Genomic DNA, 55377 nt, shown 5'->3' on the forward strand with positions numbered 1-55377 from the left:
CGCAACGCCCTCACCGCCGAAGCCGGCCTCGACTGGCGCATCTCGCAGGCCACCGCGCTCGGCCTGACCTACTCCGCCGCCATCGGCGAGCGCTCCAGAGACCACGCCCTCAAGGGCAGGATCGACATGCGGTTCTGAGGAGGAGGGCAGCCGAGATCGGCATGGCAGCGTTCATCGGCTCGTAACCATCTAAGTCGATGCTTTTGCGAAAGCCTTGCCTGAGATGTGTCCATGCTGAGCCGCCGGTCCTTTACCATATCCTCCCTCTCGCTCCTCGCCCCCGGCCTTGCCGGCTGCGGCGGCGGGAGCATTGCAGCGCTACCTGACATCGGTGCTCCGAGCGGGCGCAGTTCAACGCGCACCCTGGCGCGCCCGAACTATGCGCAGGTCTACATCGAATATCCGGGCGAGCGTTTTCCCGTGCCGCCGATCGACTATGCGAGCATCGAGCCGCGCTATCTGCGCCAGACCGTCGAGTTCCGCGGCGCCGAACCGCCGGGCTCGATCGTCGTCGATCCCGGTTCCTACCATCTCTATTTCGTCGAATCGCAAGGGGTCGCGACGCGCTATGGCGTCGGCGTCGGCCGCGAGGGCTTCGGCTGGACCGGCCAGGCCAAGATCAACATGAAACGGGACTGGCCCGACTGGGTGCCGCCGCAGGAGATGATCGCGCGCGATCCGCAGATCAGGGCCCAGCTCGAGCCGACGCCGCGCGGCCTCGGCGTACGCGGTGGGTCGAAGAGCCCGCTCGGCGCCCGCACCCTCTATCTCTTCGGCGAGGGGCGCGATCTCGGCTACCGCATCCACGGCACGACCGAGCCCTATACCGTCGGCACCAATGTCTCCTCCGGCTGCATCCGGATGATCAACCAGGACATCATCCACCTCTATGCCCGCGTCGCGCCGGGGACGCCGGTCACCGTGCTGCCGGTGTGACGGATTGCGAGCCCGTCAGATGAAGGCGAGCGGCCTGCCGCCATCCGGATGGGGCATCACGCCGACCTCGACACCATAGATCGCCTGCAGGATCTCCGATCGGACGATCTGCTCGGGCGTGCCCCGCGCGATGAGCCGGCCCGAATGGAGCGCGACGATCTCGTCGCAGAAGCGGGCGGCCATGTTGACGTCGTGCAGCACGACGACGATGCCCAAGCCCTGCTGATGCGAGAGCTGCCGCACCAGCGTCAGCACTTCGAGCTGGTGGGCGAGGTCGAGCGCCGCGATCGGCTCGTCGAGCAGCAGGCACTCGGCATCCTGCGCCACCAGCATGGCGAGCCAGGCGCGCTGGCGCTCGCCGCCGGAGAGGCTGTCGACCAGGCGGTCGGCGAAGCGCTCGATATCGGTGAGCGCCATGGCCTCAGCGACCTTGTCGCGATCGCGCTGGCCGAAGCGGCCGAGCGCGCCATGCCAGGGATAGCGCCCGAGCGCAACCAGCTCCTTGACCAGCATGCCGGAGGCGGGCGGCGTCTGCTGCGGCAGATAGGCGACCCGGCGCGCGAAGGCGCGGTTGTCCCAGCTCTCGATCGGACGCCCGGCGAAGCTCAGCCTGCCGCGCGACGGGCGTTGCTGCCGGGCCAGCAGCTTCAGCAGCGTCGACTTGCCGGAGCCGTTATGGCCGAGCAGGCCGATCACCCGGCCCGCCGGAAGATCGAGCGTCAGCGGCTCGAGCAGGGTGCGGCCCGTGATCGAGAAATCGACGGCATTGAGCGCGAACAGGGGCTCTCTCGCCGGCGCCGTCTCGACAGTAAAAGGTACGGCGAGGGGAGGCTTGGCGGCGCTCGCAAAGGCTTCAGTCTGCATCACTCACCATGATCGTGAACATCGGCGTGGCCCCGGCGCCAATAGGCGGCGACGAGATGGCGGTCCTTCGGCAGCTGCTTTTCTGCTCGCAGATGCTTGCGGATAGCGCGCGCCGCCGCCTGCTCGCAACCGGCAAAGACGAAGGGCGTGCCCTGCTTCGGCAGGGCGATGTCGCGCACCGCCTGCGGCAACAGGTCGGTCGAGCCGGCCGGCGCTCCGTCGCGGTGCAGCCAGGTCACCTCGATCGCCGCCTCGGAGGCGATCTCCTGCTGCTCGCTCGCATCCGCCACCTCGATGACGATGCTGGCGCGAGCGGAGCTCGGCAACTCCTCGGCGATGCGCGCGATCGCCGGCAGCGCCGTCTCGTCACCCAGGAGCAGATACCAGTCCGCCGGGATCACATCGCCGCCGCCCGGGCCGAGCAGGCCGACGCGATCGCCCGCCTTCGCCACGCGCGCCCAGACCGAGCCCGGGGAGTCGTCGTGCAGGACGATGTCGATGTCGAGCTCGCCGCGGGCATGATCGATCGAGCGAATGGTGTAGGTCCGCTTCGCCAGAGCATCCTCGCCCGCCGGCCAGATCACCCGGCTATCGGGGCCGACGCTGGGCCAGACCGGAGCACGTCCGCGCGGCGGGATCAGCACGCGCACATGCAGGCCGCCGCTGGTGAAATGGTTGGGATCATCGCAGGCGAGGGTGACGCGGCGCATCGCCGGGGTGATGTCGCGGGCGCGGCGCACCACGACCTCGCAGAAATAGGGGATGCGGGTCTCGCCGGCGGCGTCGCCCAGCCAGCCCAGCGTGATGGTCTCGCCTTCCGCGAACTCGACGAGGTGCTCGGCGACCGAGGATTTGACGACGAAGAGACTGCTCTCGTTGGGCGAGGCGATGGCAATGCGCAGTGCATCCGTCTCGGCCTCGAACTCGACCGTCCCGAACGGTCCTTCGAGGCGCGCGCCAGCTTCCTGCCGCGTGACCGTGCCGTGGGCGACGAAGTGGTCGCAGAGCCGTTCGAGCATGCCGGCCGGATCGCTCAAGGCGACCCGCGCGCTCGCGCGCAGCGTCGTTTCGTCAGCCATGCCGGCGTCCCGTGCGGTTCAACAGCCAGATCAGATAGGGCCCGCCGATCAGGGCCGCAAACAATCCGGTCGGCACCTGATAGGGGAAAGCGACGAGGCGCGCGAGCCAATCGGCCAGGATCATCACGCCGCAGCCGATCAGGATCGAGGCGATCAGCTGCTCGCGACCGCGCGCAAAGCCGGCGAGGCGGGCCAGATGCGGCGCGATCAGGCCGATCAGGCTGAGCGGGCCGATCAGCAGTGAGGCGACCGCCGTCGCCAGCGCCGCGACGGCGGCGAGGACGAGGCGGCTGACTGTTATGGAGAGCCCGAGGCTGCGGCTCGTCGCTTCGCCAAGCGGCATCAGGTCGAGCCAGCGCGTCGCCAGGAAGAGCGGCGCGATGAGCACGAGGCAGCTGGCCAGCCCGACCCAGACCTCGATCTCGCCGGCGCGGTTGGTCGAGCCCGACAGCCAGGTCAGCAGCACATAGGCGCGCAGGTCGCCCTTGGCGAGCGCGGTCGAGACCAGGGCCATGCAGAGCGCGCCCATGGCGATGCCGGCGAGCAGCAGGCGCTGCGAGCCGATACCCGGCCGCCCCGCCAGCACCAGCATGACGAGGAGCACGGTAAGCGAGCCGCCGGCGATACCGAGCAGCATCGAGAACGGGCTGAACGGCAACAGTGCGAGCGCCAGCGTCAGCCCGACGCCGCCGCCGGCGCTGACGCCGAGCACCTCCGGCCCGGCCAGCGGATTGGCGGTGAGGCGCTGCATCAGGCAGCCGGCGGCGCCGAGCAAGGCTCCGGCGGCACCGGCCGCGACGAGGCGTGGCCCGCGGAAAGGCAGCAGCTCGGTGAAGAGGTCACCCATCGCCAGCCCCCAGCCTTGCGGTCCGCGCCCGAGGACGAGGCCGAGTACGCCGACGATCGCGATCGTGGCGGCGAGGCCGATCAAGGCCGGACGCGAACGGCCGATCCGATATGTCGGCGCCATGGCGTCGACGGCTTGAGCAGGCGGGGTCGGCGGGACGCGGCGCATCAGCCAGAGCAGCAGCGGCCCACCGAATAGCGCCGTGGCAGCGCCGGTCGGAGCGAGATCGTTGAAGCCAGAGCCGAGCAATTGCACGGCGCTGTCGGTGATCGACAGCAGCAATGCCCCGACAGCAGGCGTGGCGAGCAGAAGCTGGCGCGGCGTGCGGGCGCCGGCTTCGCGCGCCAGCGCCGGCGCGGCCAGTCCGACGAAGCCGATGATGCCGACCTCGGCGGTGACGCTGGCGGCGAGCCAGATCGCCACGGCGAGCACGGCGAAGCGCGTGGCGTGCAAGGCGAGGCCGAGATTGCGGGCGGTGCCATCGTCGAGCCCAAGTAGAGCGAGGGGGCGCAGCAAGAGCGCCGCAGCAAGCCAGCACAGCAGCAGGCGCGGGCCGAGCGCGAGCGCCGCATCCCAGCTCTGCTGGTGCAGCGAGCCGGCCCCCCAGATGAAGAGCGAGAGCACATAATCGCCCTTGGCGAGGACAATGGTCGCGCTCAGCGCCGCGGTGAGCAGCGAGACGACCATGCCGGAGAGGACGACCGTCAGCGGTTCGAGCCCGCGCCGCCAGCTCAGGCCGAGCACGAAAGCGACGGCGAGGATCGCGCCGGCGAGCGCGGCGGCTTCGCGCGATGCGGCGATCACGACCGGGGCGTAAGCCGTCGCCACCGTCAGCGCCAATTGCGCGCCCGAGACGACCCCGAGCGTTGAGGCATCCGCGATCGGGTTGCGCAGGACGCGCTGCAGCAGCAGGCCGGCAAGCCCGAGCGCGGCGCCGCAGATCAGCGCGGTGACGGAGCGCGGCACGAGGCTGTGCCAGAGGAGGATCTGCTCGAGCGGGCGCGCAAACTCGGCCGGGGTCGGCAGTGGCGGGCGCGTCATCACGACGGCGGCGAACAGTACCGCAGCCGCCAGCGTGGCCAGCAGCCAGAGGCCGGGACCGCGATGCGGCTGCGAGGGGATCGCCATGGCTGCCTCAGCCATGCGCCGTTGCCTTCGCCAGCAGAGCTTCGCTGAGAAGGCGGGCGAAGCGCCGCGCCGCCGGCAGGCCGCCATAGGGATTGATCGAGGCGAGCTGCAGCAGCCGCCCTTCGCGCAGATTGGGCAGGGCGTTCCAGAAGGCGCTGGCCGACAGCACCTCCAGCGCGCCCGGCGGAACCGGCGGGATCAGGGCGATCCAGGCGTCCGGAATCCGCGCCAGCACTTCGAGACCGACCGGCGCCATCGCCGAATAGCTGGTATCGTCGGTCCAGGCATTGGCGAGGCCGAGCCGCTTCAAAACCTCGCCGAACATGCTGTCGGCGCCGAAGACGCGGAAATGCCTGGCATCGCCGAGATTGATCGGGATCACCGGACGTTGCGCATGCGGCTTTAGCCGTTCGCGCAGGCTTGCGAACTCCGCCTCGGTCGCCGCGATGTAGCGCTCGGCCTGGTTGCTCCTGCCGAGGCGGGCGCCGATGCTGCGCATCATCGCCGCCGCCGGCTCATAGGGTGGCCGGCCCGGCGCATAGATCGAGAAGCGCTCGACCGGCGCGATGCGGGTGAGCCTGGGCTCCGAGCTGACATAGAAGCTCGACGAGTAGATCAGCTCCGGCCGGGAGAGCAGCAGCAGTTCGAAATTGACGGTGCCGCGCAGGCCGAGATCGGTGACGGTCGCCGGGACGGCGGGCTCGACCGCGACCTCGCCGAACTGCAGCAGTTCGGGGGCAGCGACCGGGGCGATGCCGAGCGCGAGCAGGGTCTCCAGCACCGACCAGTCGACGGTGGCGACACGCAGGCCGGCGGCGCGAGCCGACGATGGCAGCGCTGCCGCCGCCAGCATGGCGAGTGCATCGCGTCGTCTCGGCAAGGTCCTGCGATCGGTCATGTCAGCGGGTCTATCACGGGCAAAGGCCGCGGCGGACCGCGGCCTCCAAGGCATTCGGGCAAGAGGGCTCTACCACCGATAATTGGCCGAGACGGTCACGGTGCGGGCGTCGCCATAGCCGCAGCCGGACTGGCCGTTGCAGCTCTTCACATAGACCTTGTCGAACAGGTTGGTGACATTGAGCGCCATGCCCCAATTACCGATCTGGTAGCGGATCGCGGCATCGACCACGGTCGCCGATGGCACTTTCAGGGAGTTCTCGGCATTGGCGTAGGAGCTGCCGACATAGCGGACGCCGGCGCCGAGCCCCAGGCCTTTGAAGGCGCCCTCCGGCACGGTGTAGTCGAGCCAGGCCGAGGCAGTGACCTCGGGCACGACGACCGGCGTCTTGCCGACCAGCAAGGGCCGCGTGTCCCGCGTCGTCTTCAGGTCGAAGGCGGTGAAGGAGGCCAGAACCTTCAGGTCCTTGGTGATGTTGGCCTTGGCCTCGAACTCGAAGCCGCGCGAAGTGACCTCGCCGAGCTGCTGCTGCGCGAACGGGTTGAGCGCGGTCGGCGCCGGGTTCAGCACGTTCTGCTTGGTGATGTGGAAGACCGAAGCCGTCAGCAGCGCGTCCATGAAGCTCGGCTTGTACTTCACGCCGGCTTCGAACTGCTGGCCTTCCTCCGGCCGGAAGGGCTGGCCGGGGCCGCCGAGCAGATTGGGCACCGCGTCGAAGACGGGGGTGAAGAAGGTCGCGGCGCTGACATAGGGGGTGAGGCCATTGGCGAACTCGTAGCCGAGGCCGGCGCGGCCGCTCCAGGACGCCTCCTTCTTCTCATAGGTCGGCGAGAACAGCAGGCCGGCCGGGCTGACCGACTTCTTGTCGACATAGTCGTAGCGGCCGTTCAGCGTCAGCAGGAAGCCGCCGCCGAAGCGGATCTGATCCTGGGCGTAGAAGCCGATCTGGTGATGCTTCAGGTCCTGGTTGAGATAGACGCCGGTCGGGCCCTGCGCCGCGCCATAGGCGGGATTGGTCACGCTGATCGTGGTCGCACCGCCCGAGGCCTGGGTGTGGTCGATATTGAAGTACTTGTAGTCCACGCCGAAGAGCAGCGAATGCTCGAGCGGCCCGGTGACCACCTTGCCGTCGATGCGGTTGTCGACCGTGAAGGTCCGCACCCGCGTCCGCTCCTGGAAGCCGATGCGATAGAGCTGGTAGTCGGGCCCGAGCGGCTGGAGGCGATCACCGAAGGGCGCATCGGGCCCGGAATAGCCGAAGCCGTAGGGGCCGAGCTGCGAGCCCTTCATCACGCCGTAGCGCAGGTTCTGGGTGAAGTTCCAGTTGTTGGCGAACTGATGCTGGAATTCGTAGCCGAGCAGGGCCTGGGTGCGCTCCTGATCGTCGATCGCGGGCTCGCCATAGAAGGCTTCGCGCCGGATTCTGCCGAAGGGCGCGTTCCTCACCGTGCCGATATAGGGCAGGAAGCCGCCGCCGACATGGACCTGGTCGAGCGCGGCATACATGCCATAGGCGGTGAAGCGGGTGGCGCCATTGGGCTGGTAGCTGATCTGCGGCATGAGCACGCCGCGGAAATCCTTGGAGTAGTCGGTGTACTGGTCGCCGCCGGAGAGCTTGCCGGTCAGGCGGGTGCTCCAGATGCCCTGCTTGTCGCTGACGCCGACATCGAGGCCGAGATAGGCGTTGCCCCAATTGTTGATGCCGGCCTCGACATAGCCGAAGTTCTTGCCGTTCGGGCGCTTGCTGACGAGGTTCACGATGCCGCCGGGCGTCGAGCCGCCATAGAGCACCGAGGCCGGGCCTTTCAGCACCTCGACCCGCTCGAGCAGGAAGGGGTCGATCTGGAAGCCGCCGAAGCCGTAGGAATAGAGCTGCAGCCCGTCCATGAAGACGCCGGTCTGCGTCGCCTGGAAGCCACGGATGAAGATCCAGTCGGTATCGGGATCGGGCCCGAAGGTCTGGGCGGCGACGCCGGCGGTATAGCGCAGCGCTTCGTCGACCTTGAGCGCCTTGCGGTCGTCGATCTCGTCGCGGCCGAGCACCGAGACGGCCTGCGGGATGGCCTGGATCGATGTGTTCGCCTTCGAGCCGGTTGCCGAGCGCGTCGCGACATAGCCGTTGACCGGCCCGGTCGTCGTGCCGCCATCGCCCTCGACGGTGATCGTGTCGAGCTGCACGGTCGGAGCGGGCTGGCCCTGCGCCAGGGCCGCGCTGGCGCCGAGCACGGCGAGCGAAACAGTCGACCCAAGAATAAATCTAGTCTTCATCTTTTGCGTGTAGCACATTTGCACTTCCGGCCCCAGCAAATGCCGCCATTTCAGAACTGATTAAATTTAGAATCGTTCAAAGGCGGGGTTCAGCTTTCCGTTGGGCAATATCAGCAACATGCCGGGCGGGATTGATCGTTCCTGTCATGCATTGAACGATCTTGGGCGCGCGTCTACAATTGTCTTGACCACGTTGCATTTTGATCACGCGCCGCAAGGCGCTTTCTCGCCGCCTCGGAGGCTAGAGATGGGTTTCCAGCCGCGCATGCGTTCGGTCCGCGAGGGCATCAGCGTCATCGGCGCGCTGAAATACCGGGTCTGGAACGGCGTCGTCGCCGATCTCTGGCAGGCCGAATGCCAGGCGGGCGCCAGCGGCGAATACGTCTCCGAGCATCCGCGCCTGTTCGTGGTGCTCGACAAGGTCGGCGGCCATTTCGAGACGCGGCTCAATCCGAACGAGCCGGGTATCTCCAGCAGCGCCCGCGCCAATGCCATCAGCTTCATGCCGGCCGGCGTTCCGGTCTGGGGACGCACGCAGCAGCGCATGCGCATCCGCCATCTCGATCTGCACTTCGACGCCGCGACTGTCAGCGAGCGGCTGGGGGAGGCGCTGTCGCCGGAGCGATTGGCGCAGCCACGCATCGCCTTCTCGAATCCGCGCATCCTGACGCTGGCGCGGCTGATCGCCGATGAATGCGCCGAGCCGGATGCCCGCCATGACCTCTATGGCGACGGGCTCGTGCTCGCCGTGCTGATCGACCTGTTCGGCGTGCGGGCCAGTGCGCCGCGCCGGCGCGCGCCGCTGAGCGGCTGGCAGCTCGAGGCGGTGACCGACTACATCAGCGAGCATGCGGCCGGCACGATCCGGCTGCAGGATCTCGCCGAGCTCGTCGGCATGTCCCAATCGCATTTCAGCCACGCCTTCAAGGCCTCGACCGGCCTGCCGCCGCATCAATGGCAGCTCAAGGCGCGCATCGAGCGCGGCCAGCGCCTGCTCGCGGCGGGCGATCGGCCGTTGACCGAGATCGCGGCCGATGCCGGCTTTTCTGATCAGGCGCATTTCACCCGCGTCTTCCGCCGCATGGTCGGTGAGACACCGGCGGCCTGGCGTCGCGGTGCGGCGGCAGGGCGCCAAAGCTGATCCGGCGCGGCGCTCGCGTCAGGCCGATGCCTGCTCTTCCGGTCCTTTCCTGAACAGGTACGCGACTGCTCCGGCGCTCATCAGCGCGAGGCAAAACCAGGTCAGCGCGTAGACCAGATGGGTGTTCCGGAAGGCGACCTGGGTCATGCCGCCCAGCGGCAGCGGGCCTGGCTCAGTCGCCGCGTCGGCATCGACGAAATAGGGCGCGACCGGGCCAAGCTCCCGGGCTTGCGCGATCGCCGCGACGTCGCGCGAATACCAGCGGCCGGCAACCGGGTCGTTGGCGCGCAGGAAGCCGCCATCCGGCTCGCTCAGCCGCAGCAGCCCCGTCACCGCCGCTTCGCTGCCAGCGACCTTGCGCCGGTCCTCCTGCGCGCGCCTGCCCTCCGGCACGAAGCCGCGATTGACGAGGGTGGTGAAGCCAGCCTCCGTCCGGAACGGCGCCAGCACCCAGAAGCCGGGGCCGTGCTCCGTCACCGCCATGGTCAGCGTCTCCGGCGCGTCGAGATAGCGCCCTTGCAGGACGATACGGCGGTATTCGTCGGCTGCGACGGTGAGCCCGCTCCATTCCGCCGACCCTGGCGCTGCGACTGGCGCAGCCGCGAGACGCGCCTCGACGCGGGCGATCAGGTCGAGCTTCCAGCTCAGCCGCTGGAGCTGCCAGATGCCGAGGCCGGTGAAGACCAGCGTGGCGAGGCAAAGCCCGGCGACGAAGACAGCCCGCGCAACGCCACCGCGTCCCGCGCCCTCTGCGTCTGCTGGCACGGGCCCGGCCTCACATCCTGTGCAGGTCTGGCATCATGTTGGTGTTGAGGTGGTACATCACCCAGAGCGAGCCCGAGAGCGCGATCGCCACGATGATGATCGTGAATATCAGCGCCAGCATCGTCCAGCCGCCTTCCGAGCGGCCGTTCATGTGCAGGAAATAGATCATGTGGACGACGATCTGCACGGCGGCGAAGAGCATGATCACGATCGCCGTCAGCGTCGAATTGCCCAGCACGTCGTTCATGACGAGCCAGAACGGGATCGCGGTCAGGACGACGGAGAGCAGGAAGCCGGTGATATAGCCGCGCAGGCTGCCATGCGGCACATGGTCGGCGTCGTGCCCGTCATCATGGCCACCATGGGCCTCGGCCTGGTTCTGGCTCATTTCAGCACGCCCATCAGGTAGACGAAGGTGAAGACGCCGATCCAGACGACGTCGAGGAAGTGCCAGAACATCGAGAGGCACAGGAGCCGGCGCCGGTTGGCCTCGATCAGCCCGTGCTTCGACACTTGCGTCATCAGCACGGCGAGCCAGATCAGGCCGAAGGTAACGTGCAGACCGTGGGTGCCGACCAGCGTGAAGAAGGAGGACAGGAAGGCGCTGCGCATCGGCGTCGCGCCCTCGTGGATCAGGTGCGCGAACTCGTAGAGCTCGATCCCGAGGAAGGCGAGGCCGAACAGTGCGGTCACCACCAGCCAGCCCTGCACCGCTGCCTGCCGGCCCTTGTCCATCGCCAGCATGGCGAAGCCATAGGTGATCGAGGAGAACAGCAGCATGGCGGTGTTGACCGCCACCAGCTTCAGGTCGAACAGGTCGGCGCCGGACGGCCCGGCTGCGTAGTTGCGCCCGAGCACGCCATAGGTCGCGAAGAGGACTGCGAAGACCAGGCAGTCGCTCATCAGATAGAGCCAGAAGCCGAGCATGGTCGAGCCGCCGGAGTGCGCGTGCTCCTCCTCGGTGACGTAGAACGCCGGAGCTCCGTCCGCGGTCTGCGCTGTCGCCTTAGCCATCATTACCCCTCAGGCCCGGCCCAGAAGCTGGGTGCGCGCGTCTTCCGCCTGCACGACCTCGTCGGCCGGGATATGGAAGTCGCGATCGTAGTTGAAGGTATGGATGATCACGGCCGCGAGCACGCCGACGAAGGAGAGCGCCGCCAGCCACCAGATGTACCAGATCAGCGCGAAGCCGCAGATCGTCGCCAGCCCGGCGATGATCACGCCGGCGCCGGTGTTCCTCGGCATGTGGATCGGCCGGAAGCCTGCAAGCGGACGGCGATAGCCGCGTTTCTTCATGTCGGCCCAGCTGTCATGGTCGTGCACGATCGGCGTGAAGGCGAAGTTGTAGGCTGGCGGCGGCGAGGAGGTCGACCATTCCAGCGTGCGCCCGTCCCAGGGATCGCCGGTCGTGTCGCGCAACTGCTCGCGGCGCAGGATGCTGACGCCGATCTGGATCAGGAAGCAGGCGATGCCGAGCGCGATCAGCACCGCGCCGAACGCCGCGATCACGAACCAGATCTGCAGCGAAGGGTCCTCGAAGCGGCTGAGGCGCCGCGTCACGCCCATCAGGCCGAGGATGTAGAGCGGCATGAAGGCGACGTAGAAGCCGACCACCCAGAACCAGAAGGAGAGGTGGCCCCAGAACGTGTCGAGCTTGAAGCCGAAGGCCTTGGGGAACCAGTAGGCGATGCCGGCGAAGACGCCGAAGACCACGCCGCCGATGATGACGTTGTGGAAATGGGCGATCAGGAACAGGCTGTTGTGCAGCACGAAATCGGCCGGCGGCACCGCGAGCATCACACCGGTCATGCCGCCGATGACGAACGTGATCATGAAGGCGAGCAACCACATCATCGGCAGCTCGAAGCGGATGCGGCCGCGATACATCGTGAACAGCCAGTTGAAGATCTTCGCGCCCGTCGGGATCGAGATGATCATCGTCGTGATGCCGAAGAAGGAGTTCACGCTGGCGCCCGAGCCCATCGTGAAGAAATGGTGCAGCCAGACTAGGTAGGACAGGATGGTGATGACCACCGTCGCATAGACCATCGAGGCGTAGCCGAAGAGGCGCTTGCCACAGAAGGTCGAGGCAACCTCGGAATAGACGCCGAAGAGCGGCAGGATCAGGATGTAGACCTCCGGGTGGCCCCAGATCCAGATCAGGTTCACGTACATCATCGGGTTGCCGCCGAGATCGTTCGTGAAGAAGTTGGTCCCGACATAGCGGTCGAGCGTCAGCAGTGCGAGCGTCGCCGCCAGGATCGGGAAGGTCGCGACGATCAGGACGTTGGTGCACAGCGAGGTCCAGGTGAAGATCGGCATCTTCATCAGGTCCATGCCGGGCGCGCGCATCTTGACGATGGTCGCGATCAGGTTGACGCCCGACAGGGTCGTGCCGATGCCCGCGATCTGCAGACCCCAGAGATAATAGTCCATGCCCACCCCGGGCGAGTAGGCGGCCCCAGAGAGCGGTGGATAGGCGAGCCAGCCGACCTTGGCGAACTCGCCGATGAAGAGCGAGGCCATGATCAGCACGGCGCCGCCGACGGTCATCCAGAAGCTGAAATTGTTGAGGAAGGGGAAGGCGACGTCGCGCGCGCCGATCTGCAGCGGCACGACATAGTTCATCAGCCCGGTGACGAAGGGCATCGCCACGAAGAAGATCATGATCACGCCATGGGCGGTGAAGATTTGGTCGTAATGATGCGGCGGCAGATAGCCCTCGTTGCCGGCGAAGGCGATCGCCTGCTGGCCGCGCATCATCAGCGCGTCGGCGAAGCCGCGCAGCAGCATGATCACGCCGAGGATCATGTACATGACCCCGATCTTCTTGTGGTCCACGCTGGTGAACCACTCGTGCCAGAGATAGCCCCAGAGCTTGTACTTCGTGATCAGCGCGACGAGCGCGAGCCCGCCGAGCACGACCACCGCGAAGGTCACGACCAGGATCGGCTCGTGATAGGGGAACGATTCGAGGGTGAGGCGTCCGAAGAGGAGCTTCCACCAGTCGGGGTAGGAGGTCATCGGTCCCTCGGCTCGCGGGTGCGGCTCAGTTGACGGCGCGGGCGGTGACGCCCGCGGCGCCGTAGACATCGGTCGGCGTGCAGATCGCCATCACGAAAGGACGCGGCGGCAGCGGCTGCCCGCCGCGGCGCACGCTCTTGTCGTATTCGAGCGCCGTGACGGTATGAATGCCCTCCTTGCCGCCGCCACCCTTGGCGTCCAGCGCCATCATGTCGCGTGTGCACATCTTGGCGCGGTCGACGCACATGTTGAGGATGGCGGTGAAGAGATCGGACGGAATGTCGCGGAAATAGCGCACGGGCTCGCGCTCGCTCGGCCGCTCCAGCACGAGATATTCGTCGCGCCCGAGCGTGCTGCCGCTGCGGATCGCGCCTTGCACCCATTCGCCGAAGGCCTGGTCGTCGACGCCGCGGAAGCGGAAGCGCATATCGGAGAAGCCGGCGCCGCTGTAATTGGCCGAGAAGCCCTCGAACTCGCCGGGGCGGTTGATCACGGCGTTCAGCTTCGTCTGCATGCCGGGCATGGCGTAGATCTGGCCGGCGAGCGCGGGAATGAACAGCGAGTTCATCACCGCGGAGGAGGTGATGCGGAACTCGATCGGCTGGTCGACCGGCGCCACCACCTCGTTGAGCGAGGCAATGCCCTGCGCCGGGTAGAGGAAGAGCCATTTCCAGTCGAGCGCCACGACCTCAATCACCAGCGGCTGTTTCCTGACCGCGGTACTACCCGCTCTCGCCTCGACCACCGGCTTGCCGGCGCTGATACGGTTGAGCGGGCGATAGGGATCGAGCAGATGCGTGCCCATCCAGGTCATCGCGCCGAGGACGACGATGATCAGCAGCGGCACCGACCAGATCACCACCTCGAGCGGCAGCGAATGGTTCCACTCCGGATGATAGGTCGCCTTGGCCGAGGCGCGATAGCGCCAGGCGAAGAAGATCGTCAGCGCGATCACCGGGATGATGACGAGCAGCATCAGCGCGACGGAGGCGAGCATGAGGTTGCGCTGCTGCATTGCAACATCGCCGGAGGGCGCAAGCAGCACCATCTGGCATCCGCCGAGCACGGCGAAGAGCGGTAAAACCGTTAAAAGTCGAAAGATCCGCAAGAGACTTAAGACCTCCCTGTTCGGGGAACAGCCGTTGTCTATGTCCATTCTTTCGCACCGCACATAAGACAATCTGTCTCATTGCGGCAGTTTGACGGGTCGCTTCTATCCACCGTATCCATTTGCACGAGGTGCGGGCAAGCCCGGTCGGTCCGGCGCGTCCGCCAGCTTAGGAATTCGCGGTCATGAGCGCTGACGCGGCGAGCCATTCACCGGGACACATGGTAGACGAGCACGGGCGCGACCATGTCAGCCCCGCCGACATCGCACTCGGCGTCATCATCGGGCGGACCTCGGAGTATTTCGACTTCTTCGTCTTCGGCCTCGGCTGCGTGCTGGTCTTCCCCGAACTGGTCTTCCCCTTCGTCGACCGACTCACCGGCACGCTCTACAGCTTCGGTATCTTCGCCCTGGCTTTCGTGACGCGTCCGCTCGGCTCGGTGCTGTTCTTCGCGATCGACCGCAACTACGGCCGCGCGACCAAGCTCACCGTCGCGCTCTTCCTGCTCGGCGGCTCGACCGCCGCCATCGCCTTCCTGCCGGGCTACCAGACGATCGGTATCTGGTCCTGCGTCATCCTCGCCGCCTTCCGCCTGCTGCAGGGCATCGCGCTCGGCGGCGCCTGGGACGGCCTGTCCTCGCTGCTCGCGCTCAACGCCCCCGCCAACCGGCGCGGCTGGTACGCCATGCTGCCGCAGCTCGGCGCTCCCTTCGGCTTCATCCTCGCCGCCGGGCTCTTCGCCTATTTCGAGGGCGCGCTCTCGAAGGAGGATTTCCTCGGCTGGGGCTGGCGCTATCCCTTCTTCGTTGCGCTGACGATCAATGTCGTGGCGCTGTTCGCGCGCCTGCGCATGGTGGCGACCCACGAATTCGCCCAGCTGATGGAAACGCGCGAGCTGATGCCGGTGCCGATGTCCGAGCTCATCCGCGCCCATGGCCGCACGATCGTCCTCGGCGCCTTCGTGCCGCTGGCGAGCTTCGCGCTCTTCCATCTCGTCACGATCTTCCCGGTGAGCTGGATCAATCTCTTCACCAATCGCTCGGTCTCGGAATTTCTGCTGGTGCAGGCGGCCGGTGCCGTGGTCGGCGCCGGTGCGATCGTCACCTCCGGCCTGATCGCTGACCAGATCGGCCGCCGCAACACGCTGCTGCTCTCTGGCGGAATGATCGCGCTCTTCAGCCTGTCGAGCGTCGTGGCGCCGCTGCTCTTCGGCGACAGCCTCGCCGGGCAGACGATCTATGTGGTCATCGGCTTCGGGCTGCTCGGCCTGTCCTACGGCCAGACCGCCGGCGCGGTCGCGAACAGCTTCGGCCCGCAATACCGTTATACCGGCGCGGCGCTGACCTCCGACCTCGCCTGGTTGCTGGGCGCGGGCTTTGCCCCGCTGGTGGCGTTGACAGTGTCGAGCACGTTCGGCCTCGCCTGGGTCGGCATCTACCTGCTCTCTGGCGCGCTCTGCACGCTGGCGGCGCTGACGATCGATCGGCGGCTGGAAGCACGCTACGACTGAGGATACCGCGACGCGTTCGCGGCCTTTCTTGCCGAAAAGCGGAGCGCCGGGGTCGCGGGACGCGAGCTGCCGCCATGCATGCTCGCTATGGACGATCACGCCCTGACGCGCGAAAGTCGAACTGACCGCCCCAAGGCCCCGCGAGCGGTGCTGGACACATTTCCGCCGCAAGACAGGAGAACTGCCATGCTCAAGATAGCCATCGCCGCAGCGGGGTTTGCTGCTCTCAGCCTCGCGGCGGCTCCGGCCTTCGCCCAGGGCAAGAAGGGCAAGGATGAATTCCTCGGGGTCGATCTCGACACCGGCCGGACCTATTACGACGGCCGCAACGACGGCAAATACTGCCTCTACAAGACGGTGCGGGTGTTCAACCGCTATACCGGCTACTACGAGCACCGGCGCGTGCGCCGCTGTGGTCGCGGCCTCTATATGTGAGGGCCGTCATGAACCGTATTGCGAAGTTCATCGTCGGTCTCGGCCTTGCGTCCGCGGCCGCCGCCTGCGGTCCGACCGTCGTCGCCGACCCCAATGGCCGTCTCATCAACACCGGACTCGTGCAGGAGGGCGACTGCCTGACCCGCACCGTCATGGTCTATGACCGCGAGCTCGGCTACGAGCGCGCAGTCGAGCAGCGCTTCTGCGGCGGGCGCGCCCGTATCGCGCGCTGATCATAACACCATGGTCCTTGCGCAGGCCTCGCCACGGCTGTGGCGAGGCCTGCGCCTTTGCTAGGGTGTGATGACTGAATCGCTCGGACCGTTCCGGAGACATGTCACATGCCCAAGCTCTGCAAGTTCACTTCGCCCAGCGATGGCAAGCCCGTCTACGTCAATCCCGATCAGGTCAGCGTCGTCTACACCTTCAAGGGCCAGCCGCCCGACACCATCATCGCCTTCCGCAAGGACTTCCAGCTCGGTGTGAAGGAAAGCCTGGAAGAGACTGTCAAGATTCTCGAAAGCGGAGCCGAGGATGTTGCGCGCTGATGGCATGAGCCGGCGCAACTGTCTCCCCACCACTGCCGGATTGTCGCCGCAAAGCAGCCACGCGGCACTTTCATCCTCGCGCCATGAGGATCATCGCCGCATCTGTTCTCACCCTGGCGCTCAGTGCTTGCGCGAGCACGCCGGACCCGATCGTCGAGGACCGTTCGCGCTGCGACGCCTATGGCTTCCAGCGCGGCACCGACGCCTACGCCAACTGCGTGATGACGCAGGATCGCGACCGCGAGCGCCGCTATGACCGCCAGGCCGGACAGCGGCCCTCCCGCCCCGAGCGACCTTACAGTTCCGAAGAGGAATAGCCGCGGGTCTCCGGCCGAGCTCGGACCTCGTCCCGTTTGGGGTCTTCGCTCCTGCCCGATTCCGGTCGCGCCACCTGGCCAGTCGGGCACATGATCCATGCGTCCCGGCTCGTGACGGCGCGTCTCGTCGTGCGCCCCTTCATGATTGCCGACGCGCCCTTGCTCGTGGCTCTCTTCGCCGACCCGGACGTGCATCGCTTCGTCGACGATGGACAGCCGCTCGCGCCGGATGTCGCGGCGCTCTGGATCGAGCGCTCGGCGGCCAATCTCGAACGTTTCGGCTATGGCACCGGCGCCGTGGTCGAGCGCGCCAGCGGCGAGCTGATCGGCTGGGCCGGTTTCGCACGCCCGGGCGATGGCACCGAGGAAGCGATCTACGGCCTTCGGCGCGCCAGCTGGGGCAGGGGGCTGGGCAAGGAATTGCTCGCCGGCCTCGTCGCTTTCGCTGGGGAGCGCGGCATCGCGCCGATCAGAGCGACGGTCGATCCGGCCAACGGCGCCTCGGTGCACCTGCTGCGGCAGGCCGGATTCGCGCTCGCCGAACAGGGCTATGGCGGCGAGGCCGGGAGCGATCTCTATCTGCGCGGCGGCTGAGCGTTCGGTCGGCAAAAAACAGGATGCTGCTCTTCCGGGCCGGGATCGCAGTTCATTCTTCTCCGCCCGGCCGTTTGCGCGCGCTGCTCCTGTCGTGCGGAGCTGGCCGCCGGCCAGTGACGACCTCTGCCATGCAGCGATCGCAGCCAGGGCCGGAATCATGCCGGTTGGGCTTTGGCGCGAAGACGGCTATCTGATCGCTCGGCCGCTGCCCGGCTCAGCCGTTCTGCCATGAAGGGGGCACGATGATCCTCGACGAGCGCACCTACGCCATCAAGCCCGCGCATGTGCGCGACTATCTCGACCTCTACGTCGCCGAGGGGATGGAGCTGCAGATCTCCCATCTCGGCCATCTGATCGGCTGGTTCACCACCGACACAGGTGTGGTCAACGAGGTCGTGCATATGTGGCGCTTCGAGGATGCCGGCGATCGCGAGCGCCGGCGCGCCGCGATGGAGGCCGATCCGCGCTGGCAGGTTTTCCGCGCCAAGGCCGCCCCTTACGTGCTCGAGATGCGCAGTCGGATCCTCAGGCCGACGCATTTCTCGCCGCTGCGCTGATGTGGTGCAGGGCGCTGCTGTGACCGCTGCGCCGACCCGACCATCCACCCGGCCACTACTGGGTGGACGCGGGCTCGCCGCGCTCGTGGCGAGCCTCGAATGGCTCGGCGCGGCGATCCTCGCATTGCTCTTCCTCGTGGTGATCGCGGCGGTCACGCGCCGCTATCTCTTCGGCGATGGCCTCGTCTGGTCGGACGAGCTCGCGATCTGGCTCAATGTCGCACTGGTCGCGGTCGGTGCGCCGCTAGCGGCGACGAGCGCGCTCGCCATGCGGCTCGATGTCGTCGTCAACCTGCTGCCCGCGCCGGGACGGCGCCTCGCCGCCATCCTGGCCGAGGCGATCGCCGTCCATGGCGCGCTGGTCGTCGCGCTCGGCGGCGCCAGCGTCGCGGCATTGGTCGGCGGCACCTCGACCGTGCTCGGCCTGCCGGAGAGCCTGCGCTTCGCGAGCTTCGCCATCGGCGGCGGGCTGACGCTCGTCCTCGTGCTCTGGCGGGCTGCACTGGCGCAATCCTGGCCGGCGGCGCTGGCCGCGCTGCTGCTTGGTACGGGTCTCTATGTGCTGGCAAACAGCGCTACCGGCCTGTTCGTTGCGACACCGAGCCTGGTCGCCGGGCTCGCCGCTGCAGCAGGGCTCCTGCTCGGCGCGCCGCTGCCCTTTGCGCTCCTCGCCGGCGTTTCGCTCTCGGGCGCTTTCGGCGGCCTGCTGCCGGAGCCGGCGATCGTCCAGAACACGGTGGCGGGTATCTCGAAGTTCCTGCTGCTGGCGATCCCGTTCTTCCTGCTCGCCGGCGAGTTGCTGACCGCGGGCGGCCTCGCCGAGCGGCTGGTGCGCTTCGCTGCGGCGTTGGTCGGACATTTCCGGGCCGGGCTGGCGCAGACCGCTCTGGTCGCGAGCGTGCTGTTCTCCGGCGCCTCAGGCTCCTCGGTTGCCAACGCCGCCTTCGGTGCGAAGGTGATGGCGCCGGCGCTGGTTGCGCGCGGCTATCCGCCGGCCAATGCCGCCGCGATCGTCGCCGGCGTCTCGATGCTCGACAATATCATCCCGCCCTCGATCGCCTTCCTGATCCTGGCGGCGGCGACCAATCTCTCGGTCGGTTCGCTCCTGGTCGGCGGCTTCGTCGCGGGCGCGGTGCTGACTTTGGCGCTCGCCATCGGCATCCATCTCAGCGTCCGCGGCGTGGTCGATTCCGCTCCGCGCGCCAGCAGTGCCGAGCGGGCCCGGTCCTTTGTCGGCGCGCTCCCGGCGATCGGGCTCGGCATCGTTGTCGTGGTCGGCATCCGTTTCGGCGTGGTTACGGTGACCGAGGCCTCGGCGCTCGCGGTCGCCTACGCCCTCGTCGCCTGCCTGCTGCTGCGCAGCCTGAACGGCGGCACTGTGCTGGCTTCCTTGCGCAAGGCGGCGGGGGAGGCAGCGGCAGTCGGGCTGTTGATCGGCGCTTCCGCACCTTTCGCCTTCCTGCTCGCCGTCGACCGCGTCTCCGAGCAGATGGCCGGATTGGTGACGGCGCTCGGCGGCGGGCCGCTGGCGGTGATGCTGCTCTCCAATCTCGTTCTGCTGATTGCAGGCCTCTTCCTCGACATCGGCGCGGCGATCCTCCTGCTGGCGCCATTGCTGCTGCCGGCGGCGATCGCCGCCGGGCTCGATCCGATCCAGTTCGGCGTGGTGCTGGTGGTCAACCTGATGATCCACGGGCTGACGCCGCCGCTCGGCATCCTCGTCTATGTCACGAGCGGCATCATGCGCTTGTCACCGGCTGCGGTCTTCCGCGCGGTGCTGCCCTTGCTGGCGAGCCTTCTCGTCGCGCTCTTCGTCCTCTGCCTTGCGGTGGCGGCTTGGCCGTCGCTACCTGTTGCCTTCAAGGAGTTGTTCCGATGGCTTTGACCCGCCGCACCTTCGCTGCCGCCACGCTCGCGGCACCGGCCGTTCTCACGAGCCGTGCCTTTGCCGCCGGCCGGCCGGTGACGGTCGCTTCGCTGCTCGGTGAGGACAAGCCGGAAACCCGGATCTGGCGCCGCGTCACCGAGAAGCTGTCACAGACTGCGCCCGGCCGCTTCGACCTGCGCGTCGTGCCCAATGCCGCGCTCGGCGGCGAGAAGGAGGTGGCCGAGGGCCTGCGGCTCGGCTCGGTCCAGGCCTCGCTGTTCACGATCTCGGCGTTGTCGTCCTGGGTGCCGGACGGGCAGATCCTCGATCTGCCCTTCCTGTTCCGCGACCGCGGGCATCTGAAGCGCGTTCTGGCCAGCCCGCTCGGCGAGGAACTGAAGCGCAAATACGAGGCACAGGGCTTCGTCGTGCTCGGCTTCATCAATTACGGCGCCCGCCACCTCCTCGCCAAGGAGCCGCTGACCACGCCGGCCAGCATCAAAGGCAAGCGTATCCGCGTCATCCAGAGCCCGCTGCACACCGAGCTCTGGTCGGGCTTCGGCGCGCATCCGACGCCGATCCCGATCCCAGAGACCTACAATGCGCTGAAGACCGGCGTGGTCGACTGCATGGACCTGACCAAGTCGGCCTATGTCGGCTTCAAGCTGCACGAGGTCGTGCCCTACCTGATCGAGACCGGCCACATCTGGGCGGCTGGCGTCGTCGCGGTCTCGGCCAGCTTCTGGAAGGGCCTTTCGCCTGAGGACAAGGCGGCGTTCGCGGCTGCGGCTGCGGAAGGCGCAGGCTATTTCGACGAGCTGATCATCGCCGACGAGGACGCCTCAATGGCCAAGGCCAAGGCCGAGGGCGGCAAGGTCGTGCAGCCGGAGGACAGGCCCGGCTGGGAGGCCGGCGCGCGCAAGGTCTGGGCCTCTTTCGCGCCCAAGCTCGGCGGGCTCGACAAGATCGAGGCGATCGCCAGCAGCACCTGAGCCCGGCCGCCATCCATTCCGCGTTGATCGTCAAGGAAAGCCGTCCGCATGTCCCGTCCCGTTCTCCTCGTCACCGGCGGCAGCCGCGGCATCGGCGCCGCGATCTGCCGTTTCGCCGCCGAGCGCGGCTATGACGTCGCCGTCAACTATCAGGGCAATGCGCAGGCGGCGGCCGATGTCGTTGCAGCCTGCGGCCGGGCAGGGGCTAGGGCGGTCGCGATCCAGGGCGACATGGCGAACCTTGCCGACATCGCCCGCGTCTTCGCGCAGGCCAAGGCGGCGCTCGGGCCGCTGACCGCAGTCGTCAACAATGCCGCCATCACCGGCAAGAGCAGCCCGCTCGCCAAGTCGGATCCGCAGGTCATCCGCGCCTGCATCGACCTCAACGTCACCGGTGCGATCCTGGTGGCGCGCGAGGCGGCCCAGGCCCTGCTCGCCAATGAGGGCGCCAAGAACCGCGCCATCGTCAACATCTCCTCGATCGCCGCCGGGCTCGGCTCGGCCAACGAATATGTCTGGTACGCCGCCTCGAAGGCGGCGGTCGATTCGATGACCATCGGTCTTGCGATCGAGCTCGCCCCCGCCGGCATCCGTGTCAATGCGGTGGCGCCGGGGATGACGCAGACCGATATCCACGCGCTCTCGACCGGCGATGCCGGCCGCGTCGACCGGATCGCGCCGACGATCCCGCTGAAGCGCGTCGCCGAGCCGGAGGAAATCGCCGAAGCCGTGCTGTTCGCGCTCTCCGAGGCGGCCTCCTACATGGTCGGCTCGATCATTCGGGTTGGCGGCGGGCGATAGATCGCTCCAGTCGCTCAAACGACAGAATCGGCTGCGGGAACGGCCATAGACGGCTGGAGCCGCACTCCGTCCGTGCTAAATCGGCTGCCGCCCTGTTCAACCGGAAGCCCCAATGCGCGTCCTGCTCGTCCTGATCGCCTTCGGCATGGTCGCGGTGCCGGCTTTGCTCACGCTGGCGCGCAGCGACCTGCCGCGTGGCCGCAGGATCGGCAACGCGCTGATCGTCTTCCTGGCCCCGGCCTTCGCGCTCGGCCTGATCCACGGAGTGCCGGAGCTCGATGGCAGGGCGCTGCAGTATCCGGTCGCCTGGACGACGCTGCGGCTCGTCCTGACCGGCCTCGCACTGATCCTGCCCTGGTGCCTCTATGTCTGGCTCAACGGCCGACGCTGACTTTCCGACGGATTTTTCGACATGACCGAACCCACGCAGAACCCGCCGATCGACTTCGCCTTTACCGGCGACCGCAAGGGCCCGGCCCATGACCCGACCTATGCCGGCGCGCTCTCCTTCATGCGCCGCCGCTACAGCAAGGACGTCGCCGGCTGCGATGCCGTGGTCTGGGGCGTGCCCTTCGACCTCGCCGTCTCGAACCGGCCCGGCACCCGCTTTGGGCCGCAGGCGATGCGCCGCGTCAGCGCGATCTTCGACGGCGACGCGCAATACCCCTCGCGCATCGATCCGTTCGAGACGCTCGCCGTGGTCGACTATGGCGATTGCCTGTTGCCGCGCAGCGACCTGCAGGGCTGCGCCCGCGCGATCGAGAGCGAGGCCGCCGCGATCATCGCCAGCGGCGCCCAGCTCGTCACCCTCGGCGGCGACCATTTCATCACCTTGCCGCTGCTGCGTGCCCATGTCGCCCGCCATGGCAAGCTCGCCATCGTCCAGTTCGACGCGCATCAGGACACCTGGGACGATGGCGTCGGCGCGATCAGCCACGGCACCTTCGTGCTCGAGGCGGTGCGCGAGGGGCTGATCGATACCGAGCGCTCGATCCAGATCGGCATCCGCACCGTCGCGCCGCGCGATTGCGGCATCCAGGTGCTCGACGCCTATCAGGCGCACGCGCTCGGCGTCGACGGCATCGCGGCGCGGATCAAGGAACGCGTGGGGCAGGGGCCGGCCTATCTCACCTTCGACATCGATGCGCTCGATCCTGCCTTCGCGCCAGGTACCGGAACCCCGGTTTCCGGCGGCTTTTCCTCGGCTGAGGCGCTGCGCCTGGTCTGGGCGATCCGCGAGCTCGATTTCCGCGGCATGGACATCGTCGAGGTCTCGCCGCCCTATGATCATGCCGACGCGACTGCGATCGCCGGTGCGGCAGTGGCGCAGCATTATCTGCAGGCGCTGGCGCTGAAGAAGGCGGCTTGAATCGGGATGGCAGCCTCGGCTGCTAGGCGATTCCGGAGGCTGCGGTATTGAGGCGCGGGGAACCCTCTCCTGGAAGGAGAGGGCAGGGTGAGGTGTAGGCGATTGGACCAGTTCCGCGAGCGCTGACCGCGCGGCCGGGTTCAGGCTAACGTTTTCAGTCCGAACACCTCACCCCTGCCCCTCTCCTTCCAGGAGAGGGGTTCTGTGTCGCGGTTCTCGTACCCGCATCATTGACAGCCGCCATCGCCCGGAACATATACGCGCCATGATCATGAACCCGACCCGACGTCGCACCGAACAGGCCGCCCCGGCGTGCCCGCGATGACGCTCGGCTTCTAGTCCGAACGCCCGCGACCGCGCCCCGAGCGCGGTTTTTTTATGCCCGTCGCAAAAGTGATGTCCGGTTTTGCGACAAGGCTAAGTTCCAAAGCCAGCCAACCAGTTCCGTCCGCTTCCACCAGACGCCTTGCGAGGGTCCGATGAGCCAGAACCTGAAATCCATCTTCATCGACGGCGAAGCCGGCACCACCGGCCTCGGCATCCGCGAGCGCCTGGCCGATGTGCCGGAGGTCGTGGTCAAGAGCATCGATCCCGACAAGCGCAAGGACCCCGCCGCCCGCAAGGAAATGATGGCCGGCGTCGATCTCGTCGTGCTCTGCCTGCCTGACGATGCCGCCAAGGAATCCGTGGCGCTCGCAGACGAGCTCGGCAGCAACGCGCCCAAGATCGTCGACGCCTCGACCGCCCATCGCGTCGCAGCCGACTGGACCTATGGCTTCGCCGAGCTCGAGCCGGGCTTCGCCCAGAAGGTCGCCAACGCCAACCGCGTCGCCAATCCCGGCTGCTATCCGACTGGCGGCATCGCGCTGCTGCGCCCGCTCGTCGATGCCGGGCTGCTGCCGGCGGACTATTCCATCACCGTCAATGCGGTCTCCGGCTATTCCGGCGGCGGCAAGAGCATGATCGAGGCCTATGAGGCCGGCACTGCGCCCGATTTCGAGCTCTATGGTCTCGGCCTGAAGCACAAGCATCTGCCTGAGCTGCAGGTCTATTCGCGGCTGGAGCGGCGGCCGATCTTCGTGCCCTCGGTCGGCAATTTCCGGCAGGGCATGCTGGTCTCGATCCCGCTGCATCTTGACACCCTGCCGGGCAAGCCGAAGCCCGCCGATCTCGAGGCGGCTCTGGCCGAGCGCTATGCCGGCTCGACCTATGTCAGCGTCCTGCCGGCGGAAGCGGGCGGCAAGCTCGAGCCGCAGGCGCTCAACGACACCAACAAGCTCGAGCTGCGCGTCTACGGCAATGCCGATCTCGGCCAGGCCGTGCTCGTCGCCCGGCTCGACAATCTCGGCAAGGGCGCCTCCGGCGCCGCCGTTCAGAACATCCGGCTGATGCTCGGCCTGCCGGAATGTTGACAGTCGTTCACATCCTGGCCTCTCGACCGCATCGACTCCCGTAAGCGGCGCTGAAACAGCGGCTGCACCCCCCAAATGGGGGATGCAGCCGGCTGTGCTCGCGCTCATAGCTGGGAACAGCGGCTAGAGCGGGGGCGATTCGATGCCGGGATTCGATACGTTGGGCGTGCGTCTGGCGCGCAGCCGGCGCAGATTGGAACGCGAGCGTGCAGCTGCCGCCGTGATCGAGCGTTCGGTGGAGCAGGGGCTGGGGGGCCCCGATCAAGGCGAGGTGGGAAGCCATCTCGCACCACCCGGCATGCGGACAACCATGTCGGCGCAGGTGATCGCGTTTCCGAGCCCGAACGGGCGTATCCGAGACTGAGGCAGCCTTGTCAGTGCAAGGCGGTCAGCGCTGCCGGGGTTGAGGTCGAACGATCCCCGGCAGCGCTTTTTATGTCAGGCCTCGTAAGGCTTGAAGAGCTGCTTTTGTGTCCCCAGGCCCTCAATGCCGAGCGCGACGGTCTCGCCACCCTTGAGGAAGCGCGGCGGCTTGAAGCCGAGGCCGACACCGGGCGGCGTGCCGGTGGTGATGACATCACCCGGATCCAGCCGCATGAACTGGCTGATATAGTGGACGAGATAGGCGGCGCCGAAGATCATCGTCTTGGTCGAGCCGTTCTGGACGCGCTCGCCGTCGACCTCGAGCCACATCGCCAGGTTCTGCACGTCGGCGATCTCGTCCGGCGTCACCAGCCAGGGGCCGAGCGGGCCGAAGGTCGGGCAGCCCTTGCCCTTGGCCCATTGCCCGCCGCGCTCGGTCTGGAACTCGCGCTCGGAGACGTCGTTGCAGACGCAGAAGCCGGCGATCGCGGCCATTGCATCCTTCTCGGCGATATAGGAACCGCCATCGCCGATCACGATGGCGAGTTCGACCTCCCAGTCGGTCTTCTTCGAGTTCTTCGGAATGATCACGTCGTCATTGGGACCGACGATGCAGTTCGGCGCCTTGTTGAATAGGATCGGCTCGGCCGGGATCGCGGCGCCGGTCTCGGCAGCATGGTCAGCGAAGTTGAGCCCGACGGCGATGAAGTTGCGGACGTCGCCGACGCAGGCGCCGATCCGCGGCGCACCATCGACCAGCGGCAGTGATTCGGGAGAGAGCCCATTCAGCTTGGCGAGCGAGGCCGACTTCAAAGCTGCGCCGGCGATGTCGGAGACATGGGCCGAAAGATCGCGGAGCTTGCCGGCGGCGTCGACGAGGCCGGGCTTCTCCTGGCCGAATGCGCCGTAACGAACCAATTTCACGTCGTTTCCCCCTTTTCAATCGTTTCAAACAGGTATGTGAACCAAGACCGAGGTCGCCGCGATCCTGTGCGGAGTGCCGTTCCGATGCAAGCCCGCCGGGACGCATGCCATGCCTGCGGGCAGGCCGGGAGTTGTGGCGCTTGTGCAACGGTCCCCGGTAAACAGCGCGATCGTGCCAAGCCGGTGGAAAAGGCCATGCTGCGACGCACAATGGCAAAATCCACGATAGTTCGCATGTAAACCATCTTTTCCGTTGCCAGCTTTCAGGCAAGGCGCGCGAAACGCGCCGTTTTTGCGCGTTTTTGGCGATGCTGCTGCTGGCAATTCGCGTAGCAGGGCGATTTGAAGGCGATCTGGGCGGGATTGCGGCGGAAACAAGCTGGCGGCATGGTGTTGGCAGATTCCCGCGGCATGCTTCGCCGCAACTGCCACAACAAGAACCTCAGCCTGGGGAAGACGCCGCGATGAAGAGCCTCCTGAAATTCACCGCCGCCGCCACCGTCTCGCTTTCGGCGCTGCTCGCGGCTGGCGCAGCTTCGGCGAGCTCCTTCGCGATCCGCTCCGGTCAGAGCGCCGAAGGTCTCGGCATGGCCTATGCGGGCGCCGCCTCGGGCGGCATCGGCATGGGCTCGATGGCCTGGAACCCGGCGACGATCACGATGTTCCCCGGCCGCAACAGCCAGTGGAACTTCACCTATATCAACGCGAATGCGAGCTATGACCCGACCTCGGTGACCCGGCTCGGTGCGCCCAACGGTCCGGCCAGCCCCGTGCAGAACGGCACCGGCAACATCGGCGGCGACGGCGCCTTCATCCCGGCCTCCTACTCGGCCTGGCAGCTCACCGACCGCTTCTGGATCGGCCTGACCACCGGCGCGCCCTACGGGCTGCGCTCGAAGCCGGAGAACCAGGTGCATGCCGCGCAGGTCTATGGCCGCTCCGCCAAGGTCGCGACGATCAACGTCTCGCCGACGATCGGTTATAAGGTCAATGACTGGATCTCGATCGGTGCGGCGGTGCAGGTCCAGTGGCTGAACGCTGCTCTGAAGACCGCATCCGGCGTCGCCCCGACCGCTGCGCCGGTGATCATCGAGGGTGACACGATCGACCTCGGCTATCGCTTCGGTGTCAACCTGACGCCGTGGAAGGGCACCAATATCGGCATCGCCTATCGCTCGGCGGTGCGGCAGACGCTGGACGGCACCTTCCGCACGCCGCTCGGCGTCGTCCCGGTCAAGGCCAATCTCAACCTGCCCGACTCGGTCGTGTTCGGTGTCTCGCAGGAGATCAACGAGCAGTGGCAGGTCCACGCCGGTGTCGAATGGACGAACTGGAGCCGCTTCCGCAATATCCCGATCGTCAGCAAGCTCAGCGGGCAGCCGGTCACCAGCCTGAACTTCCAGTATGACGACGCCTGGTTCTTCTCGGCCGGTGCCGAGTACAAGTACAATCGCGACCTGACCCTGCGCGCCGGTGTCGGCTACGAGCTTTCCGCGGTCAACGATCACAACCGGACGATCTTCATCTCCGACAATGATCGGCTCTGGCTCTCGGCCGGTGGCAGCTATCAGCTCACCGACAAGCTGAAGCTCGACCTCGGCTACACCTACATCCACGTGAAGAAGGCCTCGGTGGACTACACCGGCGCCCATCCGCAGCAGCAGGCGGTGTTCTACACCGCCGAGGCCAAGCCCTATATCCACATCGTCTCGGCCGGCCTGACCTATCGCTGGGACAACCCGACGGAGACGATCCCGGTTCGCCCGGTCGTTCGCAAGAACTGATCGACGCTTTTGGCGATGACGAAAGAGCCGGCCTTCGGGCCGGCTCTTTTGTTTGAGATGAAAGGATCGTCTCGCCGGCTCCTGGGCAAACGGCCTGGTAGCCGAATGCCGGGAAGGTGGGCCGGCTCGCGGCCGGCGCCTGCTGCCTAGGCCTTGATCTTCACATAGCTCCCCGGCGCATCCTCGAGCGCAGGCAGGGAGCCATCGCCGGGGATGCGCGGCTCGACCCGCTTGGGCGCCTGCTTCTCCAGCCAGGCGAGCCAATGCGGCCACCAGGAGCCCGGGTGCTCTTCGGTCTTCTTGACCCAGTCATCGAAGGCGCCTTCCGGCTTCGGGCCGGTCCAGTACTGGTACTTCACCTTGTTCGGTGGGTTGACGACGCCGGCAATGTGACCGGAGCCGGCCATGACGTAGTCGACCGGGCCGCCGAAGGTCTGCGATCCCAGAAAGACCGATTGTGCCGGGGCGATATGGTCCTCGCGCGTCGCGAGATTGTAGATCGGGATCGTCACCTTCCTGAGGTCGAGCAATTTTCCGCCGACGCGCATCTCGCCCTTGCTCAGCTTGTTCTCGAGATAGCAGTTGCGCAGGTAGAAGGAGTGGTTCGCCGCTGGCATCCGGGTCGAGTCCGAATTCCAGTAAAGCAGGTCGAACGGAGTCGGCGCCTTGCCCTTAAGGTAATTGTTGACGGCATAGGACCAGATCAGGTCGTTCGGCCTGAGCATGTTGAAGGCGCCGGACATGCGGGCGCCGTCGAGATAGCCGCGCTCGGCCATCTGCTCCTCGACGGAGCGGATCTGCTCCTCGTCGACGAAGACCGAGAGCTCGCCGGCATGGCTGAAGTCGACCTGCGTGGTGAAGAAGGTCGCGCTGGCGATGCGCTTGTCCTTCACCGCCGCCATATAGGCCAGGGTCACGCCGAGCAGCGTGCCGCCGACGCAGTAGCCGATTGAGGAAACCTGCTTCTCGCCGGTCACCTCTTCGATCGCCTCCAGCGCGGCGAAGATGCCCTCGCGCATATAGCTCTCGAAGTCCTTGAGCGCGTGCCGGTGGTCCGGGTTGACCCAGGAGATGCAGAAGACCGTCAGCCCCTGCGCGACGCACCAGCGGATGAAGCTCTTCTCGGCGTTGAGGTCGAGAATGTAGAACTTGTTGATCCAGGGCGGCACGATCAGCAGCGGGCGCTTCAGCACCGTTTCGGTCGCCGGCGCGTACTGAATCAGCTCGATGATGTCGTTGCGGTAGATGACCTTGCCGGGCGTGGTTGCGATGTTGACGCCGACCTGGAAGGCGCCGGCGTCTGACTGCCGGATCTTGAGTTCGCCGCCGCCAGCCTCGACATCCTCGGCCAGCATCTTCATGCCGCGCACCAGGTTCTCGCCGTTCTGCGCCATAGTTTCGCGCAACAGCTCAGGATTGGTCGCGACAAAATTGGAGGGCGAAAGGGCCCCGGCGAGCTGCTTGACGTAGAAGCGGGCCTTGTTGCGCGTATGCGGGTCGAGCTCGTCGGCCTGCTCGACCATGTTCTCCGCCCAGCGCGTGGTCAGAAGATAGGCCTGCTTGACGAAGTCGAAGACTGGATGGGTGTTCCATTCCGGGTCGGCAAAGCGTGCATCCCGCTTCTCCGGCGCGATCACCGGCTCGACCTGCTCGCCGCCGAGCCGCTTCAGCGTCGCGCTCCACAGGCTGAGGAAGTCGCTGGTGAGCGCGCCTTGAGCCTCGATGATCTTCTGGGGATCGCTGATCCAGCGCTCGGCGACGCGACCGAGCACCTTGACCATCTCGCTCGCCTCGTCGGCCTGGCCGGTCTTGGCCTCGCCGCGTTCGATCGGTTTCAGATAGGCCGCAGTCACCTTGCCGGCCTGCTCGACCAGCTTGCCCATGTTCTGCGCCATCGATTCGAAGTCGGGCACCGGCGGCAGGTCGGCGAACGGCGTTTCAGGTGCCTTGTGGCCGGCTTTGCCCTTCTCGTCAGCAGGCGGACACATGGCGACGCTCCCCTCGGTAGCCTTACGCAGGAGTTGCACTCCCCATTTTGGACCCATTAAGGACCTAACCGGTATGAGTGACAAAGAAATTTTGCGGAAGCAGGGCAATGGCTGACAGGCGGACAGAAATCTCGCTCAAGGCGATCGGGATCGTCCTGCTCGTCGGAGCTGTGCTCGGCGGCTGCGGAGCCGCGCGCGGCGTCGCCGAAATGACCGATTTCGCTACCACGCCGGGCGAACCCAAGCCCTTCGTGGTCGAGACTCGGCCGCAGGACCCGAGATATATCCCGATCGGCACGACCGTCTCGCGCGAGGCCAAACGCAAGACCGTCGACGAGTTCAAGAAGCTCGAGGCCGAGCTCGACGCCAAGCGAATCTCCAACGAAGCTGCCGGCACGCAGGCGCAGGATCTCGGCAAGGTCCTGCCGCCGCCGGTCGCGCCGACGCTGCCCAAGGAGTGACGGAGCGCAGATCGCTTGCCTGACGCTTTCCGGGCCATTCCAATGATGGCCCCGCAGCGGAGCGCCAGCGATGATCCTGATCGGCCAGTATGATTCGCCTTTCGTGCGGCGCGTCGGCATCGCGCTGACGCTGTACGAGCTGCCCTTCGAGCATCGGCCCTGGTCGGTCTTCGGCGACGGCGACAGGATCGCCCCACTCAATCCCCTGGTCCGCGTGCCGACGCTCGAGCTCGACGATGGGCCCGTGCTGGTCGAGAGCCATGCCATGCTCGACTATCTTGACGGCCTCGTGCCGCCCGATCGCGCGCTGTTCCCGCGCCAGGAGCCGGCGCGTCATCGGGCCTTGCGCGTCGCGGCGCTGGCTATGGGACTGGCCGAGAAGGCAGTGAGCCTGTTCTACGAATTGCGGCTGCACGACCAAGTTTCCGAGGCCTGGGCCGGGCGCTGCCGGAGCCAGATCGCGGGCGCCCTTGCCGCCTTGGACCGGGAGAGGGCCGAGCGCACCGGCGACTGGTGGTTCGGCGACCGCATCGGCCATGCCGATATCGCGCTCGCCTGCGCGCTGCGGTTCGCCGGCGAGGCGCATCCCGATCTCGTGGCTCTAAGCGACTATCCGGCGCTGGCGGCACATTCGACCCGCTGCGAGGCGCTCGACGTCTTCCGGCTGATCAGCCAGCCCTTCATTCCGCCGGCCTGAGGCGTTGCCGCGATGCGGCATGCGCTGCTGTTCGCTGAATCTTGCGTTTTTTCTGCTGTCGGGGCGGAAGTTGCGGTGGTAAGGCATCGCAACGCAAGAATGTGATTTGCCGTGCCATCGTGCGGCAATCCGCAGGGACCTGTTCTCGAAATGACCGATTTCCATCGCATCAAACGCCTGCCGCCCTACGTTTTCGAACAGGTCAACAAGATCAAGGCCGCCGAACGCGCCAAGGGCGTCGACATCATCGATCTCGGCATGGGCAATCCCGATCTGCCGGCGCCGAAGCACGTCATCGAGAAGCTGGTCGAGACCGCCGGCAAGCCGCGCACCGACCGTTACTCCGCCTCCAAGGGCATTGCGGGTCTGCGCCGCGCCCAGGCCCACTACTATCAGCGCCGCTTCGGCGTGACGCTCAACCCCGACACGCAGGTCGTCGCCACGCTCGGCTCGAAGGAAGGCTTCGCCAATATGGCGCAGGCCATCACCGGTCCTGGCGACGTCGTGCTCGTGCCCAATCCGAGCTATCCGATCCACGCCTTCGGCTTCCTGATGGCGGGCGGCGTGATCCGCTCGGTTCCTGCCGAGCCCACGCCGGCCTTCTTCCCGGCGGTGGAGCGGGCGATGGCGCATTCGGTGCCGAAGCCGATCGCGCTCGTCACCTGCTATCCGGCGAACCCGACCGCCTATACCGCCTCGCTCGATTTCTATCGCGACCTCGTCGCCTTCGCGAAGCGGCACGATCTGATCCTGCTTTCCGATCTCGCCTATGCCGAGGTCTATTTCGACGAGAACGACCCGCCGCCCTCGATGCTGCAGGTGCAAGGCGCGATCGACGTCACCGTCGAGTTCACCTCGATGTCGAAGACCTTCTCCATGGCCGGCTGGCGCATGGGCTTCGCTGTCGGCAACGAGAAGCTGCTGGCGGCGCTGGCGCGGGTGAAGTCCTATCTCGACTATGGCGCCTATACGCCGATCCAGGTCGCGGCGGCGGCGGCGCTGAACGGCCCGGACGACTGCATCCGCGAAATGCGCGAGACCTATCGCAAGCGCCGCGACGCGCTGGTCGAGAGCTTCGGCAAGGCCGGCTGGGAGTTCCCGGCGCCGCAGGCCTCGATGTTCGCCTGGGTGCCGATCCCGGAGAAGTTCCGCCATCTCGGTTCGCTGGAGTTCTCCAAGCTGCTGATCGAGAAGGCCGAGGTCGCGGTCGCGCCTGGTATCGGCTTCGGCGAGCACGGCGACGACTATGTCCGCATCGCCATCGTCGAGAACGAGCAGCGCATCCGCCAGGCGGCACGCAACATCGGCCGTTTCCTGAAGACCGCCGACCAGACCCTGCACAACGTCATCCAGATGCCGAAGGCGGGGTAGGGCATAAGCCCGCTCGATAACCATCACACTGTTCCAGCTCGTCATGCTCGCCCTTGTGGCGAGCATCCACGTCTTGAACACTGCCTTCGTTGACTGGCGCGAAGGCGTGGGTGGTCGCGACAAGCCCGACCATGACGGGAGGGCGGTGCTCGCGGACATGCGTCCGTTCGCCTGCGTCTGGCACGACGGCCGTCAGTGTTGCGCGCCGGCACTGGACCGAACCACCAAAACATGGGAACGCAGGCGGCGAGGCGGATAGCAGGGACTGAGCGCGCATCATGGTCTCGAAGGGCCGGTTGATCGGGATCGTTTTCGGCCTGTTCGCGCTGGTCTGCCTGTTCGCGACCTATGATTTCTCGCGTGGCCGCACGACCGATACCGACTCCGCGCTGATCGCGGAGGTGCTGACCGCCTCGCGCGCCAAGGAATGCGGCCGCGACGCCACCGAGATCGCGGCGAAGTATTTCCCGGTCGGCATGGGGCGGGCCGAAGCCGAACAGCTGCTGGCGCAGACCGTGATCAAGGCGCCAAAGCCCTGGTTCTGGAAGCCGGTCGACGAGAATTCGACCCAGGCGGATGGCGACAGTGTCGAGGCGCTGCGGACCATCAAGATCACTGCCTTCGGCAACCAGCTGCTTCGGCTCTATCTCGGCTTCGAGGATGGCAAGGTCCACAAGCTCGCCGCCGAGGTCGTCTGCCGCTTCGAGTGAAGGCCGCGAACCCCGTCACTTCTCGATGACGCAGAAGCGGTTTCCGTCCGGGTCTTCCAGCACGATGTAGTCGGCGCCCTCGGGATAACGCCAGTCAGCGCGCTTCGCACCGATGCGCAGGAGGCGCTCGACCTCGGCTTCGCGATCGCTGGCATAGAGGTCGAGATGATGGCGCTGATGATCCTGCGCCTGCGACGAGACCTGCGTGATCGCGAGCTGCACGCCGGGGCCTGCGCGTGGCACCAGGATAGCCCAGTCGGGCGAGGGCGGTCGCAGCGGCTCATAGGCGAGTGCCTCCGTCCAGAAGGCGATGGCGCGCGGCACGTCGCGCACGCCCCAGACGATCGAGCCGACCTTCAGCATCGCAATACCTCTTCGTTGCCTACTCAATCCGGCATTTCCGAAGGGGTTCCCTCCACCCCTTCGCCGTTGACTCCCTGCGCGCCTCATGCGACCCCGCCGCTCATGACCATGCACGCTGCTCCCTCCGAGATCAGGCCCCTGCGCGTCGGCATTGCCGGCCTGGGAACAGTCGGCGCTGCGGTCGCCGGCATTCTGAAGCGCCAGGAGAACGCGCTCGCCGCCCGCTGCGGACGGCCGATCCGGGTGACGGCGGTCTCGGCTCGGGACCGCAACCGCGATCGCGGCATCGATCTCTCGGGCTTCACCTGGTTCGACGATCCGGTCGCGCTCGCCGCGTCCCCCGAGATCGATTGCCTGATCGAATTGATCGGCGGCTCTGACGGGCCGGCCAAGAAGGCGGTCGAGACCGCGCTCTCCGCCGGCAAGCATGTCGTCACTGCCAACAAGGCGCTGCTCGCCGCCCATGGCGTCGCGCTCGCCGAGCTCGCCGAGAGCAACGGCGCGGCGCTCGCCTTCGAAGCCTCCTCGGCCGGCGGCATTCCGGTGGTGAAGACGCTGCGCGAGGCGCTCTCGGGCAACAACGTCACCCGGCTCTATGGCATCCTCAACGGCACCTGCAATTACATCCTCTCGCGCATGGAGCTGGAGGGGCTGACCTTCGAGGCTTGCCTGAAGGACGCCCAGCGCCTCGGCTACGCCGAGGCAGACCCGACCTTCGACGTCGAGGGTTTCGATACCGCGCATAAGCTCGCCATCCTGACCAGCCTCGCCTTCGGCACGAAGATCGACGCCGAAGCGATTCATGTCGAAGGCATTTCCTCGATCACGCCGCTCGATCTGAAGATGGCCGACGAACTCGGCTACCGGATCAAGCTGCTCGGCGTCGCCGAGCGCACCAAGACCGGCATCGAGCAGCGCGTGCACCCGACCATGGTGCCGAAATCCTCGGCGATCGCGCAGGTCATGGGCGTCACCAACGCCGTCACCATCGATGCCGACGCCGTCCGCGAGATCACCCTGGTCGGTCCTGGCGCCGGTGGCGGCCCGACCGCCTCGGCCGTGATCGCCGACATTGCCGATGTCGCCCGCGGCACTGCCGGCCAGCCCTTCGGCATGCCGGTCTCCAGGCTGGAGCAGCCGACCCGCGCGCCGATGCAGCGCCATGAGGGCGGCTATTACATCCGCCTCGCCGTGGCCGACCGTCCTGGCGCCGCCGCCGCGATCGCGACCCGGATGGCTGAGGCCGACATCTCGCTCGAGAGCATCGTCCAGCGCCGTTCCGAGATCGCCGCCCAGCGCGATCCCGGCGGACGCTCCGGCGCGCCGGTCCCGGTCGTGCTGATCACCTACGCCACCAGCGAGCGGGCGATCCGCGCGGCGCTGGAGAAGGTCAGCGCCGACGGTCACATCGCCGAGGCGCCGCAAGTCATCCGCATCGAGCGGGAATGAGCATGGAAGGCGCGGTCGCCCCCGGCTTCGCCATATCCTTGCCCATCCGTTCGTTATTCACCTCGGCCATCCGCTAACGCGCTCAGGGAGTCCCCATGTCCGAAGACCTCCGCATTTCGCCCGATCAGATCATCGAGCGTTTCCTCTCGATGGAACTGGTGCGCGTGACCGAGCGCGCCGCCGTCTCCGCCGCGCGCTGGCGCGGCCATGGCAATGAGAAGGCGGCCGACCAGGCGGCGGTCGATGCGATGCGGCGCGAGCTCAACCGCCTGCCGATCAACGGTGAGATCGTCATCGGCGAGGGCGAGCGCGACGAGGCGCCGATGCTCTATATCGGCGAGAAGGTCGGCCTCGGCACTGGCCCGAAGGTCCACATCGCCGTCGACCCGCTCGAGGGCACGACGCTCTGCGCCAAGGACATGCCCGGCTCGATCGCGGTGATGGCGATGGCCGGCGCCGGCCAATTGCTCTACGCCCCCGACGTCTACATGGACAAGATCGCGATCGGCCCCGGCTATCCGCAGGGGATCGTCGATCTCGACGCCAGCCCGGCTGACAACGTCAACGCGCTCGCCCGCGCCAAGGGCGTCAAGCCGCACGAGATCTCGACGCTGATCATGGATCGGCCGCGCCACGCCAAGCTGATCGAGGAGGTCCGCAAGACCGGAGCCTCGATCCGCCTGATCACCGATGGCGACGTCGCCGGCGTGATCTTCTGCACCGAGCCGGAGAAGACCGGCATCGATCTCTATCTCGGCATCGGCGGCGCGCCCGAAGGCGTGCTCGCCGCGGCGGCGCTGCGCTGCGTCGGCGGCCAGATGCAGGGCCGCCTCATCCTCGACACCGAGGAGAAGCGCCAGCGCGCCGCAACCATGGGCGTCAAGGACCCGAACCATAAATACGACATGGCCGAGATGGCCTCGGGCGACGTCATCGTCTGCGCCACCGGCGTCACCGATGGCGGCATGCTTTCGGGCGTGCGCTTCGGGCCCGAGGTGATCGAGACCGAGACGATCGTCTATCGCTCGATCACCGGCACGGTCCGCCGCATCTATGGCGAGCACCGCGAACTCGCCAAGTTCAAGCTCGACTGAGCGCATAGCTTGTTGTGACAGGCAGGCCCGTTCCGCGCAGAGGCGGAGCGGGCCTTCTTTTTTGCTGGCTTGCTCAGTCCTGCAGTCTGCCGCCGGCGAGGGTGTGCTCGACGCAGGCGTTGATATGCGTCGCCAGGACCTCGGTTGCGCGCGCAATGTCGCGCCGCATCGCGCAGTCGAGCAGGATCTGGTGCTCCTGCGCCGCGATCTCGCCGCGGAAGATCACCGCGACCATCTGGTAGCGCAGATAGCGGTCATAGACCGAGGCGTGCGTCTCCATCAGCACCTGCGAGCCGCAGGCCGAGATCAACGCGTGATGGAACTCCCAGTCATAGCGCTTCCACAGCTCGGGGTCGGCGCGGTCATTGTCGAGCATGCGCTTTTCCATCAGGGCCAGCTTGTGATGGGCGGCGACGACGCGACCCTCCCATTCCATGTCGCCGGTGGCGAAGGACTGGGCGAGGGCATGCCCCTCCAGCAGGAGACGCAACGCCGCGATCTCGCTCAGATTGCTGGCCGAGACCGGCGCTACCATGAAGCCCTTCTGCCCCTCCGCCTCGACGAGGCCCTCCGATGAGAGCCGGTTCAGGATCTCGCGCAGCGTGCTGACGCTGGTCCCGTAGGTCTCGCGCAGGTCGTCGAGCTTGAGCCTTTGCGCCGGCGCCAGCCGCCCGAACACGATGTCGGCGCGAATGCGGCGATAGGCGAGTTCTCCGATCGAGGCGGTCGGCGGCGCGTAGTTCAACATGCGTGGGTCCGTCCCGAACAGCGGCTGGCGCGTGAGCTTAGCCGCGGAGCAGGTAGGGCACAATTGCTATGGTGAAATCAAAATCATCAGAGGAAAATCAAAATACCAGTTGATTGCTGAATTGCCGTTGGGCATGGTCTGCCTCGAAGCGGGACCAACCCGCATGGGGAGGAACGGCATGAAACGGGGTATCGACAGGCGCGCTCTGCTGGTGGCCGGTGGCGCATTCACACTGGCGGGTGGTGCGGCCTTCGCGCAGGCCAAGCCCAATCTGCGCTTCTCGGCGGTGTTCTCGGAGCAGGACATCCGCGCCGAGATGATGAAGCGCTTCGGCGAGGCCATCAAAGACGACTTCACGCTGCAGACCTATTACGGCGGCAACCTGTTCAAGCAGGGCACCGAGCTCGTCGCCATGCAGCGCAACAACCTCGAAATGGGGAACATCGCGCCGCAGGATGTCTCGAACCAACTCCCGGCCTGGTCGATCGTCACCTCGGCCTATCTCTTCCGCGACGCCGACCATCTCAAGAAGGTCTTCGCCAGCGATGTCGGCCGCGACCTCAAGGCAATGGCCGAGGACAAGCTCAACATCAAAATCCTCGGCCCGACCTATTTCGGCGCCCGCCAGGTCGGCTTGAAGCCGAAGAAGAAGATCAGCACCCCGGCCGATCTCGCCGGCGTCAAATTGCGCATGCCCGGCGGCGACGCCTGGCAGTTCCTCGGCCAGTCGCTCGGCGCCAACCCGACGCCGATGGCCTATGCCGAGGTCTATACCGGCCTACAGAGCGGAGCGATCGACGGGCAGGACAATCCGCTGCCGAATGTCCAGAACATGAAGTTCTACGAGGTCTCCTCGCAGATCGTGTTGACCTCGCATCTCGTCGGCTTCGACCTGCTCTGCGTCACCAAGCGCGTCTGGGACGGGATGGATGCGAAGAAGCAGGCCGCCTTCCAGGCCGCGGCCGACGCGGCGATCGACTGGAGCACGAAGGAACATCTCGCCAAGGAGGCCGAGCTGGTCGACTTCTTCAAGAAGCAGGGGCTCGAGGTCTATACGCCAGACCTCAAGGCCTTCCGCGACTTCGCTCAGAAAAAGTATCTCGAATCGGACCTGGCCAAGGGCTGGACGCCGGGCATGCTCGACAAGATCAACGCGCTCTAACGCGCGACCGAGGTCAAGCGCTGGCCTCTCGGGGCCGGCGTGGCCCGCCGATGGAGGGGCCGGCGGGCCGAATTTCACCGGAGGGGCAATGCCGAACTCGCTGAAAGCTCTCGGCGCCTTCATGGCGCGCCGGGCCGAGAACCTGCTCGCGCTGATGCTCGGCGCGATGTTCCTGGTCTTCCTGGTGCAGATCGTCTTCCGCTATCTGCTCAACTTCCCGATCGGCTGGACGCATGAGATCAGCGTCGTCCTTTGGCTCTGGCTCGTGCTGTTCGGAGCGGGTTTCGTCCTGCGCGAAAGCGAGGAGATCCGCTTCGACATCATCTATGGCGCCGTCGGGCCCGGTCCTCGGCGGGTGATGGCGCTGATCACGGCGGTCGCGCTCGTCGTGCTCTATGTGATCTCGCTGCCGGCGATGGCCGACTACGTCGCCTTCATGAAGGTCGAGCGCACCGCCTATCTGAAGATCCCGTTCAACTGGGTCTACGCGATCTATATCGCCTTCGCGGTCGGCGCGATCATCCGCTATCTCTGGCTCGGCTTCAGCGCCTTGCGCGGCAAGGCGCCGGAAGCCTTCGACCCGACCAAGGCGGGTTCGGGCGTATGAGCACGCCGTTCTCCCTCGCCATCCTCGCCATCGTCACGCTCTCGCTGCTCGGCCTGCCGATCGGCCATGCCATGATCGCCGGCTCGATCCTCTATCTCTTGGTCGCCGGGCAGGACCTCTCGATCGCCGCCGAGCAGCTGCTCAACGGCATGTATACCAACTACGTCATCCTCGCCGTGCCGCTCTTCATCCTGGCGGCCGAGCTGATGAACATCGGCTCGATGACGGAACGCCTGCTGCGCTTCTGCGATGCGCTGGTCGGCCGCTTCAGGGGCGGGCTCGCCCATGTCAACATCGTGCAGAGCGTGATCTTCGCCGGCATGTCAGGCTCCGCCATCGCCGACGCCGCCGGTACCGGCCGGATGATGCAGGCGATGATGACCAAGGACGGCAAATACCCGCCGGCCTTCGCCGCGGCGCTGACCGCCGCCTCCTCGGTGATCGGGCCGATCATCCCGCCCTCGATCCCGATGGTGCTCTACGCGCTGGTTTCGGACGCCTCGATCGGCTTCCTCTTCCTCGGCGGTGTCATCCCCGGCCTGCTGATGGCGCTGGCGCAGATGACGATCGTTGCCTCGGCCGCCAAGCGCCGGAATTTTCCGGTTGAGCCGCCGATCCCCTTGCGCCGGTTGCCCGGCATCACCTGGCGCGCTTTCCCGGCCCTGATGATGCCGGTCGTGCTGCTTGGCGGCATCTATGGCGGCGCGACCACGCCGACCGAGGCCGCCGCGGTCGCCGCCGCCTATGCGCTCGCCGTCTCGGTGCTGCTCTATCGCAGCGTCAGCTTCCGCGCCTTCTACGGCTCGCTCGCCTACAGCGCGCGCACCACGGCCTCGATCGGTATGCTGATCGCCGGCGCGCTTGTCTTCAATTACGTCGTCACCATTGAGAACATCCCCGACAGCCTGCGCGTGCTGCTCGCCGGCTGGAACCTCTCGCCGCTCGGCTTCCTGATCCTCGTCAACCTGCTGCTGCTGGTGCTCGGCTGCCTGCTCGAAGGCACCGCGATCCTGCTGATCGTCGTGCCGGTGCTGATCCCGACGGCCAAGGCGCTCGGCATCGACATGGTGCATTTCGGCGTGGTCGTCGTGGTCAACATCATGCTCGGGCTGATCACGCCGCCCTACGGGCTCCTGCTCTTCATCATGACCAACATCGCCGAGGTGCCGCTGCGCCAGATCGTGCGCGAATGCATGCCCTTCCTTGGCGCCATGCTGGTCGCGCTGGCGCTGATCACCTTCTTCCCAAGCCTCGTGCTCTGGCTGCCGCGCCTGATGGGCTACCAGGGCTGACAGGAGAGGACCGTTCCCGTGAGCAAGCCGATCTATGTCCTCAACGGCCCCAATCTCAACCGGCTCGGCACGCGCGAGCCGCAGATCTATGGCTCGACCACGCTCGCCCAAGTCGAGACGATGTGCGTTGAGGCTGCCGATGGGCGCGAGATTATCTTCCGCCAGAGCAACCGCGAATACGAACTGGTCGACTGGATCCACGAGGCGATCGATCAGGGCGCGGCGATCGTCATCAACCCCGCGGCCTATTCCTTCACCTCGATCGCGATCCTCGACGCACTGAAGATGTTCCCGGGCCCCATCGTCGAACTGCACATCTCCAACATCCACCGGCGCGAGCCGCACTATCACAAATCCTATGTCTCACTCGCCGCGACGGCGGTCATCGCCGGGCTCGGTCCGCAGGGTTACGCGGTCGCGGTGAAGGCAGCGATCGACCTGGCGGAGCGCTCCGGCTGAGGCCCCTCAGCGCGCCGTCATCACCGCGCGGGTGAAGCCGGGCTCGACGAAGGGGACGCTCCCATCGGGCAGGCCGAGGATGCGGTCGACCGCGATGCCGTAAAAGCGAAGGCGGCGGTCGAGTTCCTCGATCGCCGCATCCTCCTCGGCCGTGCCTGAGGCAGCGATGGTGCGCGCCATGATGTCATGCGTGCTCGCGCCGATATGCAGGATGATGTCCGCGGCCGCCTCAGGTTCCGGCACGGCGAACACGCCTGCCGCCGTGCCCTCGACGATGATGCGGGTCAGCACCGGCCGCATCACCGCGATCGAGGCGGCGTTGATCCGGTGGTAGAGCAGGAGGTTCTCGGGCCGGAAGATGACGTCGAAGGCGGCGCGCAGCTTCGGTGCGTCCTCGCGCTTCATCTGGCGTGAGCGGGCGAGGAACGCATTCAGCCGTTCCAGCGCACCGAGTTTGGGATCGTCGAGGATATCACGGACGCGTGCGACGGCATCCTGCGCGAGCCGGGCGGTGATCCCTTCGAGCAGATCCTCCTTGGCGGTGAAGTGGTGGTAGAAGCCGCCCTTCGATATCCCGATCTTGGCGATCACGTCATTGACCGTCGTCCGCTCGTAGCCGCGCTCGAAGAACAGCGCCTGCGCGCCGTCGAGGATCTCGTTCCTGCGATCATCCGCGGACTTAACGATACGGGGCATGCACTACGCTTTCTCTTGACGACCGACCGTCGGTCTGTAAAATGACCGACGGTCGGTCTTTCGCGATTGTGCGCGCAAGACGCTGCCGGCGCAACGCTTTCTGGCCCGTGATCGTCCCGGGTTGAAGCAGCCGGCGTGATGGCTCCTGTGGAGGATGCCGTGAAGTTCGCTCGCAGTTTTCTCGCCGTCGCGGCGCTTGTCGCTGCCGGAGGCGGCTACTGGTTTCTGACCAGGCCGGCAGCGGTCGCCACCGTCGCGCCCAAGCGCGGCGATGCGGCCGAGATCGTCTATGCCACCGGCACGGTCGAGCCGCGCAACTGGGCCAAGGTCACGGCTTTGGTGCGCGAGCGTATCGTCGAGCGCTGCGATTGCGAGGGCCAGCGCGTCGAGCAGGGGCACGTCCTCGCCCGGCTCGATAGCGTCCAGGCCGAGGCGACCCTGGCCGAGCTCAAGGCGCGCCAGAAGCTCGCCACCGCCGAGCATGACCGGCTCGCGGTGCTGGTCGAGCGCAATGTCATGAGCCAGCAGGCGCTAGACCGCGCCCGCAGCGAGATGGGCCAGGCCTCGGCGCTGATCGCCGGCCAGACCGCGCGCCTGGAGAACTACATGCTGCGCGCCCCGATGCGCGGCACCGTGCTGCGCCGCGACGGCGAGGTCGGCGAGATCGCCGAGCCCGGCACGGTGCTGTTCTGGATCGGCGAGGCCAGGCCGCTGCGCGTCGTCGCCGAGGTCAATGAGGAGGACATCCCGCAGGTCAAGGCTGGCCAGCGCGCCTTGATCCGCGCCGACGCCTTTCCGGGAAAGACGCTGGAAGCCACGGTCGACAGTATCACGCCCAAGGGCGACCCTGTCGCCAAGACCTACCGCGTCTATCTCGCTCTGCCGGACGACACGCCTTTGCTGATCGGCATGACCGTCGAGCTCAACATCATCGTGCGCGTGGCGAAGGAGGCGCTGCTGCTGCCCGTCGCCGCCGTGCAGGGCAGCGCCGTGTTCGTCCTTGACGGCGATCGCGCCCGCCGCCGCGAGCTTGCGATCGGCATTCGCGGCACCGGCGATGTCGAGGTGCTCTCGGGGCTGCCTGAGCAGGCCCGCATCATCACGCCGTTTCCGGACAAGCTCGGCGACGGCGCTCGCGTCACCGCCCAAGGGGGCTGAGCCATGCGCCTGATCCTGGCCCTGGCCCTAACGCATATCCGTGGCCGCGGCCGGCAGACGCTGGTGGCGATCATCGGCGTCGCGCTCGGCGTCGGCTTCTCGATCGCCATGGCCTCGCTGATGCAGGGCGGCGAGGATGATTTCGTCGCGCGCCTCGTCGACACCATGCCGCATGTCGACATCACCGACGAGTATCGCAGCGCCCGCCGTCAGCCGGCGCAGGATGCCTTCGCCGCCGTTCAGATCGCCGGTCTGCGGCCGAAGGATGACCGGCGCGGCATCCTGAACCCGACAGAGGCGGTGGCGATGCTGCGGGCCTGGATGCCGGGGCGGCTGGCGCTCAGCCTGAAGACGCAAGGGGTGGTGCGCTATTCCGGCCGCGATGTCGGCATCGCCATCATCGGTATCGAGCCGCAGGCGGAGATGAAGGTCTCCTCGCTCGCCAAGGATTTTCGCCAGGGCAGCTTCACCTCGCTGATCGCCGGTGGCAACAACATCGTCGTCGGCGATAAGCTGGCGCAGCGCCTCGGCGCCGATGTCGGCACCACGGTGACCGTCGTCTCTTCGACCGGCCAGAGCCGCACCTTCAAGATCGTCGGCCTGTTCCACACCGGCACCACCGCCCGCGACGAGGGCGAGGGCTATGTCCTGCTCAAGAACGCCCAGATCTTGAGCGAGCGCCCGAACGCGATCAACGAGATCAGGCTGAAGCTCGACGATCCCAATGCCGCGCCGCAGGTGGCGCGCCGGGCCGAGGCGCAGCTCGGCTACAAGGCGATGGCCTGGCAGGAGGCGAACGAGTCGCTGCTGGAGGCACTCGTGATCCGCAATGTCATCATGTACACGGTCGTCGGCGCGATCCTGCTGGTGGCCGGCTTCGGCATCTTCAACATCATCTCGACCATCACCCATGAGAAGGCGCGCGACATCGCCATCCTCAAGTCGCTCGGCTTCACCGAGACCGATATGCGCCGCCTCTTCCTGCTGGAGGGGTTGGCGCTCGGCGCCGGCGGCTCGCTGATCGGCTGGGCGTTCGGCTTCCTCCTCTGCTTCGCGCTCTCGCTGGTCCGCTTCGAATTGTCGGGTGCGAATGTGGCGCAGGAGATCACCCGCCTGCCGCTGGCCTGGAGCATCTGGCACTACCTGATCGCTGCCGGCTTCGCCCTCGTCTCGGCCGGCGTCGCCGGTTACCTGCCGGCCCGGCAGGCGGCGCGGCTCAACCCGGTCGACATCATCCGGGGCGCGACATGAGCCCGCTGATCGAGACCAAGGGGCTCAGCCGCGTCCTGCCGGCCGCCGTGCCGGTGACGCTGGTCGAGGATATCACGCTGACGATCGGGGCGGGCGAGTTCGTGGCGATCACCGGCCCATCCGGCTCGGGCAAGTCCTCGCTGCTCTATCTGCTCGGGCTGCTCGACAAGCCGAGTAGCGGCACGCTCGCCATCGAGGGCAGGGACACGGCCGGGCTCAGCGAGCGCGAGCGCGCCGCGATTCGGCTGGCGACGCTCGGCTTCGTCTTCCAGTTCCACTTCCTGCTGCCGGAGTTCACGGTGCGCGAGAATGTCGAGATCCCGATGCGGCGCCTCGGCCGACTAGGCGCTGCCGCCATGCGCGAGCGCTCGACGGAGCTGCTGAGCGCGCTCGGCCTCGCCGACCATCTCGACAAGCGGCCCGACCAGCTCTCCGGCGGCCAGCGCCAGCGCGTCGCCGTCGCCCGTGCGCTCGCCAACGATCCGCCGCTGATCCTCGCCGACGAGCCGACCGGCAGCCTCGACAGCAAGAATTCCGAGCAGGTCTTTGCCATTCTCGATGCGCTGGTGCGCGAGCGCGGCAAGACGGTGATTGCCGTGACCCACGATACCGACATGGCGGCCAAGGCGAGCCGTCGCATCCATCTCGTCGACGGCCGGCTGGCCGAGAGCTGAGACGATCAGCCTTCCGCGTCCGGCTCGTTCTTCCGGCGGAAGCCGGTCGCCAGCACATAGAGCTCGGAGGAATCGGCCCGGCTCGCCGCCGGCTTGATGTTGCGCACCTGGGTGAAGTCGCGCTTCAGCTCCGCCAGCAGCCCGGCCGAGTCGCCGCCCTGGAACAGCTTGGCCAGGAAGAAACCGCCCGGTGCCAGCACGTCATTGGCGAACTCGACCGCCGCTTCGGCGAGGCCGATGATCCGAAGGTGGTCGGTCTTCTTGTGGCCGGTGGTGTTGGCCGCCATGTCGGACATCACGCCGTCGGCCTTGCCGCCGAGCTTCTCCATCAGCAGGGCAGGGGCTTCCTCCGCCATGAAGTCGAGCTGGATCAGCTCGACATGCGGGATCGGGTCGACCGGCAAGAGGTCGATACCGATGATCTTGCCCTTGCCGTTATCGAGCCCGACCTTGGCGCCCGCGACCTGGCACCAGCCGCCCGGCGCGCAGCCGAGATCGACCAGCTTCTGGCCGGGTTTCAGGAACTTGTAGCGCTCGTCCATCTCGGCGAGCTTGAACGCTGCGCGCGAGCGATAGCCCATCTCGCGCGCCCGCTTGACATAGGGGTCGTTGAGCTGGCGCTCGAGCCAGAGCTGCGAGGAATGGCTGCGCTTGGCCGGCTTCTTGACCTTGATGCGCAGGTCGCGGGCGCCGCCGCCGGATTTTGTCGTCGTCATTGCCTTCGGCGCCACCAGGCGCGGTCCTCATGCATCATCCTGAGCAGGATGCCCTCGCGCAGGCCGCGATCGGCGATGCGCACCTTCGGGCTCGGGAAAGCGCGCCGGATCGCCTCGAAGATGGCGCAGCCGGCGAGCACCAGATCGGCCCGCTCGCGGCCGATGCAGGCATTGGCCTGGCGCTGGGCATAGTCCATCGCGACGAGTTCGTCGATGACGCTGCAGATGTCGCCATCCTGCATCCACAGCCCGTCGACCTGGCGCCGGTCATAGCGCGGCAGGCGCAGATGGATGCCGGCGACGGTCGTCACCGTGCCGGAGGTGCCGAGCAGGTGGAAATTGGGGGCGTTCCGTGCCGCCGCCGCTTTCGCCGCGAAAGGCGCCAGCGCCTCGCTGCAATCGTCGACCATGCGCTCGAACTTCTCGCGCCCGACCTCGACGCCGCCATAGCGCTCTGCCACCGAGACGACGCCGATCGGCAGCGAGGCCCATTCCCGGATGCGCTGGGCCGGATCGCGCCCCGCCTCGCGTCCCCCGAGCCAGACGATCTCAGTCGAGCCGCCGCCGATGTCGAAGACGATCACCGCACCCGCCTCGGGCGCCGCCAGCGCGGCGCAGCCGGTGACGGCAAGCGAGGCTTCCGTGCGTTGGTCGACGATCTCGAGGTTCAGCAGCGCTTCCTCGCCGACGCGGCGGACGAACTCGACGCCATTGGTCGCTGCGCGACAGGCCTCGGTGGTGATTAGCCGCGCGCGGGTGACGCCGCGATGGTCCATCTTGCTCTTGCAGACCTTGAGCGCCTCGACGGCGCGGTCCATCGCGTCGTCGCAGAGCCGGCCGCTGGCGCTCAGCCCCTCGCCGAGCCGCACGATCCGCGAGAAGGCGTCGACGACGCGAAAGCCGTGCTGCGCCGGCCGCGCGATCAGGAGGCGGCAGTTATTGGTGCCGAGATCGAGCGCGGCATAGGTGGCGGGGTGAGGGCGCTGGAACGGGGCCGGAGCAAATCGAGCCGCATCCGGCGGCGCGGGCCGCTCGCCCGGTAGGGGGATCGCCGCCACGAGGGGGCGGTCGGAATCCTGGCGGTCTTCGACCGTCACTTGCTAACCCTTCGCCGGTCGGGGCCGTCATGGTGGCCCGCCGGGGTCCAGCATGAAGCTGGAACGTTTCCATTCGAAGGGCAGCGTAACAACAGCACGCGGCCCCTGCCAAGCAGAACCTGTGGCGAAACTGCGGCGAGCTGCGGCTGTGCTTGCCTGCGTGCGGTCTTCGCGGCAAAGCTCGGCGCCGGCCGGTCTCGTAACCCGGCGGCGACAAAGCGGGAGAAACGGCATGGCGGCGCGGCGCATGATTCTGGCGATCGACCAGGGCACGACGTCCTCCCGTGCCATCCTGTTCGACGAGAATCTGCAGCCGATCGCCAGCGCCCAGCAGGAATTCCCGCAGCACTATCCGGCCTCGGGCTGGGTCGAGCACGAGGCCGAGGATCTCTGGGAGAGCACGCTCTCGGTCTGCCGGCAGGCGCTGGCGCGAGCCCAGGCGCGGGCAGGGGAGGTCGCCGCGATCGGCATTACCAACCAGCGCGAGACGACTCTGGTCTGGGACCGCAAGACCGGTCAGGCGATCCACCGCGCCATCGTCTGGCAGGACCGGCGCACCGCCGAGCGCTGCGCTGCGCTGGATGCGGAGGGGCACGGCAAGCTGGTCGCCGAGCGCACCGGCCTGCGCATCGACCCTTATTTCTCCGGCACCAAGATCGCCTGGATTCTTGACCATGTCCCTGGCGCCCGCGAGCGGGCGAGGCGCGGCGAGCTCGCCTTCGGCACGGTCGACTGCTTCCTGCTCTGGCGCCTGACCGGCGGGCGCGTCCACGCCACCGACGCGACCAACGCCTCGCGCACCATGCTGTTCGACATCCACAAGGGGCGGTGGGACGAGGACTTGCTGGCGCTGCTCGACATTCCCGCCGCGATGCTGCCGGAGGTGCGCGACTGCGCCGCCCATTTCGGCGACTGCGAGCCCGGGCTGCTCGGCGGCGCGATCGCGATTCGCGGCATCGCTGGCGACCAGCAGGCGGCGACCGTCGGCCAGGCCTGCTTCGAGCCGGGCATGCTGAAATCGACCTATGGCACCGGCTGCTTCGCCCTGCTCAACACCGGCACGAAAGCCGTCGCATCGCGCAACCGCCTGCTCTCGACCATCGCCTACCAGCTCAAGGGCGTGCGCCATTACGCGCTGGAGGGCTCGATCTTCATCGCCGGCGCCGCCGTGCAATGGCTGCGCGACGGGCTCGGCATCATCGAGAAGGCCTCCGACAGCGGCCCGCTCGCGGCCAATGCCGATCCCGGCCAGCAGGTCTACCTGGTGCCGGCCTTCACCGGCCTCGGCGCGCCGCATTGGGATGCCAATGCCCGCGGCGCCATGTTCGGCCTGACCCGCAACACCGGCCCGCGTGAATTCGCCCGCGCTGCGCTTGATTCGGTCTGCTTCCAGACGCTCGACCTGCTTGAGGCGATGCGCTCCGACTGGCCCGAAGCGGACGGCGCCGAGACGGTGCTGCGCGTCGATGGCGGCATGGTCGCCTCCGACTGGACGATGCAGCGCCTCGCCGACGTCCTCGCCGCCCCGGTCGACCGGCCGCAGGTGCTGGAGACCACCGCGCTTGGGGCCGCCTATCTTGCTGGCCTCGATGCCGGCCTGCTGCCCGAGCCGACGCAGTTCGCCGATCGCTGGCGGCTGGAGCGGCGCTTCTCGCCGGGCCTTGCCGAGGAAACGCGCCGTAACCACGTTGCCGGCTGGCGCGACGCGGTCAGGCGCACGCTCAGCCCGACATAACCCTTTCCCGATCTCGCGCGTCGAGGTTCCGGAGCGGGCGCGCGTTCGGAAGGCTGGCCTGCAGCGCCGCGACGCCATTGCATGTCGAAATCGTCACAGAAGGCTTGCAACCGGGCGCGAGGTTGTTTAGATCGCCCCCATCCGACGCGTCGCAGACAACGCGCCCGTTGGGGGATCGTCTAACGGTAGGACCCCAGACTCTGACTCTGGTTGTCTAGGTTCGAATCCTAGTCCCCCAGCCACTTTAGTCGCTGATATCACTTGGATATTTGTGGCGACCTCGGTGGCTCATGCAAGCGATGCCGAACTCGTGTAAGCACCGGGTAGGCCGTGCGCCATTCTTCTCCCCGCGCCCTTCTCCATTCTGATGGCTCCACCTGTCCAGCTGCGGGGACCGCTATCACGCATGATCTCACTGTATCGCCAACCGCAGCAGCAAGCCCGGCAACTTTTCGGGCAAGGTCTCGATCGACTTCAACTGAACGCAATTCCGGCGCCTGAAAATGCGGGGCGCGTAGGATTCGGCATCCGAATCGAGGACGATGGAGAACACATCGATGCCATCGTTGCGCAGGCCATGGACGGCCGCGCGTGCATCCTCGACGAGATAGCGGCGGTCATCGACATCGATGTCGTGCGGCTCGCCATCGGTGATGATCAGCAGAAGCCGGCGATAGCTCAGCTGCCGTTTCAGGTCCTTGCCAGCATGTCTGATCACCGCTCCCAGCCGCGTGGAATTGTGGCTTTGCAAGCCCGCCAGCCGGCCCTCCGCCGCCGCATCGTAGCGGCCCGCGAAATCCTTGATCCGCTGATAGCCGATATGGTCGCGCGTGTTTGAGGAGAATGCCGCAAGCGCGAAAGGATCGCCGAGTTCGGTCATCGCCTTCGCCAGCATGGCCACGGAAAGCCGTTCGGTCTCCAGCACCGTCTCGCTGCGACCGCTGACGCGTTCTCCGGTGGAGGCGGAGGTATCGATGAGCACGAGAATGGCGAGATCGCGGTGGCGGCGCTCATAGCGCCCGTAGAGACGATCCTCCGGCACTTGGCCGGAGCGCCGCGCGATCACCGCCTCGATCGCCGCGTCCATGTCGAGGAATTCGCCTTCCGCTTGCCGGCGAACCCGCTGCTGACGGCTGACCTTGGAAGACCGGATGATGGCGGTCAGGCGGTTGGCGAGATCGGCGCGCTGCTCGATGGCGCGGTGCAGCGCGGCGGGCGACGCCATGGAAACGGCCGGCTCGTGGACCGTGCACCAGTCCGGCCGTTCGCGCCCGGTCACATAGTCGAATTCCGGATAGCGCGCGACGGCCACGTCCTCGCTCGCCTCGACCATCGCTGCGCGGCCGCTCGAACTGTCGGAGACCGTGTCGGGCTCGGGACGGCCGTCATCGCTATCGTGTCGCTCGAGCCGGGCTCCTTCGGCGGGCGCCTGCATCTCGTAGGGCACCTCGGGATTGTCGTCTCCGAAATCCCAAAGTCCCATGCCGTCGTCGCGATAGGCAGGTTGCACGACATAGCTCTTGGCGTCGAACTGCAGCCGCATCTGGCCGATGTCATTGCCCAGCAGCCCGCCGATATGGCGGCTGAGCTGCTGGGAGCCGATGTCGACTGCGGCAGCCTCCTCGAACAGCGCCCGGCCCTTGCTCACCCAGCCATGCGGGTCCTCGTAGGACGGATCGAGCAGGGCCCGCGCCAGCCGCGCCATCAGCGTGATCGCAACCGGTGCACCTTCAGGACGCGCCACGTGGAAGCCCCGCCAGAGGGCGAACAGTCCCGGCATCTCGCACATGGCCAGCCGCTCGACCCGCGCATCCTCGATCAGCGAAACCAGGGCGAGCTGCAGCGGCTTCAGGCCCGTGGCCGGGAATTTTTTGCGGGTAAAGCAGTGATGCGCGCCGATATGGGCCAGCGTCGCGCGATGGAGCTGCTTCTGATCGCTGGCCGGAAAACCGGCATAGGATGGCGGCAGGCGGATGCCACCTCCGCCGAAGCCGGCGCGCCGGCGCATCGCTTCGGGAGCATCGCCCGGTGTTTCGGCGATCGGCGGCGAGATGGCCCAAAGCGCGCGGAGATAGGGCTTCAGCCCGGGCAGCAATTCCGGCAACGAAGCGGACGGGCTTTGTCTTTCAAGCAGTTGGCGTGCTTCCGGGCTCTGCAACGAGAAAAAGGCCAGCCGGCGCGCGTCGTCGCGGCCGAGATCGAGCCCCATGCGCGCAAAGACCGCAAGACCGGCGAAACCAAGTCTATCGAGAACCTGCGAGCCGTTCTGCAGGAAGGCGCTCAGCACCTTCGGCGCGCGCCTGGCGATGTCGTCGACCAGTTCGAGCCACGATACGAGCTCGGATGGATGACGAGCAGCCTCGGCGGCATGCAGCGCCGCGCCGACCAGCAGGCAGGCCGCCCGCCGGCCGGAGCGAATTGCGACGAACGAGACGGATTCGCCGAGCCGGATCGCCTCGGCAGGCCCCGCTCTCGCCGCGACGATCGGGCCGGCGCTGCGATAGGCGCTGGCCACGAGGTCGCCATAGCCGGCGTGGTCGATGCGCGCATGGGCCGCGCTCCAGCGCCTCTGCCATTCGGCCGGAAACGCTTGAACCGTCTCCTTTCGGCCTTCAATCGTCGTCATGGCATCAGACGCAGGCAGCGATCGCACCCGTCAACGCATCGCGCAGATCGTCATCATCGGTGATCGGGATCACGAGCGCGACCTGGCAGGCCTCCATGATCGGGACACCGGCGGCGACGAGCAGGGCGGCGTTGACGAGCATCCGTGTCGAGGCGCCTTCCTCCAGCCCGCGGCCCTTGAGGTTGCGTGAGCGCGTGCCGATGCGCACCAGCGTCTCGGCGGTGCGCTTGTCGGCGCCGGCCTCGCGCATCACGATCTCGGCCTCGCCGGCCGCTTCGGGATAGTCGAAGGGGATGGCGGCGAAGCGCTGCTTGGTCGATTCCTTGAGGTCCTTGAGAACGCTCTGGTAGCCCGGGTTGTAGGAAATCACGACCTGGAAGTCGGGATGGGCCCTCACCACCTCGTTCTTCTTCTCCAGCGGCAGGATGCGCCGGTCGTCGGTGAGCGAGTGGATCACCACGGTGGTGTCCTGCCGGGCCTCGACGATCTCGTCGAGATAGCAGATCGCACCCTGGCGCACCGCCAGCGTCAGCGGCCCGTCATGCCAGACCGTGCCCTCGGCATCGAGCAGATAGCGCCCGACGAGGTCCGAGGCGGTCATGTCCTCATGGCACGACACGGTGATCAGCGGCCGGCCGAGGCGCCAGGCCATGTGCTCGACGAAGCGGGTCTTGCCGCAGCCGGTCGGCCCTTTCAGCATCACCGGCATCCGGCTGCGATAGGCAGCCTCGAACAGTCCGACTTCGCCTCCGACCGAGCGGTAGAAAGGTTCCTTGGCGATGCGGTAGGCGTCCAGATTCGTCACGTCGTCAGGCCCTTGATGGTCGCGCGGCGGCTGTCACGCACCGCCGCGCGCGCTGCGTCAGGATGCGAGGAGTTCCTTGAGTTTGTCGTCGAGGAACTTGATGTCGACCGGATTGGTGCCCGGGCCGCCGGCGAAATGCCCCCAGATCGAAGGAATCGGGACGAAGCGCGCATTCGGCATGTTGTCGACCTCGTTGCGGCTGTCTTCCGGCGGGAAGTAAAGATCCGTCTGACCGGGCATGACGTAGGTCTTTGCCTTGATCGCGCCGAGCGCGGCCTTGTAGTCGCCGTTGTAGAGTGCGTTGGCCGAGATATCGCCATTCTGCCAGGTCCAGAGCATGGCCAGCAGATTGTTGGGATCCCGGTCGAGGAAAAAGCCTTCCCAGAAGGCGACCAGGAAGTCCTCGAGCGAACTGTATCCCAGCGTCTTGATGTCCAGCTCCTCGCGATAGAAGGCCTGCGAAAAGCCCCAGCCGGCATAAACCCGGGCCGCGGCGCGCAGGCCCTTTTGCGGCTTGTCGGCATACCAGCCGTCGCGGAAGGCATCGTCCGCGGTCAGCGCCGCCTTCACCCCTTCGAGGAAGACGAAGTTGTGGCGGGAGCATTTCGCCGAGCCGCAGAACGGCGCGAGCAGATCCATCATGTCGGGATAGAGCGCGCCCCAATGGAAGGTCTGCAGCCCGCCCATCGACCAGCCGGTGACGAGCCGCAAATGCTTGATGCCGAAATGCTCGGTCACCAGCCGGTGCTGCGCGCGGACGTTGTCGTAGGCCGTCACCCTCGGAAAGCGGGCGGCGTTATAGGGCTCGGGCGTGTTGCTCGGCGACGAGGACAGCCCGTTGCCGAACATGTTGGGGATGATGATGAAGTACTTGTCGGGATCGAGCGCCATGCCGCGCCCGACCAGCCATTCATTGTCGTAGTGCTGACCGGAATACCAGGTCGGATAGACGATGGCGTTGTCCTTGGCCGCGTTGAGCGTGCCAAAGGTCTTGTAGGCCAGCCTGGCATTGCGCAGCGTCGCACCGCGCTGAAGGGCAAGATCGCCCAGTTCGAAGATCTCGTAGTCGGTCGTCATCGCGATAGTCTCTCAAATGGGGATGTCGATGGAGCCGGCCTGGTCAGGCCGGAGCACGGTCCGCAGCTCGCCCCGCCGCCGAATAGGTCAGGACCAGATGGGCGATGGCGGCGACGACGCCGGCGCTGATCGCCGTCGAAAGCTGCGGCGCGTAGAACTCGACGATGAAGCCCACCGCGGCGCCGATCGCCCAGGAGACGAACGGCAACGTGCGCCATTCCCTCTGCGCAGCCGAGCCGTGCTTCAATACATAAGCCTCAACCAGCAGGATCATGCCGATCGGCGGCACGATGATCCCGAGCAGCGACAGCCACTGGATGAAGAAGGCCCAGACATTGCCGGCTGCGATGGCGATGCCGACGAGGCCGAGGATAACGGCCATCAGGCGCATCTTCGAGCGCAGGATGCGCGACCAGCCGGTCGCCGCATTGTAGAGGCAGTGCGAGCAGACCGAGCCGAGATTGATGTAGAGGAACAGGAAGGCGAGGACGCCGAGCCAGCCGATCTGCAGCTTGTTCATGTAGCCGAACATGTTGTCGGCGCCGAACGGATTGGCGTTCGGCACGGCGAGCGCGGCCGTCATGATGCCGCCGACGAGCATGGCGACGAGGTTCGAGACCGGAAAGGCCGAGAAAGTCGCGATCAGCGAATGGGTGCCGGTCTTCGCCCATCTGTTGAAGTCGGCGGTCACGGTGCCGGCGTCGATGAAGAGCGCGATCACGACGGTCAGCCCGACGCCCATCGACATCGTCGCCACGCCGTTGTTGCCGGCATAGTTCCAGATCGCCTCGAAGCTGGTCGTGCCGGCCGAATGCACGACGACGAAGAGGCCGAGCACGAAGAACAGCGGGACAGAGACCAGGCCGATCAGATGCAGGCCGCGCACGCCGACGAAGGTGATACCGATATAGAGCAGCCCCGCGACGACGGTCATCGCGACATAGTTCAGCCCGTAGGTACTGGAGACGAGCGCGCCGGTGATACCGGTCTGGACCGCGAACCAGCCGAGCAGCAGGGTCGAAAGCAGACCGGAGGCGAGCGCATAGCCCTTCGTGCCGAAGACGCGCGACGCGATGAGCGCGAAATTCATGCCGCTGCGTGTCGCCGACAGGCCGAGCGCGCCGACATAGGCGAGCATGATCAGGTTGCCGACGATCATGGCGACGAGCGCACGGGAGAAGCCCATGCCCAGAACCAGCAGCGAACCGGTCATGGCTCCGGTGATGATCATCGGGAACCCGGCCCAGACCATCACCATCGAGAACAGGCTGCGCCGGGCCGCCAGCGGCACCGGCCCGTGCTCGTATTCGTCGCCGAGCACGTGATCGGCGTCGGCCGGCGCTGCCGCGCCCGAACCTGCGGAATGTATGGACACCGCGTTTCCCCCCATTTTCGTTGTCGAATGCTTGATCGCCCCGCCCGGCGCCGATGCGCCGGGCGGGGGCTTGGTTCAGCTCAGCGATGGGCAGACTTGTTCGGAATGCCGTCCATCGGGCACTCGTCGGTGCCCACGGTCGTGCGGGTCATCGCCTCGACCATCTCGCGCGTGCCCTCGGGATCGTTGATCCACTTGGCGTAGAAGTTGTAAGGGCACGCGGCCGTGCCCTTGTCGCCGTCACCGGAGTTGATCATCCCGGTGTAGCCGCGGTGCAGCAGCTTGAAGAGATGGTTCTGAGACTGGCCGTTCTTGCGGGCATCGCGGATCGCCGACACCGAGAGCTGGGCGTATTGGATGCCGTTCTCTTCGGTGCCGCACTCGCCGAGCGTGCGGCCATCGAAGCCGACGATCGCCGAATGGCCGAAGTAGGAATAGACGCCGTCGAAGCCCGAAGCGTTCGCAACCGCGACATAGACGTTGTTCGCCCAGGCCATCGACTTCGAGATCTGCACCTGCTGTTCCTTGGCCGGGTACATGTAGCCCTGGCAGCGGATGATCAGCTCGGCGCCGCGCATGGCGCAGTCGCGCCAGATCTCGGGGTAGTTGCCGTCATCACAGATGATCAGGCTGATCTTCAGGCCCTTCGGCCCGTCCGAGACATAGGTGCAGTCGCCAGGATACCAGCCCTCGATCGGGACCCAGGGCATGATCTTGCGATATCTCTGGACGATCTCGCCCTTGTTGTTCATCAGGATGAGCGTGTTGTAGGGCGCCTTGTTGGGATGCTCCTCATGGCGCTCGCCGGTCAGCGAGAACACGCCCCAGACATTCGCCTTCCTGCAGGCGGCGGCGAAAATCTCCGTCTCCTCTCCCGGAATCTGCGAGGCGGTCTCATACATCTCCTTGGAATCGTACATGATTCCGTGCGTCGAATATTCCGGGAAGATCACCAGATCCATGCCCGGCAGGCCGACTTTCATGCCCTCGATCACCGCGGCGATATTGCGCGCGTTGGCGAGCACCTCCTGCTTGGTATGCAGGCGCGGCATCTTGTAGTTCACGACGGCGACGCCGACGGTGTCCCTGCTGCTCGTAATATCGCCGTGATACATGGTCTGGCCTCCTTGGTTTGCCCGTCTCAGACGACGAGGTAGCGATGGATGAGATCTTCGGAGAGCGCTTCGATGCGGTCGCTGACCGCGACGCTGCCCCGGTTGAGCATCGCGAAACGGTGCGATGCGCGACGCGCGAAGGTGATGTTCTGCTCGACGAGGATGATCGACAGGCCGCGCTTGCGGTTGAGGTCGATCAGGATGTCCTCGATCTGCTCGACGATGTTGGGCTGGATACCCTCGGTCGGCTCGTCGAGCAGCAGGATCTTGGGCTGGGACAACAGCGCGCGGGCGATGGCGAGCTGCTGCTGCTGGCCGCCGGACAAGTTGCCGCCACGCCGGCTAAGGAAATCCCGCAGGATCGGGAAGAGCTCGAAGACGTAGTCCTGGATGCGCCGTTCCGAGGTCTCGGCGGCGTAGGTTCCCAGCAGCAGGTTCTCGCGCACGGTGAAGTCGGGCAGGATGCCCCGACCTTGCGGCACATATCCCAGCCCGGCCTTGGCCCGGCGATGCGTCGGCAGCTCGCCGATCTCGCTGCCATCGAGCCGGATCGAGCCCGAGGTCTTTGACATCAGGCCGAGGATCGTGCGCAGCAGCGTCGTCTTGCCGACACCATTGCGCCCGAGCACGCTGACGAATTCGCCCTTGCCGACGCTCAGCGACACCGATTGCAGGGCGCGGCTGCGGCCGTAGAAGCCATCGACATTGCTGAGCTCAAGCATGGCCGATGCCTCCCGAGCCGAGATAGGCCTCGCGGACCTGGGGATCGTCCGAGACTTCGTCGGCCGTGCCCTGCGCCAGCAGCCTGCCCTGGTGCATCACCGAGATCGTCTCGGCGATGTCGCGCACGAAGCCCATGTCGTGCTCGACCACGATCAGCGTGTGCTTGCCGCGCAGCGCGTTGAAGAGCTGCGCCGTCTTCTCGGTTTCATGGGCGGTCATGCCCGCGGTCGGCTCGTCCATCAGGATGAGCGGTGGGTCCTGTGCCAGGATCAGCGCGATCTCGAGCCATTGCGTCTGGCCGTGCGAGAGCTGGGCCGCCTGCTTGTCGAGCTCGTCCGAGAGTCCGACGAGCTCGGCCAGCCGTTCGAGGCGTTCGCGATCGGCCGCACCGCC

55 protein-coding genes and 1 tRNA gene (1 of these 56 only partly in view) are annotated in these 55377 nt (G+C 66.7%); 32 read left to right on the forward strand and 24 right to left on the reverse strand.

Annotation, left to right across the window (positions count from 1 at the left end):
- Positions 1–231 precede the first annotated feature (231 nt).
- Positions 232–936 (forward strand): L,D-transpeptidase, encoded by a 705-nt coding sequence (locus tag AC07O0_RS26345; RefSeq protein WP_494627196.1) that lies wholly within the window; start codon positions 232–234, stop codon positions 934–936.
- 15 nt (positions 937–951) lie between these two features.
- Here the strand turns inward: AC07O0_RS26345 and AC07O0_RS26350 are convergent, their stop codons facing one another.
- From AC07O0_RS26350 to AC07O0_RS26370, 5 genes are all read right to left on the reverse strand, one after another.
- Entirely contained in the window at positions 952–1800 is an 849-nt protein-coding gene (locus AC07O0_RS26350) for an ATP-binding cassette domain-containing protein (RefSeq protein WP_494627198.1), read from the reverse strand.
- On the reverse strand, positions 1800–2879 hold the full coding sequence (locus AC07O0_RS26355; RefSeq protein WP_494627199.1) for a DUF2218 domain-containing protein: 1080 nt from the start codon (positions 2877–2879) through the stop codon (positions 1800–1802). Before AC07O0_RS26355 ends, AC07O0_RS26350 begins: the two co-directional genes overlap by 1 nt.
- Positions 2872–4869, reverse strand: coding sequence for a Fe(3+)-hydroxamate ABC transporter permease FhuB (gene fhuB, locus AC07O0_RS26360; protein WP_494627201.1), 1998 nt, complete (start codon positions 4867–4869; stop codon positions 2872–2874). Before fhuB ends, AC07O0_RS26355 begins: the two co-directional genes overlap by 8 nt.
- Positions 4862–5752, reverse strand: a complete 891-nt coding sequence (locus tag AC07O0_RS26365; protein WP_494627203.1) for an ABC transporter substrate-binding protein — start codon at positions 5750–5752, stop codon at positions 4862–4864. Before AC07O0_RS26365 ends, fhuB begins: the two co-directional genes overlap by 8 nt.
- A gap of 69 nt (positions 5753–5821) precedes the next feature.
- Positions 5822–8038: a TonB-dependent siderophore receptor gene (locus tag AC07O0_RS26370; protein WP_494627205.1), complete on the reverse strand. Its 2217-nt coding sequence runs from the start codon at positions 8036–8038 to the stop codon at positions 5822–5824.
- Between the two features lie 229 nt (positions 8039–8267).
- On the opposite strand from AC07O0_RS26370, the gene AC07O0_RS26375 reads away from it, so the two are divergent.
- Positions 8268–9161, forward strand: a complete 894-nt coding sequence (locus AC07O0_RS26375) for a helix-turn-helix transcriptional regulator (protein WP_494627207.1) — start codon at positions 8268–8270, stop codon at positions 9159–9161.
- An 18-nt stretch (positions 9162–9179) separates the two neighbouring features.
- Here the strand turns inward: AC07O0_RS26375 and AC07O0_RS26380 are convergent, their stop codons facing one another.
- The 5 genes from AC07O0_RS26380 to cyoA are packed head-to-tail and all read right to left on the reverse strand — an operon-like array spanning position 9180 to position 14106.
- Positions 9180–9926, reverse strand: a complete 747-nt coding sequence (locus tag AC07O0_RS26380; protein WP_494627208.1) for an SURF1 family protein — start codon at positions 9924–9926, stop codon at positions 9180–9182.
- Positions 9927–9936: 10 nt separating this feature from the next.
- Positions 9937–10314: a cytochrome o ubiquinol oxidase subunit IV gene (gene cyoD / locus AC07O0_RS26385; protein ID WP_494627209.1), complete on the reverse strand. Its 378-nt coding sequence runs from the start codon at positions 10312–10314 to the stop codon at positions 9937–9939.
- Positions 10311–10940, reverse strand: coding sequence for a cytochrome o ubiquinol oxidase subunit III (gene cyoC / locus AC07O0_RS26390; protein WP_494627211.1), 630 nt, complete (start codon positions 10938–10940; stop codon positions 10311–10313). The genes cyoD and cyoC overlap by 4 nt, the downstream gene beginning before the upstream one ends.
- A 9-nt stretch (positions 10941–10949) precedes the next feature.
- Entirely contained in the window at positions 10950–12950 is a 2001-nt protein-coding gene (gene cyoB / locus AC07O0_RS26395; protein ID WP_494627213.1) for a cytochrome o ubiquinol oxidase subunit I, read from the reverse strand.
- A 25-nt stretch (positions 12951–12975) separates the two neighbouring features.
- Positions 12976–14106, reverse strand: coding sequence for a ubiquinol oxidase subunit II (gene cyoA / locus AC07O0_RS26400; protein ID WP_494627214.1), 1131 nt, complete (start codon positions 14104–14106; stop codon positions 12976–12978).
- A gap of 137 nt (positions 14107–14243) precedes the next feature.
- Here cyoA and AC07O0_RS26405 point away from each other — a divergent pair, with 137 nt between their 5' ends.
- The 14 genes from AC07O0_RS26405 (at position 14244) to AC07O0_RS26470 (ending at position 24828) form a co-directional block, all read left to right on the forward strand.
- Positions 14244–15569, forward strand: a complete 1326-nt coding sequence (locus AC07O0_RS26405; protein ID WP_494627216.1) for an MFS transporter — start codon at positions 14244–14246, stop codon at positions 15567–15569.
- 186 nt (positions 15570–15755) lie between these two features.
- Positions 15756–16004 (forward strand): hypothetical protein, encoded by a 249-nt coding sequence (locus AC07O0_RS26410; protein WP_092157061.1) that lies wholly within the window; start codon positions 15756–15758, stop codon positions 16002–16004.
- 8 nt (positions 16005–16012) lie between these two features.
- Entirely contained in the window at positions 16013–16237 is a 225-nt protein-coding gene (locus AC07O0_RS26415; RefSeq protein WP_494627218.1) for a hypothetical protein, read from the forward strand.
- A gap of 108 nt (positions 16238–16345) precedes the next feature.
- The gene (locus AC07O0_RS26420) at positions 16346–16552 is read left to right on the forward strand and encodes a hypothetical protein (RefSeq protein WP_494627220.1); all 207 of its coding nucleotides are present in this window, start codon (positions 16346–16348) and stop codon (positions 16550–16552) included.
- Between the two features lie 83 nt (positions 16553–16635).
- Positions 16636–16869 (forward strand): hypothetical protein, encoded by a 234-nt coding sequence (locus tag AC07O0_RS26425; RefSeq protein WP_494627222.1) that lies wholly within the window; start codon positions 16636–16638, stop codon positions 16867–16869.
- Positions 16870–16959: 90 nt separating this feature from the next.
- On the forward strand, positions 16960–17463 hold the full coding sequence (locus AC07O0_RS26430) for a GNAT family N-acetyltransferase (protein WP_494627224.1): 504 nt from the start codon (positions 16960–16962) through the stop codon (positions 17461–17463).
- Between the two features lie 245 nt (positions 17464–17708).
- The gene (locus AC07O0_RS26435; RefSeq protein ID WP_057192325.1) at positions 17709–18023 is read left to right on the forward strand and encodes an NIPSNAP family protein; all 315 of its coding nucleotides are present in this window, start codon (positions 17709–17711) and stop codon (positions 18021–18023) included.
- A 19-nt stretch (positions 18024–18042) separates the two neighbouring features.
- Positions 18043–19908 carry a TRAP transporter large permease gene (locus tag AC07O0_RS26440; RefSeq protein ID WP_494627226.1) on the forward strand — a complete coding sequence of 622 codons (1866 nt, stop codon included), beginning with the start codon at positions 18043–18045 and terminating at the stop codon, positions 19906–19908.
- The gene (locus AC07O0_RS26445) at positions 19899–20882 is read left to right on the forward strand and encodes a TRAP transporter substrate-binding protein (protein WP_494627228.1); all 984 of its coding nucleotides are present in this window, start codon (positions 19899–19901) and stop codon (positions 20880–20882) included. Before AC07O0_RS26440 ends, AC07O0_RS26445 begins: the two co-directional genes overlap by 10 nt.
- A 48-nt stretch (positions 20883–20930) precedes the next feature.
- Positions 20931–21683, forward strand: coding sequence for an SDR family oxidoreductase (locus AC07O0_RS26450; RefSeq protein WP_494627229.1), 753 nt, complete (start codon positions 20931–20933; stop codon positions 21681–21683).
- 112 nt (positions 21684–21795) lie between these two features.
- The gene (locus AC07O0_RS26455) at positions 21796–22074 is read left to right on the forward strand and encodes a hypothetical protein (RefSeq protein WP_494627231.1); all 279 of its coding nucleotides are present in this window, start codon (positions 21796–21798) and stop codon (positions 22072–22074) included.
- Between the two features lie 21 nt (positions 22075–22095).
- A complete protein-coding gene (gene speB, locus AC07O0_RS26460; protein WP_494627232.1) occupies positions 22096–23052 on the forward strand; it encodes an agmatinase in 957 nt (318 codons plus the stop codon).
- 479 nt (positions 23053–23531) lie between these two features.
- Positions 23532–24464 carry an N-acetyl-gamma-glutamyl-phosphate reductase gene (gene argC, locus AC07O0_RS26465; RefSeq protein ID WP_494627233.1) on the forward strand — a complete coding sequence of 311 codons (933 nt, stop codon included), beginning with the start codon at positions 23532–23534 and terminating at the stop codon, positions 24462–24464.
- A gap of 142 nt (positions 24465–24606) precedes the next feature.
- A complete protein-coding gene (locus AC07O0_RS26470) occupies positions 24607–24828 on the forward strand; it encodes a hypothetical protein (protein WP_494627235.1) in 222 nt (73 codons plus the stop codon).
- Positions 24829–24902: 74 nt separating this feature from the next.
- Here AC07O0_RS26470 and AC07O0_RS26475 read toward each other — a convergent pair whose 3' ends face one another.
- Positions 24903–25751, reverse strand: a complete 849-nt coding sequence (locus AC07O0_RS26475) for a fumarylacetoacetate hydrolase family protein (RefSeq protein ID WP_494627237.1) — start codon at positions 25749–25751, stop codon at positions 24903–24905.
- Positions 25752–26215: 464 nt separating this feature from the next.
- Between AC07O0_RS26475 and AC07O0_RS26480 the strand changes: the two genes are divergently transcribed.
- Positions 26216–27535: an OmpP1/FadL family transporter gene (locus AC07O0_RS26480; protein WP_494627239.1), complete on the forward strand. Its 1320-nt coding sequence runs from the start codon at positions 26216–26218 to the stop codon at positions 27533–27535.
- A 146-nt stretch (positions 27536–27681) separates the two neighbouring features.
- On the opposite strand, the gene AC07O0_RS26485 is transcribed toward AC07O0_RS26480, so the two are convergent.
- Entirely contained in the window at positions 27682–29430 is a 1749-nt protein-coding gene (locus tag AC07O0_RS26485; RefSeq protein WP_494627400.1) for a PHA/PHB synthase family protein, read from the reverse strand.
- 200 nt (positions 29431–29630) lie between these two features.
- Between AC07O0_RS26485 and AC07O0_RS26490 the strand changes: the two genes are divergently transcribed.
- The 4 genes from AC07O0_RS26490 (at position 29631) to AC07O0_RS26505 (ending at position 32762) form a co-directional block, all read left to right on the forward strand.
- Entirely contained in the window at positions 29631–29984 is a 354-nt protein-coding gene (locus AC07O0_RS26490; RefSeq protein ID WP_494627241.1) for a hypothetical protein, read from the forward strand.
- 70 nt (positions 29985–30054) lie between these two features.
- Positions 30055–30681 (forward strand): glutathione S-transferase family protein, encoded by a 627-nt coding sequence (locus tag AC07O0_RS26495; protein WP_494627243.1) that lies wholly within the window; start codon positions 30055–30057, stop codon positions 30679–30681.
- Between the two features lie 150 nt (positions 30682–30831).
- Entirely contained in the window at positions 30832–32052 is a 1221-nt protein-coding gene (locus AC07O0_RS26500) for an LL-diaminopimelate aminotransferase (RefSeq protein ID WP_494627245.1), read from the forward strand.
- Between the two features lie 278 nt (positions 32053–32330).
- Positions 32331–32762 carry a hypothetical protein gene (locus tag AC07O0_RS26505; RefSeq protein ID WP_494627247.1) on the forward strand — a complete coding sequence of 144 codons (432 nt, stop codon included), beginning with the start codon at positions 32331–32333 and terminating at the stop codon, positions 32760–32762.
- A gap of 15 nt (positions 32763–32777) precedes the next feature.
- Here AC07O0_RS26505 and AC07O0_RS26510 read toward each other — a convergent pair whose 3' ends face one another.
- Positions 32778–33125, reverse strand: a complete 348-nt coding sequence (locus tag AC07O0_RS26510) for a VOC family protein (RefSeq protein ID WP_494627248.1) — start codon at positions 33123–33125, stop codon at positions 32778–32780.
- Positions 33126–33233: 108 nt separating this feature from the next.
- Between AC07O0_RS26510 and AC07O0_RS26515 the strand changes: the two genes are divergently transcribed.
- Positions 33234–34574 (forward strand): homoserine dehydrogenase, encoded by a 1341-nt coding sequence (locus AC07O0_RS26515; RefSeq protein WP_494627402.1) that lies wholly within the window; start codon positions 33234–33236, stop codon positions 34572–34574.
- A gap of 95 nt (positions 34575–34669) precedes the next feature.
- Positions 34670–35668 (forward strand): class II fructose-bisphosphatase, encoded by a 999-nt coding sequence (gene glpX / locus AC07O0_RS26520; protein WP_494627249.1) that lies wholly within the window; start codon positions 34670–34672, stop codon positions 35666–35668.
- Positions 35669–35741: 73 nt separating this feature from the next.
- Here the strand turns inward: glpX and AC07O0_RS26525 are convergent, their stop codons facing one another.
- Positions 35742–36416 (reverse strand): GntR family transcriptional regulator, encoded by a 675-nt coding sequence (locus AC07O0_RS26525; RefSeq protein ID WP_494627250.1) that lies wholly within the window; start codon positions 36414–36416, stop codon positions 35742–35744.
- 178 nt (positions 36417–36594) lie between these two features.
- On the opposite strand from AC07O0_RS26525, the gene dctP reads away from it, so the two are divergent.
- The 4 genes from dctP to AC07O0_RS26545 all read left to right on the forward strand — a co-directional run bounded on the left by dctP (position 36595) and on the right by AC07O0_RS26545 (position 39936).
- A complete protein-coding gene (gene dctP / locus AC07O0_RS26530) occupies positions 36595–37578 on the forward strand; it encodes a TRAP transporter substrate-binding protein DctP (protein WP_494627252.1) in 984 nt (327 codons plus the stop codon).
- An 88-nt stretch (positions 37579–37666) separates the two neighbouring features.
- On the forward strand, positions 37667–38185 hold the full coding sequence (locus tag AC07O0_RS26535; RefSeq protein ID WP_494627254.1) for a TRAP transporter small permease: 519 nt from the start codon (positions 37667–37669) through the stop codon (positions 38183–38185).
- Positions 38182–39477, forward strand: a complete 1296-nt coding sequence (locus tag AC07O0_RS26540; protein ID WP_494627256.1) for a TRAP transporter large permease — start codon at positions 38182–38184, stop codon at positions 39475–39477. Before AC07O0_RS26535 ends, AC07O0_RS26540 begins: the two co-directional genes overlap by 4 nt.
- A gap of 18 nt (positions 39478–39495) precedes the next feature.
- Positions 39496–39936: a type II 3-dehydroquinate dehydratase gene (locus AC07O0_RS26545; RefSeq protein ID WP_494627258.1), complete on the forward strand. Its 441-nt coding sequence runs from the start codon at positions 39496–39498 to the stop codon at positions 39934–39936.
- Between the two features lie 6 nt (positions 39937–39942).
- Here AC07O0_RS26545 and AC07O0_RS26550 read toward each other — a convergent pair whose 3' ends face one another.
- The gene (locus tag AC07O0_RS26550; protein WP_494627260.1) at positions 39943–40632 is read right to left on the reverse strand and encodes a TetR/AcrR family transcriptional regulator; all 690 of its coding nucleotides are present in this window, start codon (positions 40630–40632) and stop codon (positions 39943–39945) included.
- 138 nt (positions 40633–40770) lie between these two features.
- On the opposite strand from AC07O0_RS26550, the gene AC07O0_RS26555 reads away from it, so the two are divergent.
- From AC07O0_RS26555 to AC07O0_RS26565, 3 genes are read left to right on the forward strand one after another with little or no spacing between them, the layout of a single operon-like run.
- Complete coding sequence (locus AC07O0_RS26555; protein WP_494627261.1) at positions 40771–41790, forward strand: efflux RND transporter periplasmic adaptor subunit; 1020 nt, start codon at positions 40771–40773, stop codon at positions 41788–41790.
- 3 nt (positions 41791–41793) lie between these two features.
- Positions 41794–43041, forward strand: a complete 1248-nt coding sequence (locus tag AC07O0_RS26560) for an ABC transporter permease (RefSeq protein WP_494627263.1) — start codon at positions 41794–41796, stop codon at positions 43039–43041.
- Positions 43038–43715, forward strand: coding sequence for an ABC transporter ATP-binding protein (locus AC07O0_RS26565; RefSeq protein ID WP_494627265.1), 678 nt, complete (start codon positions 43038–43040; stop codon positions 43713–43715). The genes AC07O0_RS26560 and AC07O0_RS26565 overlap by 4 nt, the downstream gene beginning before the upstream one ends.
- Before the next feature lie 5 nt (positions 43716–43720).
- Here the strand turns inward: AC07O0_RS26565 and AC07O0_RS26570 are convergent, their stop codons facing one another.
- Positions 43721–44431, reverse strand: coding sequence for an RlmE family RNA methyltransferase (locus AC07O0_RS26570; RefSeq protein WP_494627267.1), 711 nt, complete (start codon positions 44429–44431; stop codon positions 43721–43723).
- Entirely contained in the window at positions 44428–45528 is a 1101-nt protein-coding gene (locus AC07O0_RS26575) for a Ppx/GppA phosphatase family protein (protein WP_494627268.1), read from the reverse strand. Before AC07O0_RS26575 ends, AC07O0_RS26570 begins: the two co-directional genes overlap by 4 nt.
- A gap of 232 nt (positions 45529–45760) precedes the next feature.
- On the opposite strand from AC07O0_RS26575, the gene glpK reads away from it, so the two are divergent.
- Positions 45761–47263: a glycerol kinase GlpK gene (glpK, locus tag AC07O0_RS26580; protein ID WP_494627269.1), complete on the forward strand. Its 1503-nt coding sequence runs from the start codon at positions 45761–45763 to the stop codon at positions 47261–47263.
- 168 nt (positions 47264–47431) lie between these two features.
- Positions 47432–47505, forward strand: a tRNA-Gln gene (locus AC07O0_RS26585).
- A gap of 170 nt (positions 47506–47675) precedes the next feature.
- Here AC07O0_RS26585 and AC07O0_RS26590 read toward each other — a convergent pair.
- The 7 genes from AC07O0_RS26590 to urtD form a co-directional block, all read right to left on the reverse strand.
- Positions 47676–49889, reverse strand: coding sequence for a VWA domain-containing protein (locus AC07O0_RS26590; RefSeq protein ID WP_494627271.1), 2214 nt, complete (start codon positions 49887–49889; stop codon positions 47676–47678).
- A gap of 4 nt (positions 49890–49893) precedes the next feature.
- Positions 49894–50694, reverse strand: a complete 801-nt coding sequence (locus AC07O0_RS26595; protein WP_494627272.1) for a CbbQ/NirQ/NorQ/GpvN family protein — start codon at positions 50692–50694, stop codon at positions 49894–49896.
- Between the two features lie 57 nt (positions 50695–50751).
- Positions 50752–51771 carry an alpha/beta fold hydrolase gene (locus tag AC07O0_RS26600; RefSeq protein ID WP_494627274.1) on the reverse strand — a complete coding sequence of 340 codons (1020 nt, stop codon included), beginning with the start codon at positions 51769–51771 and terminating at the stop codon, positions 50752–50754.
- Positions 51772–51814: 43 nt separating this feature from the next.
- Entirely contained in the window at positions 51815–53146 is a 1332-nt protein-coding gene (locus tag AC07O0_RS26605; protein ID WP_494627276.1) for a purine-cytosine permease family protein, read from the reverse strand.
- An 80-nt stretch (positions 53147–53226) separates the two neighbouring features.
- Complete coding sequence (locus AC07O0_RS26610; protein ID WP_494627278.1) at positions 53227–54261, reverse strand: aliphatic amidase; 1035 nt, start codon at positions 54259–54261, stop codon at positions 53227–53229.
- 26 nt (positions 54262–54287) lie between these two features.
- Positions 54288–54983, reverse strand: coding sequence for an urea ABC transporter ATP-binding subunit UrtE (urtE, locus tag AC07O0_RS26615; RefSeq protein WP_494627280.1), 696 nt, complete (start codon positions 54981–54983; stop codon positions 54288–54290).
- A protein-coding gene (urtD, locus tag AC07O0_RS26620; RefSeq protein WP_494627282.1) for an urea ABC transporter ATP-binding protein UrtD crosses the window boundary here: on the reverse strand, positions 54976–55377 show its 3' portion. The gene runs 363 nt beyond the window's last position; the window shows 402 of its 765 coding nt (coding positions 364–765); the start codon falls outside the window, past its right edge; its stop codon occupies positions 54976–54978. The genes urtE and urtD overlap by 8 nt, the downstream gene beginning before the upstream one ends.

This window comes from Allobosea sp. GW821-FHT10B12, assembly GCF_059415545.1.

What these genes read in the sequence shown, in the direction of transcription:
- AC07O0_RS26345 (WP_494627196.1), top strand. Translation starts at nt 232, where the DNA reads ATGCTGAGCCGCCGGTCCTTTACCATATCCTCCCTCTCGCTCCTCGCC.
- AC07O0_RS26350 (WP_494627198.1), bottom strand. Translation starts at nt 1,800, where the DNA reads ATGCAGACTGAAGCCTTTGCGAGCGCCGCCAAGCCTCCCCTCGCCGTA.
- AC07O0_RS26355 (WP_494627199.1), bottom strand. Translation starts at nt 2,879, where the DNA reads ATGGCTGACGAAACGACGCTGCGCGCGAGCGCGCGGGTCGCCTTGAGC.
- fhuB (WP_494627201.1), bottom strand. Translation starts at nt 4,869, where the DNA reads ATGGCTGAGGCAGCCATGGCGATCCCCTCGCAGCCGCATCGCGGTCCC.
- AC07O0_RS26365 (WP_494627203.1), bottom strand. Translation starts at nt 5,752, where the DNA reads ATGACCGATCGCAGGACCTTGCCGAGACGACGCGATGCACTCGCCATG.
- AC07O0_RS26370 (WP_494627205.1), bottom strand. Translation starts at nt 8,038, where the DNA reads ATGTGCTACACGCAAAAGATGAAGACTAGATTTATTCTTGGGTCGACT.
- AC07O0_RS26375 (WP_494627207.1), top strand. Translation starts at nt 8,268, where the DNA reads ATGGGTTTCCAGCCGCGCATGCGTTCGGTCCGCGAGGGCATCAGCGTC.
- cyoD (WP_494627209.1), bottom strand. Translation starts at nt 10,314, where the DNA reads ATGAGCCAGAACCAGGCCGAGGCCCATGGTGGCCATGATGACGGGCAC.
- cyoC (WP_494627211.1), bottom strand. Translation starts at nt 10,940, where the DNA reads ATGGCTAAGGCGACAGCGCAGACCGCGGACGGAGCTCCGGCGTTCTAC.
- cyoB (WP_494627213.1), bottom strand. Translation starts at nt 12,950, where the DNA reads ATGACCTCCTACCCCGACTGGTGGAAGCTCCTCTTCGGACGCCTCACC.
- cyoA (WP_494627214.1), bottom strand. Translation starts at nt 14,106, where the DNA reads ATGGACATAGACAACGGCTGTTCCCCGAACAGGGAGGTCTTAAGTCTC.
- AC07O0_RS26405 (WP_494627216.1), top strand. Translation starts at nt 14,244, where the DNA reads ATGAGCGCTGACGCGGCGAGCCATTCACCGGGACACATGGTAGACGAG.
- AC07O0_RS26410 (WP_092157061.1), top strand. Translation starts at nt 15,756, where the DNA reads ATGCTCAAGATAGCCATCGCCGCAGCGGGGTTTGCTGCTCTCAGCCTC.
- AC07O0_RS26415 (WP_494627218.1), top strand. Translation starts at nt 16,013, where the DNA reads ATGAACCGTATTGCGAAGTTCATCGTCGGTCTCGGCCTTGCGTCCGCG.
- AC07O0_RS26420 (WP_494627220.1), top strand. Translation starts at nt 16,346, where the DNA reads ATGCCCAAGCTCTGCAAGTTCACTTCGCCCAGCGATGGCAAGCCCGTC.
- AC07O0_RS26425 (WP_494627222.1), top strand. Translation starts at nt 16,636, where the DNA reads ATGAGGATCATCGCCGCATCTGTTCTCACCCTGGCGCTCAGTGCTTGC.
- AC07O0_RS26430 (WP_494627224.1), top strand. Translation starts at nt 16,960, where the DNA reads ATGATCCATGCGTCCCGGCTCGTGACGGCGCGTCTCGTCGTGCGCCCC.
- AC07O0_RS26435 (WP_057192325.1), top strand. Translation starts at nt 17,709, where the DNA reads ATGATCCTCGACGAGCGCACCTACGCCATCAAGCCCGCGCATGTGCGC.
- AC07O0_RS26445 (WP_494627228.1), top strand. Translation starts at nt 19,899, where the DNA reads ATGGCTTTGACCCGCCGCACCTTCGCTGCCGCCACGCTCGCGGCACCG.
- AC07O0_RS26450 (WP_494627229.1), top strand. Translation starts at nt 20,931, where the DNA reads ATGTCCCGTCCCGTTCTCCTCGTCACCGGCGGCAGCCGCGGCATCGGC.
- AC07O0_RS26455 (WP_494627231.1), top strand. Translation starts at nt 21,796, where the DNA reads ATGCGCGTCCTGCTCGTCCTGATCGCCTTCGGCATGGTCGCGGTGCCG.
- speB (WP_494627232.1), top strand. Translation starts at nt 22,096, where the DNA reads ATGACCGAACCCACGCAGAACCCGCCGATCGACTTCGCCTTTACCGGC.
- argC (WP_494627233.1), top strand. Translation starts at nt 23,532, where the DNA reads ATGAGCCAGAACCTGAAATCCATCTTCATCGACGGCGAAGCCGGCACC.
- AC07O0_RS26470 (WP_494627235.1), top strand. Translation starts at nt 24,607, where the DNA reads ATGCCGGGATTCGATACGTTGGGCGTGCGTCTGGCGCGCAGCCGGCGC.
- AC07O0_RS26480 (WP_494627239.1), top strand. Translation starts at nt 26,216, where the DNA reads ATGAAGAGCCTCCTGAAATTCACCGCCGCCGCCACCGTCTCGCTTTCG.
- AC07O0_RS26485 (WP_494627400.1), bottom strand. Translation starts at nt 29,430, where the DNA reads ATGGCGCAGAACATGGGCAAGCTGGTCGAGCAGGCCGGCAAGGTGACT.
- AC07O0_RS26490 (WP_494627241.1), top strand. Translation starts at nt 29,631, where the DNA reads ATGGCTGACAGGCGGACAGAAATCTCGCTCAAGGCGATCGGGATCGTC.
- AC07O0_RS26495 (WP_494627243.1), top strand. Translation starts at nt 30,055, where the DNA reads ATGATCCTGATCGGCCAGTATGATTCGCCTTTCGTGCGGCGCGTCGGC.
- AC07O0_RS26500 (WP_494627245.1), top strand. Translation starts at nt 30,832, where the DNA reads ATGACCGATTTCCATCGCATCAAACGCCTGCCGCCCTACGTTTTCGAA.
- AC07O0_RS26505 (WP_494627247.1), top strand. Translation starts at nt 32,331, where the DNA reads ATGGTCTCGAAGGGCCGGTTGATCGGGATCGTTTTCGGCCTGTTCGCG.
- AC07O0_RS26510 (WP_494627248.1), bottom strand. Translation starts at nt 33,125, where the DNA reads ATGCTGAAGGTCGGCTCGATCGTCTGGGGCGTGCGCGACGTGCCGCGC.
- AC07O0_RS26515 (WP_494627402.1), top strand. Translation starts at nt 33,234, where the DNA reads ATGCACGCTGCTCCCTCCGAGATCAGGCCCCTGCGCGTCGGCATTGCC.
- glpX (WP_494627249.1), top strand. Translation starts at nt 34,670, where the DNA reads ATGTCCGAAGACCTCCGCATTTCGCCCGATCAGATCATCGAGCGTTTC.
- AC07O0_RS26525 (WP_494627250.1), bottom strand. Translation starts at nt 36,416, where the DNA reads ATGTTGAACTACGCGCCGCCGACCGCCTCGATCGGAGAACTCGCCTAT.
- dctP (WP_494627252.1), top strand. Translation starts at nt 36,595, where the DNA reads ATGAAACGGGGTATCGACAGGCGCGCTCTGCTGGTGGCCGGTGGCGCA.
- AC07O0_RS26535 (WP_494627254.1), top strand. Translation starts at nt 37,667, where the DNA reads ATGCCGAACTCGCTGAAAGCTCTCGGCGCCTTCATGGCGCGCCGGGCC.
- AC07O0_RS26540 (WP_494627256.1), top strand. Translation starts at nt 38,182, where the DNA reads ATGAGCACGCCGTTCTCCCTCGCCATCCTCGCCATCGTCACGCTCTCG.
- AC07O0_RS26550 (WP_494627260.1), bottom strand. Translation starts at nt 40,632, where the DNA reads ATGCCCCGTATCGTTAAGTCCGCGGATGATCGCAGGAACGAGATCCTC.
- AC07O0_RS26555 (WP_494627261.1), top strand. Translation starts at nt 40,771, where the DNA reads ATGGCTCCTGTGGAGGATGCCGTGAAGTTCGCTCGCAGTTTTCTCGCC.
- AC07O0_RS26560 (WP_494627263.1), top strand. Translation starts at nt 41,794, where the DNA reads ATGCGCCTGATCCTGGCCCTGGCCCTAACGCATATCCGTGGCCGCGGC.
- AC07O0_RS26565 (WP_494627265.1), top strand. Translation starts at nt 43,038, where the DNA reads ATGAGCCCGCTGATCGAGACCAAGGGGCTCAGCCGCGTCCTGCCGGCC.
- AC07O0_RS26570 (WP_494627267.1), bottom strand. Translation starts at nt 44,431, where the DNA reads ATGACGACGACAAAATCCGGCGGCGGCGCCCGCGACCTGCGCATCAAG.
- glpK (WP_494627269.1), top strand. Translation starts at nt 45,761, where the DNA reads ATGGCGGCGCGGCGCATGATTCTGGCGATCGACCAGGGCACGACGTCC.
- AC07O0_RS26590 (WP_494627271.1), bottom strand. Translation starts at nt 49,889, where the DNA reads ATGACGACGATTGAAGGCCGAAAGGAGACGGTTCAAGCGTTTCCGGCC.
- AC07O0_RS26600 (WP_494627274.1), bottom strand. Translation starts at nt 51,771, where the DNA reads ATGACGACCGACTACGAGATCTTCGAACTGGGCGATCTTGCCCTTCAG.
- AC07O0_RS26610 (WP_494627278.1), bottom strand. Translation starts at nt 54,261, where the DNA reads ATGTATCACGGCGATATTACGAGCAGCAGGGACACCGTCGGCGTCGCC.
- urtE (WP_494627280.1), bottom strand. Translation starts at nt 54,983, where the DNA reads ATGCTTGAGCTCAGCAATGTCGATGGCTTCTACGGCCGCAGCCGCGCC.